The organism is Paenibacillus barengoltzii NBRC 101215 (assembly GCF_004000745.1).
Taxonomy (GTDB): domain Bacteria; phylum Bacillota; class Bacilli; order Paenibacillales; family Paenibacillaceae; genus Fontibacillus; species Fontibacillus barengoltzii.
This window is the reverse complement of record NZ_BILV01000020.1, coordinates 1-57,671: the sequence shown is the minus strand read 5'-3', so window position 1 is coordinate 57,671 and position 57,671 is coordinate 1. Positions and strand designations below refer to the sequence as shown.

52 protein-coding genes and 1 tRNA gene are annotated in these 57,671 nt (G+C 51.4%); 47 read left to right on the top strand and 6 right to left on the bottom strand.

The annotated features are described in order from the left end of the window. Positions 1-260 precede the first annotated feature (260 nt). The 8 genes from mnmE to PBA01S_RS08010 all read left to right on the top strand — a co-directional run bounded on the left by mnmE (position 261) and on the right by PBA01S_RS08010 (position 9,205). Positions 261-1,640, top strand: coding sequence for a tRNA uridine-5-carboxymethylaminomethyl(34) synthesis GTPase MnmE (mnmE, locus tag PBA01S_RS08045; protein WP_127575750.1), 1,380 nt, complete (start codon positions 261-263; stop codon positions 1,638-1,640). Positions 1,641-1,729: 89 nt separating this feature from the next. After that, positions 1,730-3,616 carry a tRNA uridine-5-carboxymethylaminomethyl(34) synthesis enzyme MnmG gene (gene mnmG, locus PBA01S_RS08040; protein WP_127575749.1) on the top strand — a complete coding sequence of 629 codons (1,887 nt, stop codon included), beginning with the start codon at positions 1,730-1,732 and terminating at the stop codon, positions 3,614-3,616. A gap of 3 nt (positions 3,617-3,619) precedes the next feature. Continuing rightward, positions 3,620-4,342: a 16S rRNA (guanine(527)-N(7))-methyltransferase RsmG gene (rsmG, locus tag PBA01S_RS08035; protein ID WP_016314584.1), complete on the top strand. Its 723-nt coding sequence runs from the start codon at positions 3,620-3,622 to the stop codon at positions 4,340-4,342. Positions 4,343-4,656: 314 nt separating this feature from the next. Next, the gene (noc, locus tag PBA01S_RS08030; RefSeq protein WP_127575748.1) at positions 4,657-5,481 is read left to right on the top strand and encodes a nucleoid occlusion protein; all 825 of its coding nucleotides are present in this window, start codon (positions 4,657-4,659) and stop codon (positions 5,479-5,481) included. Between the two features lie 280 nt (positions 5,482-5,761). Next, positions 5,762-6,523, top strand: coding sequence for a ParA family protein (locus PBA01S_RS08025; RefSeq protein ID WP_016314582.1), 762 nt, complete (start codon positions 5,762-5,764; stop codon positions 6,521-6,523). Next, complete coding sequence (locus tag PBA01S_RS08020) at positions 6,516-7,361, top strand: ParB/RepB/Spo0J family partition protein (RefSeq protein ID WP_016314581.1); 846 nt, start codon at positions 6,516-6,518, stop codon at positions 7,359-7,361. The genes PBA01S_RS08025 and PBA01S_RS08020 overlap by 8 nt, the downstream gene beginning before the upstream one ends. Positions 7,362-7,512: 151 nt before the next feature. Continuing rightward, positions 7,513-8,676: an aminotransferase class V-fold PLP-dependent enzyme gene (locus PBA01S_RS08015; protein WP_085169962.1), complete on the top strand. Its 1,164-nt coding sequence runs from the start codon at positions 7,513-7,515 to the stop codon at positions 8,674-8,676. A gap of 28 nt (positions 8,677-8,704) precedes the next feature. Continuing rightward, positions 8,705-9,205 (top strand): DUF4446 family protein, encoded by a 501-nt coding sequence (locus PBA01S_RS08010; RefSeq protein ID WP_016314579.1) that lies wholly within the window; start codon positions 8,705-8,707, stop codon positions 9,203-9,205. On the opposite strand, the gene yyaC is transcribed toward PBA01S_RS08010, so the two are convergent. After that, the gene (yyaC, locus tag PBA01S_RS08005) at positions 9,177-9,785 is read right to left on the bottom strand and encodes a spore protease YyaC (protein ID WP_016314578.1); all 609 of its coding nucleotides are present in this window, start codon (positions 9,783-9,785) and stop codon (positions 9,177-9,179) included. The two genes, PBA01S_RS08010 and yyaC, sit on opposite strands and share 29 nt — an antisense overlap. A 150-nt stretch (positions 9,786-9,935) precedes the next feature. Here yyaC and PBA01S_RS08000 point away from each other — a divergent pair, with 150 nt between their 5' ends. The 4 genes from PBA01S_RS08000 to PBA01S_RS07985 all read left to right on the top strand — a co-directional run bounded on the left by PBA01S_RS08000 (position 9,936) and on the right by PBA01S_RS07985 (position 11,580). Further along, on the top strand, positions 9,936-10,169 hold the full coding sequence (locus tag PBA01S_RS08000) for a putative Se/S carrier protein (protein WP_036626237.1): 234 nt from the start codon (positions 9,936-9,938) through the stop codon (positions 10,167-10,169). Positions 10,170-10,230: 61 nt separating this feature from the next. After that, positions 10,231-11,109 carry a mechanosensitive ion channel family protein gene (locus tag PBA01S_RS07995; RefSeq protein WP_036701091.1) on the top strand — a complete coding sequence of 293 codons (879 nt, stop codon included), beginning with the start codon at positions 10,231-10,233 and terminating at the stop codon, positions 11,107-11,109. Positions 11,110-11,176: 67 nt separating this feature from the next. After that, positions 11,177-11,419, top strand: coding sequence for a DUF951 domain-containing protein (locus tag PBA01S_RS07990; protein WP_016314575.1), 243 nt, complete (start codon positions 11,177-11,179; stop codon positions 11,417-11,419). A 70-nt stretch (positions 11,420-11,489) separates the two neighbouring features. Then, positions 11,490-11,580, top strand: a tRNA-Ser gene (locus PBA01S_RS07985). 107 nt (positions 11,581-11,687) lie between these two features. Here the strand turns inward: PBA01S_RS07985 and PBA01S_RS07980 are convergent. Next, on the bottom strand, positions 11,688-12,548 hold the full coding sequence (locus PBA01S_RS07980; protein WP_028539968.1) for a hypothetical protein: 861 nt from the start codon (positions 12,546-12,548) through the stop codon (positions 11,688-11,690). Between the two features lie 129 nt (positions 12,549-12,677). Beyond that, positions 12,678-13,583 carry a LysR substrate-binding domain-containing protein gene (locus PBA01S_RS07975; protein ID WP_085169971.1) on the bottom strand — a complete coding sequence of 302 codons (906 nt, stop codon included), beginning with the start codon at positions 13,581-13,583 and terminating at the stop codon, positions 12,678-12,680. A 203-nt stretch (positions 13,584-13,786) separates the two neighbouring features. Between PBA01S_RS07975 and PBA01S_RS07970 the strand changes: the two genes are divergently transcribed. From PBA01S_RS07970 to PBA01S_RS07955, 4 genes are read left to right on the top strand one after another with little or no spacing between them, the layout of a single operon-like run. Next, positions 13,787-14,917 carry an ABC transporter ATP-binding protein gene (locus PBA01S_RS07970; RefSeq protein WP_084628936.1) on the top strand — a complete coding sequence of 377 codons (1,131 nt, stop codon included), beginning with the start codon at positions 13,787-13,789 and terminating at the stop codon, positions 14,915-14,917. A 34-nt stretch (positions 14,918-14,951) separates the two neighbouring features. Next, a complete protein-coding gene (locus PBA01S_RS07965) occupies positions 14,952-16,082 on the top strand; it encodes an ABC transporter substrate-binding protein (protein ID WP_085169961.1) in 1,131 nt (376 codons plus the stop codon). A gap of 4 nt (positions 16,083-16,086) precedes the next feature. Beyond that, the gene (locus tag PBA01S_RS07960) at positions 16,087-17,763 is read left to right on the top strand and encodes an ABC transporter permease (RefSeq protein WP_028539965.1); all 1,677 of its coding nucleotides are present in this window, start codon (positions 16,087-16,089) and stop codon (positions 17,761-17,763) included. Further along, positions 17,760-19,079, top strand: a complete 1,320-nt coding sequence (locus tag PBA01S_RS07955; RefSeq protein ID WP_127575747.1) for an MBL fold metallo-hydrolase — start codon at positions 17,760-17,762, stop codon at positions 19,077-19,079. Before PBA01S_RS07960 ends, PBA01S_RS07955 begins: the two co-directional genes overlap by 4 nt. Before the next feature lie 274 nt (positions 19,080-19,353). On the opposite strand, the gene PBA01S_RS07950 is transcribed toward PBA01S_RS07955, so the two are convergent. After that, positions 19,354-19,551, bottom strand: a complete 198-nt coding sequence (locus PBA01S_RS07950) for a YjzC family protein (protein WP_028539963.1) — start codon at positions 19,549-19,551, stop codon at positions 19,354-19,356. 330 nt (positions 19,552-19,881) lie between these two features. On the opposite strand from PBA01S_RS07950, the gene rpsF reads away from it, so the two are divergent. The 25 genes from rpsF (at position 19,882) to PBA01S_RS07825 (ending at position 48,802) form a co-directional block, all read left to right on the top strand. After that, entirely contained in the window at positions 19,882-20,166 is a 285-nt protein-coding gene (gene rpsF, locus PBA01S_RS07945; RefSeq protein ID WP_009223358.1) for a 30S ribosomal protein S6, read from the top strand. A 40-nt stretch (positions 20,167-20,206) separates the two neighbouring features. Further along, positions 20,207-20,689: a single-stranded DNA-binding protein gene (gene ssb, locus PBA01S_RS07940; RefSeq protein ID WP_028539301.1), complete on the top strand. Its 483-nt coding sequence runs from the start codon at positions 20,207-20,209 to the stop codon at positions 20,687-20,689. A gap of 21 nt (positions 20,690-20,710) precedes the next feature. Further along, positions 20,711-20,980: a 30S ribosomal protein S18 gene (gene rpsR, locus PBA01S_RS07935; RefSeq protein WP_009223360.1), complete on the top strand. Its 270-nt coding sequence runs from the start codon at positions 20,711-20,713 to the stop codon at positions 20,978-20,980. Positions 20,981-21,611: 631 nt separating this feature from the next. Next, complete coding sequence (locus PBA01S_RS07930) at positions 21,612-23,351, top strand: peptide-binding protein (protein WP_085169958.1); 1,740 nt, start codon at positions 21,612-21,614, stop codon at positions 23,349-23,351. A gap of 125 nt (positions 23,352-23,476) precedes the next feature. Then, positions 23,477-24,448 (top strand): ABC transporter permease, encoded by a 972-nt coding sequence (locus PBA01S_RS07925; protein WP_127575746.1) that lies wholly within the window; start codon positions 23,477-23,479, stop codon positions 24,446-24,448. Then, the gene (locus PBA01S_RS07920; RefSeq protein WP_016314564.1) at positions 24,445-25,461 is read left to right on the top strand and encodes an ABC transporter permease; all 1,017 of its coding nucleotides are present in this window, start codon (positions 24,445-24,447) and stop codon (positions 25,459-25,461) included. The genes PBA01S_RS07925 and PBA01S_RS07920 overlap by 4 nt, the downstream gene beginning before the upstream one ends. Beyond that, on the top strand, positions 25,428-26,456 hold the full coding sequence (locus tag PBA01S_RS07915; protein ID WP_016314563.1) for an ABC transporter ATP-binding protein: 1,029 nt from the start codon (positions 25,428-25,430) through the stop codon (positions 26,454-26,456). Before PBA01S_RS07920 ends, PBA01S_RS07915 begins: the two co-directional genes overlap by 34 nt. Next, entirely contained in the window at positions 26,453-27,493 is a 1,041-nt protein-coding gene (locus PBA01S_RS07910) for an ABC transporter ATP-binding protein (protein ID WP_028539297.1), read from the top strand. The genes PBA01S_RS07915 and PBA01S_RS07910 overlap by 4 nt, the downstream gene beginning before the upstream one ends. Before the next feature lie 284 nt (positions 27,494-27,777). After that, entirely contained in the window at positions 27,778-28,866 is a 1,089-nt protein-coding gene (locus PBA01S_RS07905) for an LCP family protein (protein WP_028539296.1), read from the top strand. 169 nt (positions 28,867-29,035) lie between these two features. Next, a complete protein-coding gene (locus PBA01S_RS07900; protein ID WP_016314560.1) occupies positions 29,036-29,461 on the top strand; it encodes a CBS domain-containing protein in 426 nt (141 codons plus the stop codon). Between the two features lie 88 nt (positions 29,462-29,549). Then, on the top strand, positions 29,550-29,852 hold the full coding sequence (locus PBA01S_RS07895; protein ID WP_028539295.1) for a MazG-like family protein: 303 nt from the start codon (positions 29,550-29,552) through the stop codon (positions 29,850-29,852). A gap of 6 nt (positions 29,853-29,858) precedes the next feature. Further along, positions 29,859-30,779 carry a DUF2232 domain-containing protein gene (locus PBA01S_RS07890; protein ID WP_127575744.1) on the top strand — a complete coding sequence of 307 codons (921 nt, stop codon included), beginning with the start codon at positions 29,859-29,861 and terminating at the stop codon, positions 30,777-30,779. 11 nt (positions 30,780-30,790) lie between these two features. Further along, positions 30,791-32,773, top strand: coding sequence for a DHH family phosphoesterase (locus PBA01S_RS07885; RefSeq protein ID WP_028539294.1), 1,983 nt, complete (start codon positions 30,791-30,793; stop codon positions 32,771-32,773). Further along, entirely contained in the window at positions 32,770-33,213 is a 444-nt protein-coding gene (rplI, locus tag PBA01S_RS07880; RefSeq protein WP_127575743.1) for a 50S ribosomal protein L9, read from the top strand. The genes PBA01S_RS07885 and rplI overlap by 4 nt, the downstream gene beginning before the upstream one ends. Position 33,214: 1 nt before the next feature. Further along, the gene (gene dnaB, locus PBA01S_RS07875; protein ID WP_127575742.1) at positions 33,215-34,576 is read left to right on the top strand and encodes a replicative DNA helicase; all 1,362 of its coding nucleotides are present in this window, start codon (positions 33,215-33,217) and stop codon (positions 34,574-34,576) included. A gap of 351 nt (positions 34,577-34,927) precedes the next feature. Then, the gene (locus PBA01S_RS07870) at positions 34,928-36,589 is read left to right on the top strand and encodes a pyridoxal phosphate-dependent decarboxylase family protein (protein ID WP_127575755.1); all 1,662 of its coding nucleotides are present in this window, start codon (positions 34,928-34,930) and stop codon (positions 36,587-36,589) included. A 107-nt stretch (positions 36,590-36,696) separates the two neighbouring features. Further along, positions 36,697-38,364: a methyl-accepting chemotaxis protein gene (locus PBA01S_RS07865; protein ID WP_164744123.1), complete on the top strand. Its 1,668-nt coding sequence runs from the start codon at positions 36,697-36,699 to the stop codon at positions 38,362-38,364. A 351-nt stretch (positions 38,365-38,715) separates the two neighbouring features. Then, entirely contained in the window at positions 38,716-40,002 is a 1,287-nt protein-coding gene (locus tag PBA01S_RS07860; RefSeq protein ID WP_127575740.1) for an adenylosuccinate synthase, read from the top strand. A 174-nt stretch (positions 40,003-40,176) separates the two neighbouring features. Continuing rightward, positions 40,177-40,875, top strand: a complete 699-nt coding sequence (locus tag PBA01S_RS07855; protein WP_127575739.1) for a hypothetical protein — start codon at positions 40,177-40,179, stop codon at positions 40,873-40,875. A 243-nt stretch (positions 40,876-41,118) separates the two neighbouring features. Then, positions 41,119-42,666, top strand: a complete 1,548-nt coding sequence (locus PBA01S_RS07850; RefSeq protein WP_028539289.1) for a M23 family metallopeptidase — start codon at positions 41,119-41,121, stop codon at positions 42,664-42,666. A gap of 316 nt (positions 42,667-42,982) precedes the next feature. After that, positions 42,983-43,702: a response regulator YycF gene (gene yycF / locus PBA01S_RS07845; protein ID WP_028539288.1), complete on the top strand. Its 720-nt coding sequence runs from the start codon at positions 42,983-42,985 to the stop codon at positions 43,700-43,702. 1 nt (position 43,703) lies between these two features. Further along, positions 43,704-45,527 carry a cell wall metabolism sensor histidine kinase WalK gene (walK, locus tag PBA01S_RS07840; RefSeq protein ID WP_028539287.1) on the top strand — a complete coding sequence of 608 codons (1,824 nt, stop codon included), beginning with the start codon at positions 43,704-43,706 and terminating at the stop codon, positions 45,525-45,527. Further along, positions 45,524-46,906 carry a YycH family regulatory protein gene (locus tag PBA01S_RS07835; protein WP_051417008.1) on the top strand — a complete coding sequence of 461 codons (1,383 nt, stop codon included), beginning with the start codon at positions 45,524-45,526 and terminating at the stop codon, positions 46,904-46,906. The genes walK and PBA01S_RS07835 overlap by 4 nt, the downstream gene beginning before the upstream one ends. 330 nt (positions 46,907-47,236) lie before the next feature. Next, a complete protein-coding gene (gene yycI, locus PBA01S_RS07830) occupies positions 47,237-47,986 on the top strand; it encodes a two-component system regulatory protein YycI (protein WP_016314548.1) in 750 nt (249 codons plus the stop codon). 9 nt (positions 47,987-47,995) lie between these two features. Continuing rightward, positions 47,996-48,802 (top strand): MBL fold metallo-hydrolase, encoded by an 807-nt coding sequence (locus PBA01S_RS07825; protein WP_009223382.1) that lies wholly within the window; start codon positions 47,996-47,998, stop codon positions 48,800-48,802. A 300-nt stretch (positions 48,803-49,102) separates the two neighbouring features. Here the strand turns inward: PBA01S_RS07825 and PBA01S_RS07820 are convergent, their stop codons facing one another. Then, positions 49,103-50,500 (bottom strand): family 4 glycosyl hydrolase, encoded by a 1,398-nt coding sequence (locus PBA01S_RS07820; RefSeq protein WP_127575738.1) that lies wholly within the window; start codon positions 50,498-50,500, stop codon positions 49,103-49,105. A gap of 135 nt (positions 50,501-50,635) precedes the next feature. Here PBA01S_RS07820 and PBA01S_RS07815 point away from each other — a divergent pair, with 135 nt between their 5' ends. Further along, positions 50,636-51,517 carry an AraC family transcriptional regulator gene (locus PBA01S_RS07815; RefSeq protein WP_016314544.1) on the top strand — a complete coding sequence of 294 codons (882 nt, stop codon included), beginning with the start codon at positions 50,636-50,638 and terminating at the stop codon, positions 51,515-51,517. Positions 51,518-51,585: 68 nt separating this feature from the next. Here the strand turns inward: PBA01S_RS07815 and PBA01S_RS07810 are convergent, their stop codons facing one another. After that, positions 51,586-51,795 (bottom strand): hypothetical protein, encoded by a 210-nt coding sequence (locus PBA01S_RS07810; RefSeq protein ID WP_016314543.1) that lies wholly within the window; start codon positions 51,793-51,795, stop codon positions 51,586-51,588. 404 nt (positions 51,796-52,199) lie between these two features. On the opposite strand from PBA01S_RS07810, the gene PBA01S_RS07805 reads away from it, so the two are divergent. The 5 genes from PBA01S_RS07805 to PBA01S_RS07785 form a co-directional block, all read left to right on the top strand. Continuing rightward, on the top strand, positions 52,200-53,468 hold the full coding sequence (locus tag PBA01S_RS07805) for a S1C family serine protease (protein WP_085169949.1): 1,269 nt from the start codon (positions 52,200-52,202) through the stop codon (positions 53,466-53,468). A 105-nt stretch (positions 53,469-53,573) separates the two neighbouring features. After that, the gene (locus tag PBA01S_RS07800) at positions 53,574-55,271 is read left to right on the top strand and encodes a glycerol-3-phosphate dehydrogenase/oxidase (protein ID WP_127575737.1); all 1,698 of its coding nucleotides are present in this window, start codon (positions 53,574-53,576) and stop codon (positions 55,269-55,271) included. 130 nt (positions 55,272-55,401) lie between these two features. Further along, positions 55,402-56,823, top strand: a complete 1,422-nt coding sequence (locus PBA01S_RS07795) for a CAP-associated domain-containing protein (RefSeq protein WP_164744121.1) — start codon at positions 55,402-55,404, stop codon at positions 56,821-56,823. A gap of 177 nt (positions 56,824-57,000) precedes the next feature. Further along, positions 57,001-57,168 (top strand): CxxH/CxxC protein, encoded by a 168-nt coding sequence (locus tag PBA01S_RS07790; protein WP_009223395.1) that lies wholly within the window; start codon positions 57,001-57,003, stop codon positions 57,166-57,168. A gap of 176 nt (positions 57,169-57,344) precedes the next feature. Continuing rightward, positions 57,345-57,671 (top strand): 23S rRNA (pseudouridine(1915)-N(3))-methyltransferase RlmH (locus PBA01S_RS07785; RefSeq protein WP_164744122.1); only part of this gene is annotated, 327 nt, incomplete at its 3' end.

The window sequence follows — 57,671 nt, the reverse complement described above, 5'->3', positions numbered from 1 at the left end:
TTTCGGAGGGACTGTGAGCAAGGAGGCGTAGTCTCCTGCGGAGATGCGCTCACGTTGCAGAGGTATGTGGGCGGAAGCTTCGAAGGGGAGAATAGAAAGACTGCGCTGTTTTGAAGGAACTATGAGCAATGTCACGTTGTCTCCTTTGGGATGCGCTTAGGTTTGAGTGGAACCCGAGGGGATACAATGGAAAGACCAGCGCGGAGCTGTTACAATTACGAACTTTCTTATATAACAAAACTACTAGCGAGGTGAAACCCATGCTTAGTGATACAATTGCTGCGATATCGACGGCGGTGGGCGAAAGCGGCATCGCCGTGATTCGCGTTAGCGGGCCGGAGGCGATCTCCCAAGTGGGGGGGCTATTCCGCTCCAAGACGGCGCTGCCGGAGGCGGAAAGCCATACGGTACACTATGGCTTTATCGTGGACCCGGCGACGGGCGAGAAGCTCGAAGAGGTGCTCGTCAGCGTCTTTCGCGCGCCGCGCTCCTTCACCACGGAAGATGTGGTGGAGATTAGTACGCACGGCGGGATCATCTCTGTTAAGCGCGTGATGGACCTGCTGCTCCAGCAACGCGGGATTCGCCTCGCCGAGCCGGGCGAGTTCACGAAGCGCGCGTTCCTGAACGGGCGGATCGACCTGTCGCAGGCGGAGGCGGTCATCGACCTGATCCGATCCAAGTCGGATCGGGCGTTCTCCGTGGCGCTGAAGCAGGTCGAAGGCCAGCTGTCGCGCCAAATCAGCAAGCTGCGGCACACGTTAATTGAGACGTTGGCGCATATTGAGGTGAACATCGATTATCCGGAGCATGACGTGGAATCGATGACGATGGCGTTTATCAAGGAGAAGTGCGCGGAGGTGTCGGAAGGCATCGACGCGCTGCTGAAGACGGCGAACCAGGGCAAGATTCTGCGCGAGGGGATTACGACGGCGATCGTCGGCCGCCCGAATGTCGGCAAATCCTCGCTCATGAACGCCCTGGCGCGCGAAAATAAAGCGATCGTCACTGACATCCCGGGCACAACCCGGGACGTGATCGAAGAATATGTGACGATCAATAATATTCCGCTGAAGCTGCTCGACACGGCGGGGATCCGCGAGACGATGGACGTCGTTGAGCAGATCGGCGTGGAGCGCTCCAAAGCGGCGGTGAGCGAAGCGGACCTGATCCTGCTCGTGCTCAACAGCGCCGAAGCGCTGCATGAGGACGAGATTGCCTTAATGGAGCAACTGCAGGGGCGGTCCACGATCGTGCTTTTAAATAAGATTGATTTACCGCAGCAGTTGGATCGGGAGGTGGTCCGGCGTTATTTTTCCGAGGAATCGATCGTCGAATTGTCGGTCAAAACGGAGGAAGGGCTGGATCATCTGGAGGACGCCATTGCCCGGATGTTCTTTGGCGGGGAGCTGGAGTCCAATGATTTAACGTATGTCAGCAACGTGCGGCATATCGCTTTGCTGAAGAAGGCCAAGCAATCGCTGGCAGATGCCTATGAAGCGGCGGACAGCGGCATTCCGATCGATATTTTGCAGATCGATGTTCGGCTGGCGTGGGAGCAATTAGGTGAAGTGATTGGGGATTCGGCTCCGGATGCGTTGATTGATCAGATTTTTTCGCAATTTTGTTTGGGGAAATAAAGAGGTCTTTCGTATCAGCAGCGCCTGTTCATGGTATGATGATACGGATAGCGTTTTGAATGGTGCAAGGTAAAGGAGGTTGACGATAGATGGGTTACGCTGCCGGAAATTATGAGGTGATCGTGGTCGGTGCGGGGCATGCAGGCTGTGAGGCGGCTTTGGCTGCAGCGCGGATGGGCTGTCGGACGCTGATGGTCACGATCAATTTAGATATGGTTGCTTTTATGCCGTGCAATCCTTCGATTGGAGGTCCGGCTAAAGGCCACGTCGTCCGTGAAATTGATGCCTTGGGCGGCGAAATGGGCCGTAACATTGACAAGACGTTCATCCAAATGCGGATGCTTAATACCGGGAAAGGCCCGGCCGTTCATGCGCTGCGCGCGCAGGCGGATAAATTCTTGTATCAGCACGCGATGAAGGAAACGTTGGAGAAGGAGCCTAATCTCACGATGCTCCAAGGGATGGTCGAGGAGCTCATCGTGGAGGACGGCCAGTGTGTGGGCGTCATTACGAAGACCGGCGCAGAGTATCGTGCGAAAGCGGTAGTACTGACGACCGGTACGTATTTGCGCGGGAAAATCATTATGGGCGAGCTGATGTACGAAAGTGGTCCAAACAATCAGCAACCTTCAGTACATTTGGCGCAAAACTTGAAGGACTTGGGCTTTGAGCTCGTTCGCTTCAAGACAGGGACGCCGCCGCGGGTGCATAAGGATTCGATTGATTTCTCGCAAACCGAGATTCAGCCGGGGGATGAGAAGCCGAAGTTTTTTTCCTATGAGACTAAAAGTTCGGACAATGAACAACTGCCCTGCTGGCTGACGTATACTTCCGAGGAAACTCACAAAATTGTTACAGATAACTTGCATCGCGCACCGATGTTCTCAGGGGTTATTGAAGGCACAGGGCCTCGCTACTGTCCTTCCATCGAGGACAAAATCGTACGTTTCAGCGATAAGCCAAAGCATCAGATATTCCTGGAGCCGGAAGGCAAAAACACGTCGGAATACTACGTACAAGGCTTCTCCACCAGCATGCCGGAAGAAGTTCAACTGCAGATGCTGCGTTCGGTTCCTGGCTTGCAAAATGTGCAAATGATGCGGACCGGTTATGCGATTGAATATGATGCGGTAGTGCCAACGCAGCTGTGGCCTTCGCTGGAGACGAAGCGATTGCCGGGGTTGTTCACGGCGGGGCAAATCAACGGTACGTCCGGTTATGAGGAAGCGGCGGGACAAGGCATCATGGCCGGGATTAATGCTGCGCGCAAGGTGCAAGGCAAGGAGCCGATTGTGCTTGATCGTTCGCAAGGCTACATTGGCGTGTTGATCGATGATTTGGTGACCAAGGGAACCAATGAGCCATACCGTTTGCTGACTTCACGGGCAGAATATCGGTTGCTGCTCCGCCACGATAACGCCGATTTGCGTTTGACGCCGCTAGGTTATGAAATTGGATTGATTTCGGAAGAGCGGTATGCTCGGTTTTTGGATAAGAAGCAGAAGGTCGAGCAGGAGATTGAACGGTTGAAGGCGACAAAGATTCGCCCGTCTGAAATCAATCCGCTACTGGAGTCGATTGGTTCTGCCCCCATTCAAGACGGAAGCAATTTGCTGACGATTTTGCGCCGTCCGGAAGTGACGTATACGCATATCGCTTCGATTTCTCCATCAGAGGTTGAGCTGGATGAGGAAATGCAGGAGCAGGTTGAGATCCAAATCAAGTATGCCGGTTATATCGAGAAGCAATTGATCCACGTTGAAAGATTACAAAAAATGGAAAAGAAAAAGATCCCTGAAAATATCAACTATGACGATATTCAAGGCCTGGCCATCGAGGCGCGGCAAAAGCTGTCCAAAATTCGCCCGATCTCCATTGGGCAAGCTTCGCGGATTTCAGGGGTTACGCCTGCGGACATTTCCATTTTGTTGGTGTATTTAGAGCATTATAACCGGGTCACGGCTGCGGGAGGGTAACTATTGGATTCGATACAAGCCCAGTTTTGCTCGCTGCTCCAGGAACATGGCATTGCGGTGTCGGAGGAGCAGCTCAAGCAATTTGAACGTTATTATGAAGAACTAGTTTCCTGGAATGAAAAAATGAACCTCACCGGGATCACCGAACGGGATCAGGTCTATATCAAGCATTTTTATGATTCGATTAGCCTGGCTTTTCATGTCCCGATGGGGGAGATCGAATCCATGGCGGATATCGGATCTGGCGCCGGGTTTCCCGGCATTCCTCTAAAAATTTGTTTTCCGCATCTACAGCTCACGATCGTAGATTCGTTAAACAAACGGATTCAGTTCTTGCAGCATGTGGTGGATGAATTAGGGTTGTCCCAGGTGCGTCTGCTTCATGGACGTGCAGAAGATTTAGGACGCCAGGAAAACCTTCGTGATGCCTTCGATTTGGTTACCGCCCGAGCGGTGGCTCGTATGGCGATTCTTAACGAGTTCTGTTTACCATTTGCGAAACCCGGCGGCTTATTCGTGGCGATGAAGGGGAGTAATCCAGAGGATGAAGTGAAGGAAGCGGCCCGAAGTTTATCCGAGCTGAAAGGGAAATGGGTCAGCACGCCGGCATTTTCTCTTCCATTGGAGAACTCCGAACGTCATTTGGTGCTGATCCAAAAAACGTCTCCTACGCCAAAGAAATATCCGCGAAAAGCAGGAATACCAGCGAAAACACCGTTGGTTTAAACGATTATAGAGGTATCCCCCTTAGCAAAATGTTCCACGTGAAACATCGCTAAGGGGGCTTTTTGTCCGTTTGCACGCTTATCCTATCTCTTTTCTATAACTTCTCTAAATTAGAGAATAGGATTATAGAGGAAAAAGTGGTAGAATAGATATATCGGGTTGGTTGAGGGTTGGATGGACGTTTTGAAGCCACGGTTCATTTGGTGGACAAACCCTTAACGAACGTGCATTTCGTTTAGAGCAATGTCATCCAACGGGGATGATCCGTAAGGCTTAGCCTTATGTCACTTTGAAATTAGGTGGTAATCGACGGAATGAAAGAACAATTTTCTAAATTGTTTGGGCTAACCGAACGAAATAGCGGAGATGAAGTGAGACAAATTCCGGTGGGGGAAATTGTCGGCAGTCCTTATCAGCCGCGGACGATCTTTGACGACGAGAAAATCGATGAACTCTGCCAAACGATCCGTACTCATGGCGTGATTCAACCAATTGTCGTACGGTATCGGAATGATAAGTATGAGATCATTGCCGGAGAGCGTCGTTGGCGTGCCGTCAAAAAGCTGGGCCTCGAGTCCATTCCTGCGATCTTGCGCGATTTCAATGATTCGCAAGCCGCGTCTATTGCTTTGATCGAGAACCTCCAACGGGAAGGGCTGACTTCGATTGAGGAGGCGATGGCTTACCAAAACTTGATCGATTTGCATCAATTGACGCAAGAGAGCTTGGCTCAACGTCTTGGGAAGAGCCAATCCACGATCGCCAATAAGATCAGGCTGCTTCAGCTTCCAGATGAGGTAAAGAATGCGCTGATGGAACGGAAGATTACAGAGCGTCATGCGCGTGCTTTGTTATCCTTGGACTCGGAAGAGCTGCAGCTGAAGGTGTTGGGTGAAATCATCAGCAAAGAGCTGAATGTAAAACAGACAGAAGCCCGCATTGCCTTTTATAAGGAAGTAGCTAATAACAAAAAGTCTCCTTCGAGACGAATCTCCTTTACTAAGGATGTTCGATTGGCTCTTAATACGATTCGCCAGTCGATTGATATGGTTACAGGTTCGGGTTTGCAAATTAAAACGGAAGAGAAGGATCATGAGGATCATTATGAAATTGTGATTCAGATCCCGAAACGTTCATAAACTCGCTCGCTGACCCTAACCGCGAGGTTCTGGTCAGCTTCTTTTTCGGTCTTTCTTGAATAGTTGTGAACATGCGATTGCTGAACTATCTATGGACATGTGGATAATGATTATCCTTATGTACATGGGGTGGATATATCGGTTCATAGCTGCTCATCTCTCGATATCGACCGGCAGGTGTATTCACCACGCATTGCTATAGGTCTTTTTGTAGCTGCAGCCTAGAATGCGTACATGAGTACTACAAAGAGATTCTTCTATTATATTGAGGTGAACTGGATTGTCTAAAATCATCGCCATAGCGAACCAAAAAGGGGGCGTCGGTAAGACGACGACTTCTGTCAATTTGGGAGCGGGATTAGCTGCCATCGGAAAGAAAGTACTGCTGATCGATATTGACCCCCAAGGGAATACGACAAGTGGTGTTGGCATTAATAAAGCGGATGTTGCGAATTGCATTTATGATGTACTCATTAACGAGGTTCATCCAAAAGATGCAATTGAACATACGGAGATTGAAAATTTGCATATCATCCCGGCTACGATTCAACTCGCTGGGGCTGAAATCGAATTGGTTCCCACCATTTCGCGCGAAGTCAGACTTAAGAAATCGTTACAACCGATTCGGAACTTATACGATTATATTTTGATTGATTGCCCGCCTTCGCTAGGAATTCTTACCATTAACTCCTTGACCGCCGCTGATTCCGTTCTCATTCCTATTCAGTGCGAATATTACGCTTTGGAAGGACTTAGCCAACTATTAAACACGGTGAGATTGGTTCAAAAGCATTTAAATACTTCGCTGCAAATCGAAGGGGTCTTACTAACGATGTTTGATGCCCGGACAAATCTGGGTATTCAAGTCATTGAAGAGGTTAAGAAGTACTTCCAGCAGAAGGTTTATAAAACTGTGATTCCACGTAATGTGCGTTTAAGTGAAGCGCCGTCCCATGGTCAATCCATTATTACGTATGACCCTCGTTCGAAGGGTGCGGAAGTATATCTTGAGTTGGCAAAGGAAGTGGTATCTTATGAGTAAACGATTGGGCAAAGGATTGGATGCTCTGATCCCGGCACTGTCTATTCAGGAAGATGATAAGGTTATAGAGATCCCACTTAACCAACTACGTGCCAACCCGTATCAACCACGCAAGACCTTTGATGAGGAGGCTATACGGGAATTGGCCGAATCGATTCGGCAACATGGGGTTATTCAGCCAATTATTGTACGCAGCGTACTTAAAGGTTATGAAATTATCGCAGGGGAGCGCCGGTTCCGTGCTTCACAATATTGCGGTAATACAACCATCCCGGCGGTTGTTCGGAGTTTTTCAGACCAACAGGTTATGGAAATTGCGCTAATCGAGAACCTGCAGCGTGAAAATTTGAACGCGATGGAAGTGGCGGTAGCGTACCAAGGGCTGATGGATCAATTCCAGCTCACACAGGAAGAGCTTTCGTTGAAGGTAGGAAAGTCTCGTTCTCATATCGCGAACTTTTTGCGATTGCTTTCCTTGCCGGACGAAGTGAAGGAATATGTTTCACGTGGAACATTATCGATGGGACATGCCCGAGCTTTGGTTGGGTTGAAGGATCCAGACATAATTAAGCAGTTGGCTCAGCAATGTATCGATCATGAATGGAGCGTTCGTGATCTGGAGAATGCGGTGCAACAACTGGATCGCAAAAAGCAGGAAAAACCAAAACCGGCTGGAAAGAAACGGGACCCTTATATCGAAGAAGTGGAAGAGAGTCTGCGTGAACGGTACAAGACGACAGTCAAAATTAAAGCGAATAAAGATAAAGGGAAAATCGAAATTAACTATTACAGCCAACAGGATCTGCAACGGCTGCTCGATATGTTAACTTCGGGATAAATGAAATGACATATCCAACTTTTGGATAGCTCCTAAAGTGGGGGCTACAGAAGGAGGGTATGTCATTTCTTGGTCTGGCATTCGATTGAACTGGAATGAATGGTGAGGTTGAAACTCTAATCCAAACTTACACCAATATCCTAAGGAGGGAATGTGTTTGCGTGAGGGAAAATCCATTATCTATTTGGATCATGCGGCGACATCTTGGCCAAAACCTCCTAGGGTAGGAGAAGTGATGTTGGAAATACTAAACGGACCAGCTGCTAATGCAGGACGAGGGAATCATGGGATGGCGCTCCAAGCAGGAAGGGTGTTGTACAAAACGCGTGTCAAGCTGGCCCAGCTATTTGGAGTCTCCAATCCCAATGATATTGTGTTAACCTCCAGCACAACTTCGGCTTTGAACTTAGCCATTAAAGGATGGCTAAAACCAGGGGATCATGTGGTGGCGACCACCGTTGAACATAATTCGGTAAGACGTCCTCTTGAGTTTTTGAAGCGGACTTCAGGCATCGAAGTAGATTATGCTGAGGTGGATGCTTACGGTCGATTAGATTTGGAGCAGGTGGAGAAACTTTTTCGCCCTCACACACGTTTACTTGTATGCTCTCATAGTTCGAACTTGTTGGGATGTATTTTACCGGTTCAAGCTTTAAGCCAGATAGCTCATGCACACGGAGCGATTTTATTGGTGGATGCTGCGCAAACGGCAGGGTGCTATCCGGTGAATGTTCAGGAAATGGGGATTGACTTGCTTGCCTTTCCAGGGCATAAAGGGTTGCTTGGTCCACAGGGGACTGGGGGATTATACATCCGCTCGGATCTTGATCTAGAACCGCTAATGCATGGGGGAACAGGCAGTCAATCCGAAGAACTTGAACAGCCGTCGGTACGTCCTGACCGGTATGAAGCTGGCACGGTGAATACGCCCGGGATTGCCGGGTTAGGTGCTGGCGTGGAAACCGTGCTGGAACGTGGTGTGGAGCAGATTCATCGTCACGAGTGGGAGTTAACCCAATTTTTAATGAAGGAACTGTATGAGGTTCCTGGTGTTCGTCTGATCGGTCCAGAGATCGGTCAGCCTCGAACGGGTATCGTATCGTTTACAATCGAAGGACGAGATGCCTCGGAGGTCGCCTTTGTGCTGGATCGGGAATATGGCATCGCAGTTCGTGCAGGATATCACTGCACGCCGTTAGGCCATCAAACGGCCGGCACACTGGAAGGCGGAGCCGTTCGCGCCAGTGTAGGTTATCTGACGACCGAGGCAGATCTTCAGAAGTTAGTGGATGCAATTCATAAGTTGATGAACTGATCTCAAGCACAGAGGAGTAGAAAGTCGCATGCGGGAATGGAATGATCTCATCTTTGAGCAACTAGTCTGGATCGTTGGAGGTTTCGTTCTCCTGATCCTTTGGATGTTGATCTGGAATTTGATTCAGGGAAGTAAGCTTCGTAAGATGAAACGAAGATACGAACTGATGATGAAAGGTGCCGGCGTACAAGACCTGGAGACCTTGCTCATCGATTTAAAAATGCAGCAGGACAAAATCGAAGATGTCCAGGAAGAACAGAAGCAGCAACTCACACAAATTCAAAAGTGGATGCCTATGCAAAAATCAAAAATCGGAATCAAACGCTACAATGCTTTCGGTGAAAAGGGGAACGACTTGAGCTTCTCCATTGCGATCATTAATGATCAGCAAGATGGCGTAGTCCTAACGGGCCTGTACAACCGCGATGGTTCATTTGTATATGCTAAGGGCTTGGAAAAAGGGGAGTCACCGCATGCGCTCTCTCCGGAAGAACGGGAAGCTATAGCTCTTGCCGGGCTAAAGAAATAGAACCCTGAGTCCACTCTTTGATCGCGGTATACAAGCATTTTGATATAATTTCTGAAAGACGCATAACTAGACTGAGACGTGTGTTCTGCAAAACAAAGTATTCCATGAAGCCGCCGACATTGACGATGCCCGTAAGATGGATATCGCCGACCGGCGGTAATTCTTTATTTACCCCTGCGCCAGGACGGAGGGGGCCTTGCACTACTTGAATCGATCCAACGCTGGATGTTTGACCGAGGCAGGCGTCTATGCTGATGATATAAGGGTCAGGGAATCGTGCGTGGATTTCATCTAACGTTTCTTTTAGATTCATAGCATGTACAGGCTCATCGAGAGTACCGTAGAGGTGAAAGTATGGGCAGCGATACTTTGCCAACGCGCTGCCAACCAGAGGGCCTAAGCAATCTCCGGTGGAACGATCGGTCCCGATGCAGACGACAACGATGTCTTGTCCTGGGGTAACCTGTCCAAAATGCAGAAGCAACCGGTGAATGATGGCCGAATGAATGCCGGGTTCGGTATGAGGGATTTTTAAATAAGGAATTTCTTGTCCTGGAATGGTCGGTTGAATCTGTGACATGGAATCTTCCTTTCCGCTGAAGATCAAGTGCGTATCCGCACTTTAAAGATTTAGTAGATAGTATATGGAAGAAATGCGTATTATATACTCGTACCAAAGTCTTAATGAGTAAAAAGGAGAGGAATCTGAGTGGAAGAGGAATGGTTGGTGATGGCGTTTGATTCAACCCAGCAGGCACTGCGTGCAGAGATGCTGCTGGAGTACGCTGAGGTAGAGATCGATTTGTTTCCTACCCCCAAAGAAATCACGGCAGGATGTGCGTTATCGATTCGTTTTCCGCAAATGTCGTTAGACGTGGTGAAACAAATCATCACTTCGGAATCCGTAGAGATTCGAGGGATTTACTCCCACGACGGGATGAGCTATCATAGCATCAAGCTTTAGAGCATTGCAGTTTTTGACTCATATCTCATATATTGATGAAACTCACAAAGGATTGATAGATATGCTGCTGGCGAATGAATCGGAAGTGATCCAGGATGCGGCCGAAACGGTGACCACTTGGAAGGATAAATTATGGAATTGGTTTACAGATATGGATATGTGGACGGATGTGCTTTTTTCAGGGATTAAAATCATTTTAATTTTTGTCCTTACCCGATTGTTTGTTCGAATTTTATTTCGAATAATCGATCGATCGTTGCAGAAGAGGGAGAAAAGCCGGTTACATATGAACCCGCGACGGTTAGTTACCGTTGGCGAACTACTCAAGAATGTCACCACCATCACCAGCAATTTTATTATGGTTATGTTAGTGTTGGGGGAGATTGGGTTTGATCTGGCACCGCTGCTGGCGGGTGCCGGAGTTCTTGGCTTGGCGATTGGTTTTGGTGCTCAAAGCATGGTGAAGGATGTAATTACCGGCTTTTTTATCATTCTGGAGGATCAGTTTGCTGTCGGCGACGTCATTCAAACCGGAAGTCTGAAGGGAACGGTGGAGATGATTGGACTGCGCTCCACACGGCTGGTAAGCTGGACGGGGGAGGTTCACATCATCCCGAACGGAATGATAACGAACGTAACGAACTATTCCGTGGGGACCGCATTAGCGGTGGTTGACTTGCCGTTTAGCAACTCCAGGAAGCTGGAGGACAGCGTAGAGCTGCTGAAAAGGGCTATGCAGCGCCTGAAAGGAGAGCAGGAGGAGATCCCTCAAGTTCCGAATGTACTGGGCATTCAGTCGTTAACTTCGAGCGAATATGTTATTCGAATTGCGGTGGAGTGTGCGCCAGCCATTCGATCGGAAGTGGAGCGCCAGATTCAGGCGTATGCCAAAGAAGCCCTGGAGCAAGAAGAGATGGAGAACCAGCGAGGGCGTGCATAGATCTAAGGTTCGCTTCAATTTATTGGGATTTAATTAAAAATTTAAGAATAGATCGGGGGAATGTGTGATGGAGCGGAAATCCTTTCAATTAGGCGATATCGTACAGATGAAGAAAAACCATCCTTGCGGGAGCAATGAAATGGAAATTATTCGGATGGGCATGGATATCCGCATTAAATGCGTTGGCTGCAAACACAGCGTGTTGGTGCCTCGGGCCAAGTTCGAGAAAAATATGCGTAAGGTGCTTCGGTCCGCTGCTCCAACACCCGATAATATGGCGTCGGATGAGCAATTACCTTCTGGGGAATAAGTAATTTATGAGATGAAGGATCCTCTCTATTGCATTTCGGATGAATTCATGGTACAATCATTCTTGCTGTGGAGAGGTACCCAAGAGGCCCAAGGGGGTTGACTCGAAATCAACTAGGCGTCGCAAGGCGTGCGTGGGTTCGAATCCCACCCTCTCCGCCATTTAATAACTCAACAGATGATGATAAGGCCTTCTACGTGATGAACGTAGAGGGCCTTTTTTGTTTTCTAAGAATGGATTGTCCCATAGGACTTTGTGACATGAAAGCTTAGTACCGGTTCAGAATCAGGTTGGTTTTAAGGGAATCGGCATGAACGAGCCAACCTTTCGCTTCCAGCGTGTTCATCAGCTTGGTTCGATTTAATGCAGCTTCGCCGTAGCTGTCCGTCTTAAAGGAGATCTCGATCAAATTCTCCATACCTGTACCGTCTTCGGTTCGAATTGGCATGACTTCGATATTCGTTTCAAGACCGTTAAATTCACCTTCATATTTACTGACGATTACTGGGCCATGGGCGCGGGAGCTTTTTAGCATGTCTTTCCCCCAGCCGGACCCATTAGTATTTTTAAGCTTACCCGGAATGTTGTCTACCAGCATGTTCAATACTTTGCTCTCTGACGGGATGGTAAGTCCCTTGGATGCAGATTCTTCTTTATCATTTGAGAAGCTCAGCGTCTGCTTGCTGTAGCCCCAGTCTACTTCAGCCTCATAGTTATCATCAGAGGAATCAAAGCCGGCTTGATTCGCTGCGGTAAGTGCGGCGTTGATGTCCCCGTTTGTTACGGTGAATCTTTTCTTATAGGTCAGTTCGTATTTCTTCTTGTCTTCCTTCTTGCGGAATCTGACATTCCAGCCTGAGCCGTTCAAATCCTGCGCATGGGTGTCAAAATACTCCACGAGCTGTTGATCAGCAGGACTTGTGATGTGAAATTCGCTGGTTACGGAGCTTTGCAGAGAGCCGTCGGCGTTTAGCACTTTCCCGGCATCCAGCAGGAATTTTACTTCGTAAGAAGGGACAGCGTTGGAAGCTGCCTGGACATCCGTTGCGGTTTGCCAGCCTGTCAGCAGAACAGCCGCAGTTAATGCGGTAGCAGTCATAGATTTGACAATCTTAGCTTTGATATTCATGATTTTCACTCCTTTTTAAAGTGGGGAATGCCTACAGACTTCACTTTAAAGAGGTTGTATAAGGATGATGTCAAAGCTGTTTTATGTTCTGGTAAAAAAAAGAAACATTTTCTTTAGGGCATCCAAGATTTATTGCTGGTCAGGATTTAGGCATTGAGACAGATGGGCGGTAAACTTGCGCAGCAGTGCAGAAGGATGGCGGTTTCGGTTAGTAGCCATATAGACGTAACGTTTGGCCTCATTGTCGGGTATCTTTCTCATTTGCAGTAGTCCGCGTTGTACCTCATCCTCAACTGACATTCGAGAAACGAAAGAAACATACTTGCCAAGCATCACCGCTTGTTTAATGGCTTCCAGAGAATCAAGCTCCAGTGAGAAGGGAAGACGCAGGCGGTTGCTTTCAAGCCATTTTTCCGCAAAGCGGCGGGTGCTGGACTCCATACCGTGCAAAATAAAGGGGGAAGAAGCAATTTGATCCGCAGTGGGTTCAGGCTGTGCGGCCAGAACATGATCTGGCGATAAGATCAGCACCAAGTCGTCTTCGCAGATGGCTTCCGTTTGCAGTTCCGCCGATATAAAAGGTTCCGTTGAAATAATACCTAAGTCAATTTGGTGTTTCTCAAGCATTTCCCGGATCACCGGCGCTGGTTTGACGGACAAGGAGATGTGTATACCAGGATATTCATTGGAGAAACGATGAATCATTACGGGCAGAAGATAAGTGGCCGGCACGTAGCTGGCCCCGATCTGGAGATGGCCCTTTCTTAGGGCATCAAACTCGATAACAGCTCGCTGCGCTTCGGAAGCCAAGGCCCCGATTTTAATAGCGTAATGGAGCAGGGCATAACCCGCGTCTGTCAAAATGATTTTCCCCATACGAGTATCAAACAGCTTTACACCGAAATCCCTCTCCATATTTTTCATGTGAAAAGTAACCGTTGGTTGTTTAAGGTCTAAGATCTCAGCCACGGTTGTAATCTTGTTGTATTTCTCAAGCAGTTCGACGATTCGCAGCTTGAGCAGATTTAGATTCATGATCTCCATTTAACCTCACAATCCCTTCCTTTTGTACGGGCCCATGTCTATATATTTAATCTATGAATGTTAAAACAAATCATTGAAAAAATTAATTTTGCATTTACATTGCTATAACACAGGTATTGAAATCGGTAGGTAAACTAAGGAATGTAAGCGGCATGGCGCCGTTTACCAGTTAACTGGGCAAGGAAGGGAACCTAATGGATTTATATATTAAAGGGTTGGAAAAGCGTTTTGGCTCTACAACTGCTTTATACCCCACTGATTTGAAGGTTAGGCAAGGCCGGTTTACTACTTTGCTTGGTCCTTCGGGTTGTGGGAAAACAACGCTGCTACGAATGATCGCTGGATTAGAAACCCCGGATCAGGGCTTGATCTCTTTTGGTGATGAAGTTTTGTATGACGGACCGGGAAGCAAGGTGACACCGCCGCATAAACGCGGATTCGGTATGGTTTTTCAGGATTTTGCCTTATGGCCGCACATGACGGTGTTTGAAAATGTAGCCTTTGGTCTGCGGACAAGTCGGCAGACGAATGGACTTCGCAAAACGGTATTGGAAGCATTGGAGAAGGTTAAGTTGGGCGGCATGGAACAGCGGTACCCACATCAGTTGTCTGGCGGACAGCAGCAACGGGTCGCTTTTGCCCGGGCGGTGGCCGTGCGTCCCCGTCTTGTCTTGTTCGACGAACCGCTGAGCGCGCTGGATGCCGTACTTCGTGAAGAGATGCGTGTTGAAATGATGGCGCTCGTTAGAGACTTGGGCCTGACAGCCCTTTATGTCACACACGATCAGATTGAAGCCATGTCGATGTCCGACGAGGTTGTGGTGATGAATGCAGGACGCATTTTGCAGACCGGTTCACCGGAGGAGGTGTACGGAAAGCCAGCAGATCCGTTTGTGGCCCGATTTATCGGCAAATCCAACTGGTTAAGGCATTCTAGCCAACCAGGCTCGCATTTGGAGCTGGCATCCGGAACTCAGTCTGCTGCAACTGCAATGTTCAGACCGGAGCACCTCTTTTGGGAGCAGGATCGAGAAGGGAGCCGCCAGTCTTATGAGGTGGAGGTCCTGCAGGTTAGTTACATGGGGGATCGGTATGAGATGCACATTCAAGCTGAGGGACAGGAGGTTTGGACGGCTTATCATCACAGCCGAATTCCGGTAGGAAGCCGTTTAAATGTATACCTGCCAAAGGGCCGGGTTACAAGTTTCTTGGAGATTGATCAGGCTAACCAAGGTAGTGGGAATATCAAAGTCGGCAGTTTGAATAGCGCCGCAAAAGTCGTAGGGATAGGCTACGGCAAAAGCCCAGCTATCGCTGGGAAATAAGGGATAACAGTATAAATCAAGGGGGAAAAGAAACATGGCGAATCACATTCCTAACAAGAAAAAGGGTAAATGGGGGACAGGCAGCGCGCTTGCTCTAATGCTCACTTTCGGCTTAGCCTTGACGGGCTGCGGCAGTAACACAACTTCAGGGGGAGCAGCTAGTTCGAACAATGGCAATTCTGCTTCGACCAATACCGCATCAACGGTTGCTTCTGCACCGGCCTCTAATGAAAGCAACAGTACTTCCGATTCAGCAGATAAGAAACTGACGGTGTACACAGCAGGGCCGGAAGGTTTGGCAACAAAACTGATTGAAGGTTATCAATCGAAAACCGGAGTAAAGGTTGAGGTATTCCAAGGCACGACCGGTAAAATTTTAGCCCGGCTGGAGGCTGAGAAGTCTAACCCGGTGGCGGATGTTGTGATCTTGGCTTCTCTTCCATCTGCACAAGGCTTGAAGCAGGAAGGATTAACGCTCCCTTATCCGGAAGCCGTAAATGCTGATAAGCTGAATCCGGATTGGTCCGACGCTGAAGGCAATTACTTTAGCACAAGTGCATCAGCGCTGGGCATCGCTTATAACACCAATCTGGTGAAGACCCCGCCAACATCATGGGAAGATCTAGCCAAACCTGAATTCAAAGACCAAGTAAACATCCCTGATCCGTCGTTGTCCGGTTCTGCGCTCGACTTTATGACCGGTTACCTGAGTGTTAAAGGAGACAGCGGTTGGTCCTTGTTCGAGGACTACAAGAAGAATGGCGTCGCTATGGCCGGAGCTAACCAGGAAGCATTGGATCCGGTTATTACGGGGGCTAAAGGCATCGTAGCTGCTGCGGTTGACTACATGACCTACAAGGCGAAAGCAAAAGGCGAACCGGTTGACATCGTGTATCCGAAGGAAGGGACCGTTATCAGCCCGCGTCCTGCACTCATTCTGAAATCAACTCAGCATGAAGCCAATGCCAAAGCATTTATTGATTACCTGTTGTCGGATGAAGCTCAAAAAATGGTTTCCGATGCAGCCCTTCTGCCGGGACGTACGGATATCAAAGCGGAAAACCGGGCCAATCTGGATGAAATTGGACAGTATCAAGTGGACTGGAATTGGATGAACGAGAACGGCGCAGACATCACTGAAAAATTTACACAGCTGTTCAAATAAAATGATGAAGTACTTGTCACTCAAATCCGCTAGGGTCTGGTTTATCGGATTGGCCCTGTTGGTTCTTACCGTCATGATTGTTGTTCCACTGATTGAAATCTTCATTCAAACGGTGTATCGAAACGGGGAGCTGCAGTGGTCAGCTCCTTTCCGTACGCTGGCGAAGTCCGGACTGACCGGTGTAATGTTTAGCTCCATTTGGCTTGGGATCTGTGTCATAGCTGGTACTACGGTATTGGCTTTGCCCCTGGCTTGGATAATGACTGCTACAAGGATCGGCCGCTGGAAGTGGTTGGACATTGTACTGCTCATTCCTTTTATGACGCCGCCTTACATCGGATCCATGGGTTGGATTCTATTTATGCAGAAGAACGGATACCTGGAGCAGCTGATCCCGTCTCTATCCCGAATTACGCCTTACTTCTTCACCTTTGGCGGCATGGTATTGATTATGAGCCTGCATCTTTATCCTTTTCTGTATTTGCTGCTGCGCGGCGCGCTTGAGCGAATTGGAGGGAGTATGGAAGAAGCGGCGGCTGTGATGGGAGCCCCGTTTTTGTATCGTTTCCGCCGGATCGTGGCACCGCTGCTTCTGTCTGCATACGGCATGGGCGCCATGCTGATCTTTGTTAAAACTATCGCGGAGTTCGGCACACCAGCTACTTTTGGCAAAAGAATCGGATATGAGGTCATGACCTCGGAAATCCATAAATATATCTCCAGCTGGCCGATTGATTTCGGCAAAGCTACAACCCTGGCATCGTTGCTGCTGACGGCCTGTCTGCTGATGTGGTATGTCCAATCCATACTGAGCCGCCGCTTTACTTACAGCATGGTAGGTGGGAAAGGCAGCCGCCGCGGCGCACTGAGGGAGAGCGGCTGGCCAGTTTGGATTAGCGCTATTTTTGTGGGACTTCTGCTTGTTTTCTCAATCGGGGTTCCTTATTTCTCGATCCTGGCGGCCTCAATGATGAAACTTCGCGGTGTGGGCCTGGCTTGGAACAACTGGACGTTCGATTACTATAAACAGCTGCTCACCTGGGGAACACCGAGTATGAAGGCACTGATGTCCAGCATCTGGTTGTCTTTCGTCGCTTCTACGGTTGCTGTGGTGCTGGGCACCTGGTTTGCACTGGTGATTCAACGCTCACGTACTATTGGACAGCGGTCGGTTGACTTGTTAAGTCTGCTGCCGAATACCGTGCCTGGCATCGTGATGGTGGTTGGCCTCATCCTGTTATGGAACTCACCTTGGATGCCCATTCACCTCTATAACACCTATGGCATGGTCATTTTAACGTATGTTATTTTATTTGTTCCTTATACCGTTCAATATGTAAAAAGCGCTGCAGGCCAGATAGACAGTTCCTTATTTCAGGCTGGGCAAGTATTTGGTGGACGCGCCCTTTATATTTTTAGAAGAATCATGCTGCCTTTGATTGTACCCGGGATGATTTCCGGCTGGATGATGACCTTTACGATTGCTTCGCGGGAACTGGTGGGCTCACTATTAATCCTTCCACCTTCAGTTCAGACCTCGGCCACCTACATTTTTGCTCAATTTGAGCAGGGGCAGGTTTCGTTAGGGATGGCGATGGCCGTCGTTTCGGTTGGTTTTACCACCTTGATGTTATTAATTATCGAGAGCTTGGGCTCCAGAAGAAAGTGGAATGCAAAATGATGAAACTTCATATATGGGGAGGGGCCGGAGAACATGGCCGCTCCTGTTATTTACTTGTCGGCGACCATCATCGGATATTATTGGACTGCGGCGTAAAAAAAGAAGACGAAGGCCAGTATCCGCTGCTCGATCCTGAGGTCATTCCTCAACTAACGGCGGTTTTTCTGTCGCACGCTCATGAGGATCATTCGATGGCACTTCCGTTACTATATAAGCACGGCTATAAAGGTCCGATCTGGACGACCAGGCCAACCGTTGATCAATTAAGCAGCTATTTCGCCAACTGGCGCAGTTATGTGAATGGCAGAGGCGCCAAGCTCCCATATACGGAAGAGCATATTGAAGCACTGCATTTCCGCTATCTTGAGGATCTGGCTCCCGCCATGCAATGGGCAGATTTGGGCATGCATCCAGCTTCTGTCCGGGTGAAGTGGGGGAGGAGCGGCCATTTGGCTGGTTCCATTTGGCTGCGGCTCGAGGTGGAGGATCACCAAATCTATTTCTCGGGTGACTATAGCTCGGAGTCGTTGCTGCTGGCTGTTGACTCGCCTAAGGAAAACGAGAGGGGAGCTGGCTTGGGGCCGGAGGAACCTGCCGATTTAGCCATTGTAGATAATGCCTATGGCAATGATCAAGAATCTCAAGAAGACAAACTGTTTCACCTTACCAAGGTTGCTCAAAAGACACTGGAACTAGGCGGGCATCTGTTGTTACCTGTGCCGGCTTACGGAAGAGGCCAGGATATGCTGATTTGGACCTGCGAGCAGTTCGAATCCTATAACATCATTGTTGAAGAGAAAATATGGGCTGGTCTGCAGCGGCTGCTGGAACAGCCGGAATGGCTTAAGGTTGGAATGAGCGAACGAATTCGACAGGCGCTGGATAACAGCCGACATAGAATCATTTTACCGAAGAATAATGAGGAACGTCTTCAAGCCTTAGGTCAGAAGGGGCCATGTGTCATTTTCACCAGTGACGGTATGATGGAATCCCCAAGAGCTCGCTGGTACTTCGATCAAGTAGCCGGGGATCCCAAGCATGCGGTCGTGATTACAGGACATGCTGCGCGTCATACGTTTGCTCACAATATACTGGTGGGGGGTATAAATAAACCGGATTGCCGCGTTCATCATATCCGTTACAAGGTACATCAAGGGCTGGGGGATGTAAGAAGGATGCTTGCAGAAGTTCCTGCTTTAAAGACATTACTTGTACATACTTCCAAAGTGAAAACGGACGAAGTATGCAGATTACTGTTAGAGGAAGGCCACCAACATATTTATTCCCTGCAACCAAGCGAAGAATTGGGGTTCTAAAACAAATGAAAACAGGACCCCGAAGGGTCCTGCTGACGGCGTTACTGTGGAGATTCTATGCTCACATCAAGGAATAGGATTTGCTGCCCCTGAAGGCAGCCTTGCCGTAAAGCGAAAACTTTGCGGTGTTTCTCCTTACTCCAATCTTGAGTTAGACTCCTAACAGCTCATGAAAAGCGATCTGGACCAACGGAACCACACCTCTCTTGTCGCCGTCGATTGTATTATGTGCAGATTCCCTCGTTTTATACACATCCATTACGAAAAATATAAATTAGTGAACACGAGCCTTTTCTTCTTTCTTCCACTTGCGATTCTTGTTTGTCGTTTCAGGGAATTTATCGCCCTTGTTCAACGTGATCCGTTTTGGATCTTTAATCTGCGTATGAAAGCTGCGCGCCTCGCCTACCTCAACGTAAACCCCCGGGTTCGGAGCGCGCATGCCTTCCTCGAATTCGGTTTGTTCACCCATACTGCGTTCCTCCTTTGCAATGCATTAGACTACATGGATATTGTTTGTCATGCGTTTTTTTTCATGTATCTTTATGGACCGATAATTATTTACAGGCAGCGTAATTTGAGGGAGCATACGGTTTGCATGGTAAAGCGCATGGGAGCGATCGATATGAGTATCGTATGGGCACATGGTGATCAATAGCAAAGGCAAGTTGTGGGAACTTGATCTGATCCTTGCGTGCCGACTTTGGATTTGATATACTATTACGGTGCGAGTTTACTCTCGCTCCTTGCTCCCAAACGGGACACGTATTGGGGGCCATAGTCCAAGAGGAGGTGAATCAGAATGCGCAAATACGAAGTGATGTACATTATTCGTCCTGACGTTGAACAAGAAGCTGTTCAAGCTACAGTCGAAAAATTCCAAGGCATCATCCAAAACGGCGGTGAAATTACCAAACATGAAGTGTTGGGCAAACGCCGGCTTGCGTATGAGATTAACAAGGTTCGTGATGGAATTTACGTTCTCGTGAATTTCACCGCTGCTCCAGAAGTTGTTGCTGAGCTGGAACGGATCTTGAAGATTTCCGACGAGGTTATCCGTTATCTCATCACGAAAGACGTAGCCTAATTCAAGTTTGAGTAACCATTGCCCGAAGGAGGGGATTTGATTGTTGAACCGTGTCATTCTCATCGGACGTCTTACCCGGGATCCGGAGCTGCGATATACGCCAGCTGGCGTAGCGGTAACTCAGTTTACTCTTGCTGTGGACAGACCGTTCACCTCGCAAGGGGGCGAACGTGAGGCGGATTTCATCCCGGTTGTTACCTGGAGACAGCTTGCCGAGACTTGCGCGAATTATTTGCGTAAAGGGCGGTTAACGGCTGTTGAAGGACGTATTCAAGTACGGAACTACGAAAATAACGAAGGTAAACGTGTATACGTAACCGAAGTTATTGCCGATAATGTCCGTTTCTTGGAATCGAACCGCGAGGGCGGTGCAGGTGGCGGCGGTACGCGGGAAGAGTCTCCATTTGGAGGCGGCAGCGGCGGCAACAGCCGTGGCGGCGGATTCTCGCGCAGCAATCAGAACGATCCTTTCTCCGACGACGGGAAACCGATCGATATATCGGATGACGATTTGCCATTTTAACAACGGAAAGGACTGAAAAGCATGAGCTTCAAGCAAAGAGAAGGCGGAGACGACAAAAGACCGGCTCGCCGCGGCGGCCGCAACAAACGTCGTAAAGTGTGCTACTTCACTGTGAATAAAATTACTCACATTGACTATAAAGATACGGAGCTGTTGAAGAAATTCATCAGCGAGCGCGGCAAAATTTTGCCTCGTCGTGTAACTGGCACTAGCGCGAAATACCAACGCCTTTTGACGATCGCGATCAAACGCTCCCGTCAAATCGCATTGCTTCCATACACAACGGAATAAGCGTGATCAGTTAGAACAACAACCGAACCTCAGGGTTCGGTTGTTTTTTGTTTCTATACAAAAAGGACTTAAGTCATAGAGCTTCGCTTACGACAAATCCAAGTAAACCTATTTAAAATAAAGTCGATTTATGACGAGAAAGATAGAACGAACTCGAAAAATGTTAACATCAATAGTACAGGACAAGTAAGAAAAATTAACGTTCAACTTTTTGTAAACGCTTCATATTAAATATTTCTATAAAATACTAGTAAATTAGGGTTAATTAGGATCCGACAATCGACTAAAAAAATTATTGACGTAAGATATTTTCACATGTATTATGATCAATAATTGAACTGGTGCATATCCCTGATAGGGACCGGCTTAAGATGCTTATTAACCGATGGTTTATATCAAACCTATGTCACACTTTGTTACAAACGGCTGACGTTGTGTCTCTGTTTTTAGGGTACAAGTCATGGGGAGATAGAGCCATAGGGACGTAAGTGAGTTGTTTTGTCCAGGATTAAGCACTGTGAGAAGCAACTAGAGAGTGATGAAGGGGGAGGTCGAAAGGAACATCCTGGCAAGAGGAAAGGCATGACGAACTGCACGTTCTCAACAATTAAACAAGGAGGAGTCAACTCACATGGTGGCAAAGAAGAGAAGATTATGGTCCATCTTACTTATTTTATCTCTCGTAGGTATTTTGTTTGCAGGTTGCAGTACCAATAACACAGCTTCCAATTCGCCGACTCCGACAGAGAACAACACAACTCCAGAAAACACAACGGAACCGGAAACAGAACCATCGGCAGATGAGCCGGTAGACGGAGGTACAATTGTCCTTTCAACTTTTTCGGATATTGTTACTTTAAATCCTATCTTTATTGGTGATACTTCTTCCGGAGATGTGGAGCAGTTCCTTTTCTCCAAACTGTACGATCTAGACCGTGAAGGAAATGTAGTTGTCGAGCCTTGGTCTTTGGCAGCCGAGCCTCCACAAATTTCTGAGGACGGTTTAACTTATACCGTGAAGCTGAAAGATACCGCAAAATGGAGTGACGGGCAGCCGGTAACGGCCGACGACATCGTATTTACATTTGATACGATTCGTAACCCAGAAACGGGTTCCCCAGCGATCAGCTCCTTCGATAAGGTAGAGAGCGTTACAAAAGTGGATGATTTGACCGTCAACATTAAGTTGCAATCCGTTTACGCTCCGTTCTTATATACGCTGGTTACCGATTTGGTCCCCTACCATGTGTTGAAGGATGTTCCTGTGAAGGAACTTCAACAACATCCATATGGTACAGATCCATCGAAAACCGTAACGAACGGGCCATGGAAGTGGACAGAATGGAAACAAGGCGAAAGCCACACGTTGGATCTCGATCCAAACTACTGGGGTACGCAGAAGCCGCATATTCATCAAGTCATCTATAAAATTTATGCCGACCAAAACACCCAAGTTCAAGCCTTGTTGAAAGGTGATGCAGACCATATCAGCGCCATTCCGGTGACGCAGGTTGAAGCTGTTAAATCGAATAAGGATATTAACGTCATCCAAAAACCGGGTCCGACTTATGAATACGTCGGGTTTAACTTCGATCCGAAGAACTTCCCGGACAACTACGGTTTGTTCCAAAGTCAAAAGACAAGACAGGCGATTGCATACGCAATTAACCGTCAAGGGATGGTTGACAATGTCTTGAAAGGTGTCGGTGCGCTGATGAACGCTCCGTTCCTGCCGGACACTTGGGCGGATCCGAAGGATGCTGCTGTCAACTATAACTATGATACGGAGAAAGCAAAACAATTGCTGGCAGAAGACGGTTGGGTTCCTGGCAAAGACGGGATCCTTGAGAAAGACGGTCACCGCTTCTCCTTCGAACTGCAATATAACGCCGGTAACAGCCGCCGTGAACAAGTGGCTGCGATTATCCAGCAAAACTTGAAAGATGTTGGTATCGAAGTTACGCCTAAAGGCATCGACTTTGCCGCATGGATCGATCAGAACGTCAACCCAGGTAAGTATCAAGCCATTTTGTTGGCATGGTCTCTGAACAACCCGGATCCGGATGCAGAAAGCATTTATTCTTCGAAATACTTCCCACCGGCAGGTCAAAACACCGGTTGGTATAAGAACGAAAAGCTCGACCAATTGTGGGTAGACGGATACTCCACAGTTGATCAAACGGAACGTCAAGCGATCTATAAGGAACTGGCGAAGGAAATCTCTACAGACTTGCCATATGTCTTCCTTTATCAATATGGTAACGCCATCGGTACGGGTCCAAGAGTTCATTGGAAAGAAGAAGACCGTCCAGAACCATCGTTGGGCTACGGATACTACTTCCATCTGATCAACTGGTGGGTAACGGAATAAGAAGAGCGGATACAGGAAATAGAACCGCAGGAGGGGGAAAGGGAGTATTCTCTTTCTCCTTCTCCCTTTCAAGCTCTATTTTTATCCTGTGGTTCTATACCTAACTATGTTTAGGAGGATAAAAGATGACAGAATATCTGATCCGTCGCTTGCTGCAATCGGTCTTGGTCATTTTCTTGATCACCGTCGTGACGTTTTTGCTGATCCATGCCGCTCCAGGGGGACCAACGCAAGTCTTCCTTGCTCCGGGTTTATCGCCGGAAGCATTCGAGCAGCAGAAGCAAAACCTCGGTCTGGATAAGCCCTTACCTATTCAATATCTACGGTGGGTTGGGGACTTGCTGCAAGGTGACTTAGGATATACGTTCAAAAACCATTTGCCAGTTGGGGATTTATTGTGGCCTCGTATCGGGAATACGTTCGTTTTAATGGGCTCCGCTTGGTTGTTAACCTTGATTATTGCGCTCCCTTGGGGCATTTATAACAGTACAAAAGAATATGGATTATCTGATCAAACGGCATCCTTTATTTCTTATATCGGATTTGCGATGCCAACCTTCTGGTTCGGTATACTTTTGCAACAGTGGTTCTCACTAGGCCTCGATTGGCTTCCCCTATCGGACATGCACTCCAGGGGGAAGGAAGACAGCCTGCTTGACCTATTACTGCATCTAGTGCTTCCCATCACGGTATTATCGTTAGGATTCCTTGCTTCTTATATTAAGTATGCCCGTGCAAGTATGTTGGAGGTCCTTGAAATGGACTACATCCGCACGGCTCGGGCAAAGGGTGTTAAGGAAAGAAAGGTTGTGTTCCGACACGCCTTACGGAATGCGCTTATTCCGATCATCACCATTTTAGGACTGGATTTACCGCTGCTTGTCGGCGGCGCTGCCCTCACGGAAAACGTGTTTAACTGGCCGGGGATGGGGCGCCTCTATGTCGAGATGGCTACGGCACGGGAGTATTCTGTTCTGATGGCGATTACGATCGTTACTTCGGTTATGGTTATCCTTGGTAGCTTACTCGCGGATATTTTATATGCCATTGTAGATCCACGGGTTAAATTGGGTGGAAAGGGGACGAAAGCTGCATGAGTGATCTCAAGGTAACGATATCGCCGGGAACATCTCCCGACGTGCCAACTCCTGAACCAAGTCATGCATCGGATCCCCAGAATGCGGTAGCTGCACTTCCAGCCAAGAAGCCGCTGGGTCCTTGGGGCCTATTATGGAGAAAATTCTCGCATAATCCCTATGCAATGACAGGGTTAGTCGTGTTACTGATTTTTATTCTGGCTGCGATTTTTGCCCCTTGGCTTACCAAGTATGATCCGGCCAAGATCGATCTGATGTTCCCGAATCTCCCAGCAGGGACCGATGGGCACCTGTTAGGCACGGATGAATTAGGACGTGACGTGTTCACAAGACTGCTGTATAGTGCAAGAATTTCCTTATTAATTGGTTTTTCCGTCGCCGTAGCTTCGGTCATCATCGGTTCGATTATCGGTGCGTTATCCGGTTATTTCGGCGGATGGGTCGATACGGTCTTCATGCGGATCGTCGATGTGATGAACTCGGTACCTACGTTGTTCCTTAACATTTTGGTACTGGCGATTTTTGGGTCGGATATGAAATATATGATTATGATTTTGGCCTTTACCAGCTGGATGAGTATTGCACGGTTGGTGCGCGGGAATTTCCTTCAATTGCGGGAAATGCAATACGTTGAAGCTGCGCGTGCCATCGGGGTATCGAATACAGGCATTATTTTCCGTCATTTATTACGGAACTCTACGTTTCCGATTATTGTGAATGCAACCTTGATGGTTGGTTCGGCGATTTTGAGCGAATCGGCTTTGTCTTACCTTGGTTTAGGCATCCAACCACCGGCAACAAGCTGGGGATTGATGTTAAGTAATGCACAAGAATTTATGCTCGTTGATAAAATGCAGGCAGTTTATCCCGGCTTATGCATCTTGATCGTCGTTCTGGCGGTGAACTTCATCGGGGACGGCATCCGCGATGCGCTGGATCCAAGACAGAATCTGAATAAATCCCGGAGGAGGCTGGCAAAATGGCGGAGAAACTTCTCGAAATCCGGAAACTGACGGCGGGCTTCTTAACGGAAAATGGGGTTGTGAAAGCGACCGACCGGATCTCGTTATCCATAGAAAAGGGACAGACGGTTTGCTTAGTTGGTGAATCGGGGAGCGGAAAGAGCGTGACCTCACTCGCCATCATGCGGCTGATTGATTATGCCGGCGGAGTGATCATGGATGGCAGCATTAAGTTTCGCGGTCAGGATTTAGCCACCAAGAAACAGGAAGAGATGCGGCAGATCCGTGGCAACCAAATTGCGATGATCTTTCAGGATCCCATGTCGGCGTTAAACCCGGTATTTACGGTAGGGGAACAGATTGCCGAAAGCTTGCGGTTGCATCAGAATAAGGATGCGGATGAGGCTTGGAATATGGCTGTTAACCTGTTGAAGCTCGTAGGCATCCCTGCGCCGGAAATTCGCGCCAAGCAATATCCCCATGAATTGTCGGGCGGCATGTGCCAACGGGTCGTCATTGCCATTGCCTTAGCCTGCAACCCGGAGCTGTTGATTGCTGACGAACCTACGACCGCGCTGGACGTGACGGTACAGGCGCAAATCCTTGATTTGCTGCGGAAGCTGCAGGCCGAGCTCGGCATGTCCATTCTGCTGATTACCCATGATATGGGCGTAGCTGCGGAAATGGCAGATCGGGTCGCTGTTATGTATGCGGGGGCGATCGTTGAAGAAGGTCCAGTGGAAGATATCTTCAATCAACCCAGTCATCCATACACCACAGGGCTGCTCCAATCGATCCCTGGATTTGAAGGGGAACGGGGAGGAGAACTGTACACGATCCAGGGGACAATCCCGCCAATCGGTCAATTGCCTTCCGGCTGCCGGTTCCACCCCCGCTGCCCGCATGCGAAGGAGGTTTGCCGGCAGAAGGAACCACCGGAGTTTATGATCGGAGCAGATCATCGTGCTTCCTGCTGGCTCTATGAGGATAAGCCGGTAAGCAAAAGCGATGACCACAGCAGCAGAGATGAGGTGAAACCCGCATGACGACAGAAACGGCGAATGTAGAAGTAAAGCGACCGAGCGGTTTGAAGTCCGATGAGATTCTGGTAGATATCCGCGGGATTAAGAAGTATTTCCCGATTCATAAAGGCTTGCTCAGCCGGGTCGTTGGTCAAGTGAAAGCGGTAGATGACGTATCCTTAGCGATTCGAAAAGGGGAGACCTTCGGGCTCGTCGGAGAATCCGGCTGCGGCAAGTCAACGCTGGGACGTGTCATTCTTCGCTTGCAAGGAGCTACGGAAGGAGAAGTCATCTACCAGGGGCGGGACATTCATTCTTTACGGGGGCAAGAGCTGCGGAAGCTTCGGGAAGAGATGCAGATTATTTTCCAGGATCCGTTCGGTTCCCTAAATCCTCGTTTTCTAGTAAAAGACATCATCGGCGAACCTTTACGCGTTCATCGCAACCTATCTTCCAAGGAAATAGATGCTAGAGTCGTGGAGCTCATGGAATTGGTAGGGCTGGATGCCAGCCGGCGCAATCGCTATCCGCACGAATTTTCCGGCGGTCAGCGGCAACGGATTGGTATTGCCCGGGCAATAGCTCTGAATCCGAAGTTTATCGTCGCGGATGAGGCGGTATCGGCACTGGACGTGTCCGTGCAATCACAGGTCATTAACCTGTTGATGAAGCTGCAACGTGAGCTCGGATTGACGTTCCTCTTCATTGCCCATGGCCTTAACGTCGTTCGGCATATCTCCGATCGGGTCGGCGTCATGTATTTGGGTAAGCTGGTAGAGGTCGGAGAAACGGAGACGTTATTCAATTCTCCGCTGCATCCATATACAGCCGCTTTATTGTCGGCCATTCCAAAGCCGACGCCAGGTCGGAAGCGGGAACGGATCGTGCTACAGGGGGATGTTCCTTCTCCCGCAAATCCGCCTTCCGGATGCCGCTTCCACACCCGCTGTCCGTTTGCCCAGGAGCAATGTGCCAAGGTGGAACCGCCATTGATTGAGGCAGCTCCCGGACGCCAAGTGGCCTGCCACTTCCCGTTGCAACCGGAGACCGTGTTGGCTTAAACAGACGCCTTCTCGCAAAAAAACAGGCTGGTTCATGACGGTAGAGGTCCGATCTCCGGTAGGAGCGGGCCTCCCTTCTTTTTTCGTCCAAGCTTCATTGGTTAGTAGACCAGCATCTACATATCCCGCATTGTTGTACCCGATTTCCTCGATGTGTTATAGTACAAAGCGGTAGAGTTGTTTTGAAAAATGATAGATAAGTTAAGCAAGGATGAGTAAAAACGTAGTGATATGGCAGATAGAGAAGGAAATCAACCAGAATGGCGATGGAGGCGTAAAAAACCATGATCGAACGTCGTAGCAGAAAGAAGATGAAATCGAAGAATAAACGCAAGAAAATCGCGTGGATTGTACTCATAGTTCTGTTGGTGGCGGGGGCCGGGGGATATTTGTTCCGCAAGCCGCTTGCCGTGATGGCCTTTGACTTGTTCCTGTCAGGCAAAGTTGAGCAGACGTTGGAACGCTCGTATTCGCCAATTGAAGGGGAAGAGCCCCGTCCGGTGGAGCCGGTGGAAGAGAAGATGAAGCCATTCAGCACTCTGCTGTTAGGTGTGGATCAACGGAATAACGAGCCAGCTCGCTCCGATACGATGATCTATGCGGTGGTGCGTCCGGAGGATGCCAAGGTGTTGCTGATCTCCATCCCGCGCGACACGTATACCGAGATCGTCGGCAAGGGTAAGGAAGATAAGATTAATCATGCGTATGCGTTTGGCGGGGAGAAGATGGCCAAGGATACGGTGGAGAACTTCATCGGCTATCCGGTGGATTACTATGCAGCCGTGAACTTCCAAGGGGTGCGTGACATCGTGGACGCGCTGGGCGGTGTAGAGCTGCCGATTACGAAGGATATTGTCAATAAACAAGCGGATCATGAGAAGTTTACGATTAAGGCAAATAAACCGTTGTACGACGGTACGGAGGCGCTCAACTTCGTCCGTTATCGGGAAGACAGTGATTTTAACCGGACAAAACGACATCAGGTGTTCCTGAACGCCATGGTGAACCGGATGTTAAAGCTGAACCAAGTGACAAAAATCCCTGAATTAATCAACCTGATGGGGGATAATTTTAAGACCGACTTGCCGCCAAGCCAAATCATCGAATTGTCCAAGAAGGTCTTGTTGGGAGATACTTCTCCGCAAATTAGCGGCTTTACGATTTTAGGCAAAGGCATTCGGATCAATGGGGTTTATTATGATAAAGCGAATGAAGAGGATGTTGATTTCGCCAAAGAGATGATCGACAATTGGCTGAACCCGGATACGGAGGCGTTTGAATTGATCCTTCCGGAATCCCGTGATGCAGAGAAGACAGATGCGGGGCAAAACGGCGCGCAGGGAACGGCGGCAAATACGAGCAAGAATGAGTGATCGTGGGGCATCATACCTTAGATTATAATGTGAATATACCCTGATTTCAGACAACGGCAGTCCGGAGTTCCGGCTGCCGCTTTCATGCCGCCGGTTCTGGAACAACTTCGGTTTCGAAACGTATCAAATAGGGGAGTCTGAATGAAAGGATGAGGAGGATTTCGTTCTCATGAATATAGCGTTTTTTCTGCTTCCGAAAAATGACGTGGTCACCATGACGTTGGAGTCCACGTTACGGCAGACGCTGGAGCGTATGGAGTATCACCGTTATACGGCCGTGCCGATCATCGATCACGATGGGGTGTATGTCGGTACGGTCACGGAAGGCGATTTATTATGGCACATGAAAAATTCGAGCGGCAAGATTACTTTTGAGACCGCTTCAAAATTTCTCCTGAAGGACGTGCCGCTGAAGATGGACATCAAGCCGGTACGAATCGATGCCGATATGGAGGATTTGATTAATCTGGCGAAGGTGCAGAACTTCGTGCCGGTTGTCGATGACCGGTGCCGGTTTATTGGGATCGTGCGGCGTAGTCAGATCATCGAATATTGCGAGAAGTTCGTGACCCGAAATACGGCACAAACCCAATAAATCCTAAAGGTTTGCGTCTTTTGTCGCGTTTGCTATATGCTATAATGAAGAATAAAGCTTTTTTCGGGGAGGGTCGAAGCTGTCCGAGATGCAAAGGGAAATGGATGTAGCCAAGCGTGCCAAAGTGATTGAATGGCTCAAAACGGAAGTAGTCGATCACGTATCCCGTTTGTTTAAGGCATTATGGGAAGGCAGCACGACACGGGTAACGGACAGTCTTGCCAGCCTTATCGTCAGCAGTTATATTTTGGGGCGGAGACTCGGTGTTTCCTATCGGGATATGGATGACAGTATCTTGGAGAAACTGAGAAAACATAAGCAGGAGGGTCACCAGCTCGAGGATTGGTATCAAGATATTTCTACCCTGGAAGAACATATGTCTAAGAGGTGAACCCATTTGAAGTTACGCTGGACATCGGTGGCCTGGAGCGCCGTATATTTGCTGCTTCTGTTGTCACTTGCAACTCCGCTGACCGTGATCACGATGTTTTTTCTGATCGTGCCGGGTATTTTGCTGTACACCACCTTGTCGACAAGAGCGTTTTTTGTGCACGTCGCGGTGGTCTGGCTGGCGGTTGCATTGATCTTCGGCCCGCTGATCTTGTTGCAGGCCGTCTATTTTATTGTTCCTTCGATCGTGATGGGCTATTTATATAAGAAAAGAAGCCCGGCGTTCCGCACGGTCATGGCGGGAGCCGGCACCATTTTGCTGGAGTTTTTGCTGGTACTGCTGATCAGCACCGTCTTCTTCAACTTTAATCTGGCGAATGCGATTGAGGACCTGGTGAATGCGGCGATGGCTCCGTTCACGAATGTCGCTGACAGCTCGTTGACTGGCACCATTGTCTGGTCGCCAGAGATGAGCCAGCAATTCTCCAGCTTGACGGTGCGGATGATTCCCTTTACGATGATCGTCTGCTCACTGCTCATGGCTGCAGTAGCCCATGCCATCTCCCGGCCTACGTTGTCCAGCTTGGGTCATGCGGTGCCGAAGATGCCGCCGATCCGTGATTGGCGGTTGCCGCGTTCGCTGATTTGGTACTATTTGATCGGCGTATTGCTGCAGTGGTTTGGCGGAGAAGCAGTAAGCCAAGGATTCTTGGGCACGATTGTGCTGAATCTGATGCCGCTGCTGCAATTTCTCTTCATGGTGCAAACGGCAAGCTTCTTCTTCTTTGCCGCCTACCATCGCAAGTGGAATCCGGTGATTCCAATTCTGCTCATTGTAGCGCTGTTGTTTATTCCGCCGCTTCGAATCGTGGGGATTTTGGACATTGCATTCCCGCTGCGGGATATGATTACGAGACCAAGACGATAGGGTGAGAAGGCATGCCAAATGTTTTGCAAAAACGTTGGTACGGTTACCAGACCGTATGGATGTTCATGCTCCAGTTGCTGCTCGTCATCTTCGTCTCCTTCTTTAATTGGATCCTGGGACTGGTTTGCTTATGTCTCGTGAGTGTGCTGACCTTCAGCATGCTGCGGGCGGAGCGGCAGTTCCGCCAAGAGCTGATTCGCTACGTGACCGATTTGAATTACCGGATCAAACGGGTGGAAGGCGAGGCTGTCAGTAAGCTTCCGTTTGGTTTGATCCTGTATAGCGAAGAACGGACAGTTGAGTGGCATAATCAGTTCGTGGCTGGCATGTACGACAAAGATTCCGTCGTGGGCCAACCGCTGTCCGAGCTGCTGCCGCAGCTCCCCTTGCCAAGTAAAGACAAGAAGGATGCGGCGGGCGCTCGGACCACGGCAGAAGTCATGGTCGGGGAGCGTTACTATGAGCTTACCGTCGATGCGAACGAGCGCATCATTTATCTCCATGATATGACGGAGCTGGCGGTACTGCGCAGACGGTACGAAGACGAACGGGCTGCGCTGGGGATCGTGCTGCTGGACAATCTGGATGAGGCCACCCAGGGCATGGATGACCAGCAGCGCACCGCCTTAATCGCTCGCGTGGCGACGGCGATTACGGAATGGGCCAAACAGTACCGCGTGTACTTGCGGCGACTGTCCTCTGAGCGATATCTGATGATTCTGAATCAGAAATCGCTGGACGAACTCGAGCAGAGCCGGTTCGTCATTCTGGACGAGGTCCGCGAAATGACCGCGGACCTGAAGGTGCCGATTACGCTCAGCATCGGCCTCGCTTTTGGCGCCGAGCGCTTCAGTGAGCTGGGCGAACTCGCCCAGTCCAGCTTGGATATGGCGCTCGGCCGCGGGGGCGACCAGGCCGCAGTCAAGGCCGGTCAGCGGCTCTCGTTCTATGGCGGGAAATCCGGCGCCATAGAGAAGCGGACGCGCGTCCGCGCCCGCGTCATCGCGCATGCCTTGCGCGATTTGATGCAGGAGAGCGACCGCGTCATCATCATGGGCCATCGCGTGCCGGACCTCGACGTGATCGGCGCCTCCATCGGCGTGCTGAAGGCTGCCGATATGTACAAGGTCGAGGCCCACATTGTACTGGATGGCCCGAACCCGGCGATCGAGCGCCTGATGGAGCGCATCGGCAAAGAAGAGACCTTGCTCCGGCGGTTTATTTCGCCGGAGCAAGCCATGCATTTGATGACCGAGCACACGCTGCTCGTACTTGTCGATACGCATAAGGCTTCCATGACGATGGAGCCTCGGCTTGTGGAAGAAGCAAGCCGCGTCGTCATCGTGGACCACCACCGCCGCGGCGAGGAATTTGTAACCGACGCGGTGCTCGTCTACCTGGAGCCTTATGCTTCCTCAGCCTGCGAGCTCGTCACCGAGCTGCTGCAGTACATTCACGAGAAGGTGGAGCTGAGCCCTCTGGAAGCGACGACGCTGCTCGCAGGCATCACCGTCGATACGAAGCATTTCGCGCTTCATACCGGCTCGCGGACGTTTGAGGCCGCAGCGTTCCTCCGCCGAAATGGAGCGGACACGGTGATGGTGCAGCGATTGTTGAAGGAAGATTTGCAGGAGTACATCGCCAAGGCCGATATCATCAAGCATGCCCGAATGATACACGGGCATATCGCTTTGGCGGTGACGGAGCCGAATCGCAAAATTCCACAGATGTTAATTGCTCAAGTCGCGGATACGCTGCTGAATATGACCGGCGTCCTGGCGTCTTTTGTGATCAGCGAGCGGCCAGACGGCTTAATTGGCATCAGCGCCCGGTCGCTGGGGAACATGAACGTGCAGGTGGTCATGGAGCGGCTGGGCGGTGGCGGACATTTGACGAATGCGGCGGTTCAGTTGGAAGGAACCCAGGCGGAAGCGGAGAAGAAGCTGCTCGCCGTGCTGGATGAAATAGAGAAGGAAGAGGGGTTGTTCGAATGAAAGTGATCTTCTTGCAAGATGTTAAGGGTCAAGGGAAAAAAGGGGAAATCAAAAATGTCTCCGAAGGGTATGCGCAAAACTTCCTGATTCCGCGCGGGCTGGTACGTCCGGCAACGGAAGGCAACGTGAAGACGCTGGAGCAGCAAAAGGCGGCGGAGCAGAAGCGGAAGCAGAAGGAGAAGGAAGAGGCCATCGAGCTTGGCAAGAAGCTGGAGGAGATGACCGTGCAGCTGAAAGCGAAAGCCGGGGAAGGCGGCCGCCTGTTTGGGGCGATTACGAGCAAGCAGGTTGCCGAAGCGCTGGAGAAGGCGGGCATGAAGCTGGATAAGCGCAAGATCGAAATGCATGAGCCCATCCGGACGCTGGGTGTGACGCAAGTGCCGGTGAAGCTGCACCCCGAAGTGAAATCGACGTTGAAGGTTCAAGTGACGGAGGAATAAGATGAGCGGCGATCTGTTTTTTGACCGGATCCCCCCGCAAAATCTTGAAGCTGAGCAAGCGGTACTCGGGGCAGTGCTGCTGCAATCGGAAGCACTCATTACCGCGATGGAGCGGGTGCGGACCGAGGATTTCTACGATAAGCCTCATCAATTAATCTTTGAAGCGATGGTTCAGCTCGGTGAGGAAGGCAAGCCGATCGACCTCGTGACCTTAACCGCCAGGCTGAAGGACCGCGGTGAGCTGGAGGAAATCGGCGGTGTCAGCTATTTGGCCAAGCTGGCTCATGCTGTGCCGACGGCAGCCAACGTGGATTATTACGCGCGGATCATCGAAGAGAAATCGATGCTGCGGCGCTTGATCCGCACGGCCACGCAAATCGTCAGCGACGGTTATGCCGGCGGCGAAGATGTAGCCGATATGCTGAGCGATGCTGAGCGGCGCATTCTGGAGATCTCCAACCGCCGTTCGGGCAGCGGGTTTATCCCGATTCGCGATGTGCTGATGGAAGTGTTCGAGCGCGTTGAGACGCTGCATCAGAACCGCGGAACAACCACCGGGATTCCTTCCGGGTTCGTTGATTTAGACCGCATGACGGCGGGCTTCCAGCGCAGTGACTTGATTATCGTTGCGGCGCGCCCTTCCGTAGGTAAAACGGCGTTTGCCTTGAACATTGCCCAGAATGTCGCCGTACGAGCGAAAGAAACCGTGGCCATCTTCAGTCTGGAGATGTCCGCAGCTCAGTTGGTGCAGCGGATGATCTGCGCCGAAGCGAACCTCGATGCCAGCGTAATGCGGACCGGGGATTTCAAGAGCGATGACGATTGGGCGAAGCTGACGATGGGGATTGCGGCCTTGTCGGAAGCGGAGATTTATATTGACGATACCCCTGGCGTAACCGTGGCGGATATCCGGGCGAAATGCCGCCGGCTCAAGAAGGAACGCGGTCTGGGCATGATCGTGATCGACTACCTGCAGCTGATCCAAGGCCGGGGCAAACCCGGCGAGAATCGGCAGCAGGAGGTCTCGGAAATCTCCCGGACCCTCAAGCAAATTGGCCGGGAGCTGGAAGTGCCCGTGATCGCCTTGTCTCAGTTAAGCCGGGGCGTTGAGCAGCGGCAGGACAAGCGTCCGATGATGTCTGACCTTCGGGAATCGGGTTCCATCGAGCAGGACGCCGATATCGTAGCGTTCCTGTACCGGGACGATTATTACAACCAAGAAACCGAGAAGAAGAACATTATCGAAATCATCATAGCGAAACAACGGAACGGCCCAGTAGGGACCGTTGAGTTGGTGTTCTTGAAGAACTTTAACAAGTTCGCCAATTATGAGCGGGCGCATGCGGATGCGTTCGCAGGTTAGGCTGAACTGAGAACAGGAATCCTCTTGATCCAAGGACTGACGATCTTCGTCAGTCCTTTTTTTTCGTGTTTGGGATAGATTTCGAGTTAAACAATCGAACCTTCCACTCTCATCTATGGGACAATCTAGGGGATTAAACCAGAAATCTAAACAATTTTCGACACATTCCATATCATGGAATATATGCCTGAGACTTATCTGTACGCGTTAAGGAATGTCTGTATAATTTAGAACTGTAAGGAAATGAAAATTGCGGAAAGAGGGTGTAATTATAAGTTTCAACTCACTGATCGGTCAAGCTTCTTGGGGCTCGTAATCCAGTAGAAAAATAAAATGGGGGAGAGGATGGAGATGGAAATGAACGGCAAGCCAGATGTGCGGGATTGGTTCCCAAGTGAAGACGGAAATCCGGCACAGCGGAAGCGAATGTTAGATCTGATCGAACAACTGGTTCGCGGCGTGGATGAGTTGAAGGATCCCGATGGCGTTAACCTGAAAGGGGAGAAACGGCGGGATGCCAATTTTTACGGCCGGCTGGCGGCGGAAAGCGTGATCCCCAAAGAAGGTGCTCCGATGGAAAATGTCAACGAGGAGTTGCTCAAGCTGCTGCACGGCCATCCCTATCATACGAAATACTTTTTTACGAATATTTTGCCCATGGCTTCAATTCCCGGCATGCTTGGGACGCTGACGGCCATGTTGGTGAATGGGAATAACCTATGGGATGTTTATGGGCCAGCCGGCGCCGAGGCAGAGGTTCGGGTCATCGCCATGATGTCCAAGCTGGTCGGCTACGATGCCGAAACCAGCGGGGGATATACCACGTGGGGCGGGCAGGGGGCCGTCTTTTCCGGCCTGCGTATTGCGATCGCCAAAGCAGCACCGAATGCGATGAAGCAGGGGGTTCCCAACAACCTGTTCGCGTTCTGTTCCGAGGCAGCTCATTACAGCTTGCTCAAGTCGGTGGAAGCCACCGGGCTCGGCAGCGATCGACTGGTGAAGGTCAAAACCTTACCCGACAGCTCCATGGATATTGCCGATTTGAAACGGAAACTGGAGACGGTCGCCCGAATGGGAGGCGTGCCGGTATATATCGTAGCTACGACAGGAACGACGGATGCCATTGGGATTGACGATATCAGCCAAATTCGTGCCGCCGCGGAGGAAAACGCGGAACGGTTTGGTTTGCCATGCCCGCATATCCATGCGGATTCTGCCCTTGGCGGTTTCTTTGCCTTCTTTAATGACTACGATATGGAACAAAATCCGCTGGGGTTCAGTGAAGGCGTTCTCGCCATGCTGGAGCCGATCCGGCGTAAAATGCAGATGCTCTCGCTCGCGGATTCCCTGTGCTTTGATTTTCAGAAGCTGGGCCAGGCTCCGTATGTCTCCAGTTTGTTCCTCTTGAAAAATGCGGCCGATCTCAAGCTCATGGATCTGGATGCGGAGGATACGCCGTACGTAGGTCACCGGGGATATGGCGAATACCATACCGGCTATACGTTGGAATGCTCCCGGATGGCAAGTTCGATCAGCATGTACAGCTTGTTGCTGTCCTTTGGTACAGAAGGGTATCAGCGCTTGTTGGGGCAGTTCCTGGAAGTGAACCGGGTGTTCCGCGAGCAGCTGATAGCAGAAATTCCGCAGGCGGACATTGCGAATCCAGACAATCCGGGCATCTCTACGCTGATTCGCATCTATTTGCCGGGAAGCCCGAGGTTTGCCGACGAAATCGAGGGGACGTGCTCCGCACGGGAGATCGAGCGCAGCAACCAGCTTAACGAGCGGTTGTTCGAGAAACTGGGGGAACGTCGCGACCGGATGTTCTTTGGTGATACGAAGAAACATCTGTTGGTGGGCTCGTCCGAAGGGCTGGAGATTCCGCTGTACGTGAGCAAATTTTTCGTGATTTCGCCGCATACCCGGCCGGAGCATGTGCATGAAGTCGTGCAGTATTTGAAGGAATGCATAACTGAGGTATGTGAAGCATCTGGCGTACCGGCAGTGAACTAAGCAATGACCTAAACAATGACCGCAACATATTAATCAATCCAGGAGATGAACTCGCAGTGAAAGATAAAATAAAACGTTTACTGTTCGGACATATCTCTTCAAAGATCATGTTAGGTACGACAGGTTTGCTCCTGATCGCGGTGCTTTGCTTCATCGGGCTGCTCACCATCGTGAATTCCACGCTGAGCGGCAAGCTGAAGAACGAGCTGGATCACCGGCTGGAGAGCAATATCCGCATCGTACAAAGCGAATTGGAGCGGATTGAAGGCAATAAGCTGGAAATCGACGGCATCGACAGCCCGCTGTATCAAGAAACCCGTGAAGCGATGGACCGGCTGAAGGAATTATACAATTTGGAGAACGTGTATATTTTGTCCAATGACGGCGGCACGGAGCGTATCATCGCTTTGTCTGACACCGAAGGCGACTACAACTTGGAATATCCGTTTTCTGATGAGATGAAACAGGCCATTACCAACGACCAAGAAACGATTAGCAGCATTTATAAAGATGAGTTTGGCGTACATAAATCGATGTTTGTTCCTTTGAAAAATGAAAACGGCACGACCGCCGGGCTGCTGGGTATCGATCTTGATGCCTCTGTCATTCCGGAAACCGCCTCGGCGGTGTTATGGTACAGCTTCGCGATCACCATTCTGGTTCTTGTCATCGGTTTGCTGTTCGCTTACCTGCTGGGCCGGATGATTGCGAAGCCGATCCGAACGCTGGTGCAGGTGACGGATCGTTTTGCGACCGGGGATTTGACCCAGGAGATCGAAATTCGCAGCCGCGATGAGGTCGGTCGGTTGGCGGAGGCGTTTGATACGATGCGTTCGAATATGAAACAGTTAATCGGTCATATTTCCGCTTCATCCCTCGAGGTATCGGGAACCAGCGCCCAGTTGATGCAAGTTGCTAAAGAGTCCAGCGAAAGCGCGCAGCAGGTGGCGGTTTCGATGAACAATATGAGTGAAGGCATTAACGAGGTCGTGGAATCGATCACTCATAGCTCCGCCTCGGTGCAGGAAATCCAACAACAGTTAAGCGGCGTTGTCGCCGATGTGAACACGATGCAGTCTATTGCCGAGAAGGTCAGCAAGCAATCGTCCGAGGGCCAAAACATGGTGGACGAGACACTGCGTCATATGAACAAGATCGAACAGGTCATGCAACACTCGGAAACGATGGCCGGACAACTGGAGGATCACTCCCGAGAGATCGGCGAAGTGATCAATATGATTACGGAGATCGCGCAGCAGACGAATCTGTTGGCGTTGAATGCCTCCATCGAAGCGGCGCGCGTTGGCGAAATGGGTCGCGGCTTTGCCGTGGTCGCCGGCGAAGTCCGCAAGCTGGCAGAGCAATCGGCTGAAGCCGCCTCGTCGATTACCGAACTGGTGGCCGGGACGCAGGAAAACAGCCGACTCGTTATAGAAAGCATCGGCGAAGGCAGCCGGGCAATTGAAGAGGGCCAGGAATGGATGAGCAAGACACATCAAAATTTCCGCGAAATCTTTCAGGGCATCAGCGATTTCTCGGCCCGTACCGATCAACTGCTGCAGTCGTTGCTGCTGGTGGAAAACTCCTATCACAGCATTTCCGCCTCGGTACAGCAAATTTCCGGAGTGACCCAAGAGCAGGCCGCTTCTTCCGAGGAGGTCGCAGCCGCGTCTGAACAACAGAGCGCAGCCATGCAGGAAATCGCCGGGGCGATTCGCCAGCTCTCGGTATTGTCTGAGAATTTGCAGCAGGCTGTGGCGATTTTTAAACTTTAAGCAAGATTTGCGTATTATTTCAGTGATTCAAGGTGCCTTTGCCAATCTAGGCTCTGCCTGGATTCGGCGAGGCATCTTCTTTTAAAAACAGTAATTCCGAACATTTGTAAAATTAAACAGAAGCATCGTTCGCTTTTTAATTTGACTTTAAAAATGGAGACTGTTAAACTGGTATTGCTGCGTTAAAGCGATAGATGGTCGGATTAACGTTAGCAGCGCGTTTGTTAGCGCGTACAATTATGGAAAAATGTCGGATCAGCCTAAGGATGGCGGCAAGCCATCGGCAAGACGAAGGCTGTCTTTTGCAATGTTCAAATACAGGTGCTTGACGCACCAAGCGGGGGAATGTACATGTCAACGGTAGTCGTTGTAGGAACGCAATGGGGAGACGAAGGTAAAGGTAAAATCACGGATTTCTTGGCGGAAAGCGCCGATGTGGTGGCCCGTTATCAAGGCGGTAACAACGCCGGTCACACCATTCTGATCGACGGCAAGAAGTACAAACTCACCTTGATTCCGTCAGGCATCTTTAATCAAAATAAACGCTGTGTGATCGGCAATGGGGTTGTGATCAACCCGGCTGCCCTGATCGATGAAATCAACTACGTGGAAGAGAACGGATTTAGCACGAAGAATCTTGTGATCAGCGACCGGGCGCATGTGATTTTGCCGTATCATCTGGTCTTGGATAAGCTGGAGGAAGAACGTAAGGGAGAGAACAAGATCGGAACGACCGGGAAAGGGATCGGGCCGGCGTATATGGACAAAGCTTCCCGCAACGGGATTCGGATCGCGGATTTGATGGACCCAGAGGAGTTTGAATCGAAGCTGCGTCACATCATGAAGGAGAAGAACCATCTGATCGAGACCATTTACGGCGGGCAGCCGCTGGACGTGGAGGAAGTGCTGCAGCAATATCTGGGATATGCAGAATTTCTGCGCCCGTACGTTGCGGACACGTCGGTGGTTTTGAACGATGCGATTGATGCCGGACAGAAGGTGTTGTTCGAAGGCGCGCAAGGCGTCATGCTCGACATCGACCAAGGCACCTATCCGTTCGTAACCTCGTCCAATCCGTCGGCTGGCGGAGTCTGCAACGGCAGTGGTGTAGGACCTACGAAGATTCATCAAATCATTGGGGTGGCTAAAGCATACACCACCCGTGTCGGCGACGGTCCGTTCCCGACCGAACTGTTCGACGAAGTGGGCGACATGATCCGGGAGACAGGTCATGAATACGGAACGGTTACCGGGCGTCCGCGTCGGGTAGGCTGGTTCGACAGCGTGGTAGTCCGCCATACGCGGCGCGTCAGCGGCTTGACCGGGCTGTCGCTGAACTCCTTGGACGTGTTGACCGGTCTCAAGACCGTCAAAATCTGCACTGGCTATAAATACCGCGGTGAGATTATCACTCACTATCCGGCTAGTCTCAAGGTGCTTGCTGAATGCGAAGCGGTGTATGAGGAAATGCCAGGTTGGTCGGAGGATATCTCGGGTGCGAAAACGCTGGAGGATCTCCCGGAAACAACCCGGAATTACGTCCGCCGGATCTCGGAATTGACCGGTGTGCCTATCGCGATTTTCTCGGTTGGCCGTAACCGCAGTCAAACCAATCAGGTGTTGCCAATCTACGAATAATTCAATAGATAGACGATTCAGACGATTTCTAAACCGCCGAACGAGCGATGTGTTCATCCTCGGTCGGCGGTTTCTTTTTCGAGTTTCGGTTCCTTGCTTAGGTTGAAATCTGGTTTTGCCGTCCATACTGAAGGTTGAGAGACTAGATTCTTAGGCAGTGGGAGGATACAAACGATGAAATGGTTCGGATGGATCTTGAAATTATGCGTAACGATCGTAGCGGTTAGTTTATTAACCGTGGCCACAACGGGATATATCGTCAATTCGTATATCCAATCTTTACTCAGCAGTTATAACCTGCCGATCACCGCAGAAGCTCCTAGCTTTAGCGGGATGATGAAGGGCATGCTGGGACTAGGCGGTGCCTCAAACCGTACGGATCAGGCAAAAGGGGAGGATAAAGTAGATAACCGTGCGGACAAGACGAAGGACGATGCGGCGGATTCATCCTCTGGCGGCAGTGGAGAGAGTGGTACCTCCGGGGGGGCGACAACGGGGACGAATGGAACCCCGGCTAGCGGCAAGGATCTAGGCACGGAGGGGAAGGACGCCAACACCACAGATGAAAATGCACCGGAGGATGCTTTGCCGGTGATGGGCGGAATGAGTGGCGGAGAAGCAATGGGCGAGGATCAGCAGGTGGTCGTGACGCCGGATGATCTCGTGGCCAAGAAGAAGGAACTGCCGGATCAGCAGAAGGAGGAAATTTTTGCGATCCTTATGAAGAAGCTGCCACAAGAGGAAATGCAAATGTTGACTGTCGCCCTGGAAGGTGGTTTGACGGAAACGGAAATGATTAACATTGAACAGGTTCTGTCAAAACATTTGGATAAAACGGAATACGCCAAGGTCATGGAATTGTTAAAAAAATAAAATCGCTTTAATTGCCTGATCTAAAGGGAATGTCAGCGCTAACATTCACAGGATTGTAAATTCAATAAACTAGCTTGCTTACTGACCAAACCGTGAGAACCCGCTTGTTAAGCGGGTTCTTTGCTTTTGACCGAAAGTTGATAATTTTCACCCCACTGTGTTAAAGTAATCAATAGTGATTAAAGGTTAAAATTTTGAAACCATTTCAAGTCGAATCGAGTCGATGGATAAAAGGAGATCGGTATGAAAGGTTTTACGGGAAAACGCTGGCAGCTGTGGCGCGTGAACGATTCTCGGACGCAAGAGCAACACAGCCGCCCGGAAAACGATTCAGAGATATCCGAACCAGAGAGCAGGCGAAAATGGCGTGATCTTCTTAAGCCCCGCAAGCTTGTCTTAGCCGGAGCCGCTGTGGTTGTCATTGCCGGAGCGGTCTATTGGGGAGGCCAGCAATACGTTAAGGCGAATACGGTATCTTATTACCGGGTTTACGTCGGCGGGAAAGAAATTGGCACGATCGCAAGTGAATCGCAATTACAGGCTCTGATTGCACGTAAGGAGCAGGAATATAAGCAAAAATATCCGGATGTGGAGATGGCAGTGAATACCGAGGGCATCACCATCAAGCCGGAGCAGGCCTACAAGGCTGACGTGGATGCGGAGTCTACGCTCGACGAGCTGTACGGGATGCTAACCGGGTACGCCAAAGGTGTGGAGCTGAAGGTGGACGGCAAAGTGATCGCCGTGGTGAAGGACCAGGCGGCCGCCCGAGAGGTTCTGGAACAGGTGAAATCGAAATATGCACCGGATGTGGCTGTCAGCACGCTGGCTGCTAAAGTGAAACGAACTGGCGGGAGTAAGTCAGCCCAAGCGAAAACAAAGGCCTCCAGCGCAACGTTGGAAACGGTGGAAATCGCTGAAGACGTGAATCAGGGAGAGATCAAGGCCGATCCGAACAAGGTGATGAGTCCAGAGGAAGCGGTACGAAAGATCCTTCAAGGGGACGAGGCAGCAATTCAATATGAAGTCCAGGAAGGGGATACGATCTCGTCGATCGCGGCCCGTTTTGGTGTGTCACAGAAGGAGTTGTTTGCGAACAATCCCGGGATTGAAGAGCTGACGCTGCAAATTGGAACGTTGCTCAACGTGAAGGCGGTGCAGCCGGCCCTAACGGTTCGTACGGTGGAGCATGTAACAGAGGAAATTGTTACGGAACCGCAGGTGATCATTAAGAAGAATGCCAGTATGCGTGCAGGAGAAACGAAAGTGATTTCTCCAGGTTCCAGCGGCCTCAAGACCATGGAGTACAGGATCACGAAGGAAAACGGCATCGTGGTCAATGAAGAATGGCTGGGCCAGGAAGTCACGAAGAAGTCTTCGCCGAAGATCGTTGTGCGCGGCACGAAGGTTGTGTTAGGTGAGGGCACCGGGCAGTTTGCCTGGCCGGTATCCAGCGCGAAAATGACAAGCAGCTACGGCGAACGTTGGGGACGGACACATAAAGGCGTTGATTTGGTCTCCTCCAACCGCAGCATCTTAGCTGCCGATGACGGCGTTGTTACCTTCGTTGGAACGAAGTCGGGTTACGGAAACTGCATCATCATTGACCACAAGAATGGCTATGAAACGTTGTACGGTCATTTAAGCAAAATCAGCGTGAAGAAAGGTCAAGTCGTCGAGAAGGGCGACAAGATTGGCGTCATGGGCAGCACCGGGCGTTCGACCGGCACGCATTTGCATTTTGAGATTCATAAGAACGGCAGCATTCAGAATCCGTTGAAATATCTATAAGATGTGAGTCCGTCTCCTGTAAGGGGGATGGGCTTTTTTTGTGGATTTGGGCGGGTATAGGTTTTGGCTCCCTTTGTTTGAGGATTATCCCGTTTCATCAGGCGGTGGAAATAAGAGCAATGGGATTCTATCGATCTATCTTCTCTCTGAGCCAAGGGGATAATCGCATAAACAGGCGACAGTAAAAGGTATACAGGGAGGAGATGAATGCGTGCTGTCAATCGTTACCGTCTCCGAAGATAGCTGATGCGGTGCCAGATATGGTAAGATAGAGGGAGCAAAAGCCCATGGCTGAAAGTTGGGGTGAACTTGATTCATGCAAGGAAAAATTCTAGTCGTGGATGACGAGAAACCCATTGCGGATATTTTAAAATTTAACTTGGAGAAAGAAGGCTATGAGGTCGTGCTTGCCTTCGACGGGATTGAGGCCACTCAGCTGGCCTTCTCCGAACAACCAGACTTGATTCTGCTCGACTTGATGCTGCCTGGCAAGGATGGAATGGACGTATGCCGGGAGGTGCGGGCGAAGCTCGAGACTCCGATCATCATGCTGACTGCGAAGGACGGAGAGATCGATAAGGTGCTGGGCTTAGAGCTGGGCGCTGACGATTATGTGACCAAGCCTTTCAGTACCCGGGAGCTGTTAGCTCGAGTGAAGGCGCAGATGCGGCGTCAGCAGAAGGCTGCCGCAGCGGCCGAAGGTGCGGAGGACACGAAGCAGGGCATCAGTCTGTTCGAGTTGTTTATCGACACGGATATGTATACGGTCTATAAGAACGGCGAGCCGCTGGACCTGACACACCGGGAGTTCGAGTTAATGCATTATCTGGTGAAGAACTCAGGCAAAGTGATGACCCGCGAACACTTGCTGCAAGCAGTATGGGGCTTTGAGTATTTTGGTGATGTTCGCACGGTGGACGTGACGATTCGCCGCTTGCGCGAGAAGATCGAGAAGGACCCCAGCAAGCCGGAATACATTTTGACGCGGCGCGGGTTGGGGTATATGATGCGAAGCTCCAAGGCGGGTGGACTCTAGAATGAATCTGCCCTCTTTTTTTCGCACGATCCAGGCAAAACTGATTATTATTTACGTGCTGCTCATCCTGATTGCCATGCAACTGATCGGGGTGTATTTCGTGAGCGCGATGAAGACCTCGCTGACCAGCAACTTTACCAAGGAGCTGCAGGAGCGAGCGGAGCTGCTCTCCGTGTTGGCGGCACAAAACCTGGGCGTGACTGGAGAGTCGGCGGAGGAATCGTTAGAGAATTTGCGTGTATTGGTTAACAACTTGTTTAATATCGGCGGGGCCGAGATTCAGGTGCTCGATGCGAGCGGCAAGGTGCTGACGACGTCCAAGCCCTCCCATGCCGATTACGTCGGCACGAAGAACACGCAGACCGTCGTCAGCCGGGCTCTGCAGGGCATCCGCGATAACGAGGAGTATATCATCGACGAGGACAACGTCCGGAAGAAGGTCGTCGCCAAGCCCGTTGTCAGCGGCGGGAAGATCGTCGGGGCTATTTACATTGCGGCGTCAATGAGCGAGCTGTACAGTACGATGGAGCGGATTAACAATATTTTTATCTCCGGGATCTTGCTGGCGCTGGGGTTGACGGCGGTATTAGGTGTGATTTTGGCGCATACGATCACCTCGCCGATTAAGGAGCTGACGCGGCGGGCGACGGCGGTGGCTGAAGGGCAGTTCCATCAGAAAATGCCGGTGCTTGGCAATGACGAAATCGGCCAACTCAGCAAGGCATTTAACTACATGACCAGCCGTTTGCGCGATGCGCTGGCGCAGAACGAGGAAGAGAAGGAGAAGCTCGCTTCGATCCTCACGAACATGAGCGACGGGGTGATCGCCACCGACGAGACCGGCCGGGTCATCCTGATGAACCGGCGTGCGAGCGAGATGCTGGGGACATCGGATAAGGATCTCGATCGGGCCGATATCATGTCGCTGTTGAACCTCCCAGATGAGGAGCGGGACGTGCTGGAGCAAGGAACGATGCATTCGACGATCCTGGAGAATACCGGGCCGGACGGTGACGTCTTCCTGATCCGGGTGACGTTTACACCGATCCATCGGCGGGAAATTGGGATCATTGGCACGATCGCCGTCCTCCAGGACGTTACCGAGCAAGAGAAGCTGGAGGCGTCGCGGCGGGAGTTTGTCGCGAACGTATCGCATGAGCTGCGGACGCCGCTGACGACGATCAAGAGCTATACCGAGGCGCTGGAGGATGGCGCGATGGAGGATCCAGAGCTTGGACCGCGGTTCGTGTCCGTAATTCAGAGCCAGACCGAGCGGATGATCCGTCTGGTCACAGATCTGCTGCATTTGTCGCGGTTCGACTCGCATGAGGCCGAACTGCGAAAGCAGCCGACGAACGTGATGGAGATGCTGGAGGATGTGGTGGATCGGTTTTCTTTTCAGATGCAGGAGAAAGAGATCAAACCCACGTTGTTTATTGCCAGTGACGTGGACACGGCCTGGATTGACCGCGACCAGATTGACCAAGTGCTGGACAATCTGTTCTCCAATGCGATGAAATATACGCCGGAGGGCGGCGTCATAGCGCTAGAAGCTCGCTTAACCGATGACCGCCAACTGGCCATTTCAGTGCAGGATAACGGGATCGGGATTCCAAAGAAGGACCTGGACCGGATTTTTGAACGGTTCTATCGCGTGGATAAGGCGCGTTCACGGAATATGGGCGGGACGGGCCTTGGCCTATCCATTGCCCGGGAAATTGTAAAAGCCCACGGCGGGACCATTTCTCTGCAGTCCGAATTGGGCAAAGGCACGAAGGTGACCTTTACGTTGCCGGCGGAGAAGCAAGGAGGCGAAGCGCGGTGAAAGAGAAGGTCAAATCGCTGACGCTGGCCTTGCTGGTCGCGTGCAGTTTGGTACAGAGTTATTTTCTTATCTATCAGTTGCCGGGCAGCAATCCGGTGGTCAAGTCGGAGAGTGACTATATCCGTACGGAGAACATGGGAACCACCTTGGAAGCCGATGTGATGCTCTTTCCGGCGCATATCGCCGTGCATTTGGGTGAGGAACGGCACACCGTGTTTTATCCGGATTCGACGTTCTACAAGTTGATTTATAACCGGCTGAAGGGCCGTCAGTTCGACGGGTTCCAGCGCTATGACATCGATAATATGAATTGGACGGAGATTCGCAGCAAGGATATCGGGGTGGAACTGGACTTTGGCGGAGGCGTTCCTGTAGAACTGCTGCAGAAGGTGATGCAGATCGCACCGGATCCGTTGTTTGACGCGGAGAGCGTGAACCGGTTGATGATCTTTAACTCGGGCAGCGACGATCAGGTGCGGGTGTTCTTCTTTAGCTCGCGAGGCGATGTGGTCTACGAGGCAACGAAAGCCGACTTGACGGTGCAGGACGTGCAGCAACAGGTGGATTTCGGTAAGGATTGGGTGCCGTACACGTTAACGGATGGGTATTATGTCCCCGAGAAGTCGATTGATTTGGTTGAAACCGGCTTGAACATCGGGTTATATACGACCGAGCAGATGCAGCGAAGCTTGTTCTTTGATCCGAGCATCACCCGGTACATCCGGGAGAAAGACGGCTCCGAAATCTACACCGACAGTAAACGCAGCCTTCAGGTCAAGCAGAACCGAAACTGGATCAACTACACCGATCCGGCCGCACCTTCAGCGGGCGAGAACAGCCCAAGCAAGAACGTGCTGTCGGCGATTGACTTCGTCAACCAACATGGCGGCTGGAATGGAACTTACCGGTTGGAGCAAACGACGGAAGGCGTTGAGGAAGACCAGCATCGGGTGGTGTTCCAGCAGTATTACGGCACAGGGCAATTTGGCTCTTTCCCGATCCTTGACCTGTCGACGTTCCATTACGGAGCGATCTCGTTGGAAATGCGTCAAGGCACCATCACCGGCTATGAACGGTCGTTGATTTACGGCTCCGGCGGCAATTGGGAGAAGAAAGTCGTCTCTCTGCCCGGCGGCAAGGCGTTGCGGGAGAGCATCGCGGCGCTGAAGGCGGAAGCGCGTATTGCTAACTTGTATCCGGCCTACCTGCCCTCACTCACCGAGCAAGGGCTGCTGTTGAAGCCAACTTGGGTTGTTGAGCTCAGCAACGGTGCGACTCGGGTGCTCACCTTGGAAGCGGTGGAGAAGGCAGGAGCAGATGTGGAGGAAGCTGATGAGACTGACGAAGCTGGGGATGGCTCCAGCACGGCTGCGAATTAGTGCTCCCATGGGGTTGTGTGATGCCGAGGCAGATGTTCATGGTTGGTGCTGGTGGTAGGGTGAAGGTAGTGTAGGTCTGAGATGTAGACGATAAACACGTTCTTCTAACGGACTCAGGCGCCGTTATTAGGACGAAAACTTGATGGCTCTTCACGCTAACGGCCCCAGAAGACGCTATTCGGTTGATACGATAGCAATGTACTTCACTTGAGGGGCAATAAGGTCACTGGAGTCCGTTCGGTTGGGAAATCGTCGGGAAAACCATCATTAACGTCACTACGGTCCGTTAAATTGATGTGAACATGATTTTAACGAAAGGGGGGGTGAACCATGGATTGGGGACGGGCGAAAAATGTGTTGATTTACGCCTTCTTGTTGCTGAATCTGGTGTTGGGTTATCAACTGTGGAACGACCTGCGGGAGCAGGCCGACTCCAACCTGGATATCACCGCCCTGGAAAATAACACGCAGCAGGCAATGGACGAGAAGAACATTCGCGTGCTGGCCAAAATTCCGACGGAAACGCCGGAGCTGCCCAAAATCGCTTACCGTTTCCTAGACGATGCGCAAAGCGGCAAGATGGTCGAGTTGCCGGTGCCGGTGGACAGCAGGTTGATTTTTTCGCCGCGGGAGTTAGCAGCTGCACTCAAGGGCAGCATCCCGGACATCGGGGATTACCGCTATGATGAAGTAGCGAGCAGCGCCGACGTGTTCGTTCTGCACCCGCTGGTGGACGGGAAATGGCCGCTTTTCAAAATCGAGCTTAAGCTGCTGGGCAGCAATCAGAAGATCATTTCGTACCAGCGTCGGGCGATTGAGATCAGTTATCCGGAGGAGGAGAAGCCGCAGCGTGTGCTCTCCGCCTCCAAGGCGCTGGGCAACCTGATTGAGAATTTCTTGCCGGAAGGCTCGGTGGTCACGGAGGTTGAACTGGGTTATTACGGCGAGGTGTTCGATTCGGACGCGCATCTGCCGGCAGCTCCGGCGTGGCGATTTATGCTGGAGAGCGGTAAGGAGTATTACGTACAGGGCATCAGCGGTGATGTCATTAGTCCGAATACAGAGAAAACGAAGGAGTAATGGGAGACTATGGGGATCCGATTTTCGGTGCTGTCGAGCGGTTCGACGGGAAATGCAACACTGGTGGCCAATGGGGAAGTCACACTGATGATTGATGCCGGCTTTAGCGCCAAACGCATCGAGGAGCTGATGATGGAGCGCGGGGTAAGCGGGCAGGATTTGACAGGCATTCTGGTTACGCATGAGCATTCGGACCATATCAAAGGTTTAGGTGCGGTGGCGCGAAAATACAATCTTCCGGTATACGCCAACGAGAAGACGTGGGCCGCTATGGAAAAGGCGATTGGGAACCTCGCAGACGACCAACGCTGTATCCTGGGGACCGGGGAAACCCGCGATTTCGGCTCGCTCCGTGTAGAATCGTTCGCCATCTCGCATGACGCTGCCGAGCCGGTGGGCTACAACTTCTACGACGGCAAGGAGAAGCTGAGCGTGTGCACCGACCTGGGCTATGCCAGCGACAAGGTGAAGGAAGCAATATATGATGCCGATGTGCTGGTGCTTGAGGCGAACCACGATATCGAGATGTTGCGGATGGGACGATATCCGTGGAACATCAAGCGGCGCATCCTCGGCGACTTGGGTCACTTGTCCAACGACGCGACCGGGGAACTGATGAGCGAAATTCTGAACGGCCGTCTGAAGCGGACGTATCTGGCTCACCTCAGCCGCGAGCACAATATGCTTGATCTAGCCAAGATGGCGGTTCGCAGCGCCATGGAGGATCGCGGTTGCTTCTTCAAAGACAGTGAGTTCAAGCTATGCGACACGTACTATGATCGGCCGACGCCGTGGGATGTGGTAAGCGAACGGTAGGCGGCGGGAGGAACGGTGGCTGAACAAGTGTCAAGCGGGGGCTTTCGCTGAAATCGATATGATTTTTCGAGTAGATTGTGTTACGGATCGAGGAGAACGTTGAATTGTACTCGATTTTTCATATAGAATTCGGTCGATTGCCCTTCTGAGGCGAGAATGTGTATGAAAAATCGAATAGATTCGGTCGAAATCGCCGAAAATGGCGAATTGTATTTGATTTTTCGCGTACATTTACATTTACTAATTGCGAAGACAAGAAGACCGCCTGGTTGGGATGGCATCCCTCAGGCGGTCTTTGTATTATAGTTCCCACCCTGGCAAATACGCCTTGGTGTTGTTCAGCATGGTGGTGAACAGCTCCTCTGCTTGCGAAGGCGTCAGGGTGGAGAGCAGCGGATCGTTCAGGAAGGCGCGGAAGGCCAAGTCGCGATCCTTGGTTAAGGCAGCTCTCAGAATCGTCTCCTGGTTGTAAACGTGCCGGCTCACCAGATTGTTGATGTCCTCCGGTAAGCTGCCCGCCATCACCGGCTGGACGCTGTTCGCGCTAAATACGGCGTTCGTCTCCACAACGGCGTTCAGCGGCAGCGAAGCCACTTGACCGAGGTTCGGCAGGTTGACGTTGGTGATCAACGGAGCACTGACGCCGGTCAAGCTGAGCAGCATCGCGATTCCTTCCTCGCCGCTAGATTTGAGCGAAAATGTCTCTTCGCCGGCAACCAGTCGCCGGCTGCGCTCCCGCAGCTTCTGCAGATTGTTAATCCGCCAATCGACGGTGGTCAGGCCGAACTTCCATTGTTTTACGTGCTCGGGGCTCCGCAGATACCAGGTGTTTGGCATAAATTCGGCTAAATGGCGGTCACCCGCAGCGGCGATCAGGCCGAAGCGGCGGAACAGATCGAAATGAATACGGTTCGCGGAGGCGAAGCTGTTGTTCATCCAATGGTCTTTATGCCCATGGGTGCTAAAACCTTCTTCAGCATACTTCTCGGCAAAAGCCTGATACAGCGGGAACAGATCAGTACCGCGATAGGAAGCGCGGTCCAACCAGGTGAAATGGTTGATCCCCAGCACGTTCACCTCGATCTCTTGGCGGCGGACACCGGTCACTCCCGCCATGTCTTCAAGCATTTCGGCCAGCAATTCCTGCGTGCCGAAGACCTCGTGGCAGCAGCCAAAGGCTTTGATGCCCGGGAAGACTTCGTACAGCGTGCGGGTCAATACGCTCATCGGGTTCGTGTAGTTAATCACCCAAGCGTTGGGTGCATGATCGCGAATGGCCTCAGCGATTTCTACGTACATTGGGATGCTGCGCAGCGCACGTATCGTTCCGCCCGGGCCGACGGTATCGCCGACAGATTGATAGATGCCGTAAGCCTCCGGCGCATGCACGTCGGAGCGCATCTCCTCAAACGTTCCGGGAAGGATGGAGATGATCACGAAGTCGGCACCCTTCAGCGCTTCTGGCAGGATCTGCACCGCTTCATAACGCCAGCGGCCCACTGCATCCGGATGATCTTGCAAACGGTTACCAATGATCTCATTCGCTTGGGCTGCCGCAAAGTCGATATCGTATAGGGCTACATGTCCCGAAAGCGCCGGTTCCAGAGCCAAGTCGCTCATTAACCCCCAGGCCCAGCCGCGGGAACCGCCGCCGATATAGGCGATTTTCAAATGTTTGACCGTGGTGGCTTCTTGCATATCGTTCACTCCCTTGATTGATGTTACAATAAACATAGAGCAAAAATAGAAAGGTTACTGCACTAATTTTGTTGATTTGAGTGGATATTCTACATTTTTTGCTGTCGTTAGATGCGCGTGGTGGGAGGGAGCAGAATGACGTTGGAAGGACAATTAGCACCGATTCGCCGGAGGCTGTTTATCGAAGCGGCGAAGCAACCCGGGCGGTTCTCGATGGATGGGGAGCATTTTCACGATGCTTGGGAGATTTATTATCTGGTATCCGGTGAACGGTGTTACTTCATCAAGGATCAAATCTATCGCATCAGCGCGGGCGATCTCGTGTTGATCCCGGTGAATGTCCTGCATAAGACGTCACCCGCGGGGAAGCTGTCGCAGCCACATGAGCGGATTCTGGTGAACTTCCGTACGGAGGTGGTAAACGCGTTGCTGCCCGGAAGGGAGGAAGCGCTGGAGCAACTTTTTGTAAGGTACCCAGTTCTTCGTTTAAACGCCGAGGAGCAGCAGCTTGTGCAACCGCTGTTCGCTCGTATGCTGGCAGAGCAGAAGCAGCAGGCCGTTGGATATGAGGAATATTGCCAACTGCTGTTGGCGGAGTTGCTGCTTCACCTGCTTCGCATGGCGAACGGCCGGCCGAGTTATGATGGGGAAGACGGGGGCGAACAGCGCCCCTATCGGGAAATCGCCGAAGTGGCCCGCTACATCAATACGCATTATGACGAGAATCTCAGCCTAAGTGAACTCGCCGATCGCTTTCATCTCAGCCCATACTACCTCAGCCATCTGTTCCCCAGAGTCACCGGACTGACGTTGGTCGCTTACATCAACCGCGTTCGGATCGAGGAGGCATGCGCACTGCTGCGCGAAACGGAGCTGCCCGTGACCGAAATCGCATACCGCGTTGGCTATCAAAGCGGCACTCACTTCGGCCGCGTGTTTAAGAAGGCCAAGGCGGTATCGCCACAAAGCTACCGGCGCGAGCAGCGGATGTTTAGCGGCGGAGCGGGAGTGCGGTAAAAATAAAACCCCTCCGTCAATAGACGGAAGGGTTTGGTGCGTACTTAAGAGACGGTCAGGCTTGCTTATTAAACGGTGGGATAGGGGGGCGGGGTCATGAAGCCGTCGATTTCGAGCGCTTTTTTCTCGATTTCCTCCCGGGTTAAGATCCCCTTCTCTATAAGCAGCTCCATAATAGCGCTTAAAGTCACCAGCTGGTGATAATGCTCCTCCTTCATATCCGCCAGCTTGGCGAGCACATTCACTTCATTCATCGGTGTGGAATAATAGGAATCCATGGTTTACCTCCCTCAGATGACCGTACAAGGCGCACGGTGATGATGTTTCTTCGCTTGGTCTGCGATGATGTAGCCAGCGGAAGTTGGTTAAAATTGCCGTCATTTCTCTGTTCAATTTCTGCTTCTAAACCATCAAAATATGGTAAAATGAATCTATCAATCTATCGCATTAATACAGTGTAGTCAGGTGTATGGTCAAACATTCCAGTTTTCAGCAAAAAAAGCGGAAAACTTCTCAAATTTCAGGCAACCTATCTTCGGTTCATGGCGTTAATAAAAGTAAGGCTACACATGAATATGGCTTTGCTGTGACGGCATAAAGTTGAAGGGGACCTGTGCCTGGGGCAGATGGCATGTGATGATGCCGGTCCTTTTGGGAAGCATGATGGAGGGGGAGAATAGAGATGGGATGGTTTGACGATGACTTTTATTCCACCAAAGTTCCGGGGCGTATGCGGTTGTCCGAAGGCGGCAACTTGCGGCGTTGGCGCGGAAGGTCGCGCAGGCATCGCCTGGAGCTGTCCACGTTGCAGATCTCTTTAATCTCTTCCGTTCTTAGTGCGGTTGTGGCCGTGCTGTTATTCAGTTTCATTACGGGGCTTCCTTCCTCATCGAACCGACATGTGGCAACCAGCAGTGCAGTGTTGCTGTCGGATACCGGCGATCCTTTCGATCGGATCAGCTCTGCGGCGGCCAAGGTTGCACCTGCTGTGGTGAGCATCCTCAATCATGGGGAATTGTCCGATGGCGATCCGGAGCAGGCGGCATTGGGTTCGGGTGTGATTTTCAAGAAAGAGAAAGGCAAAGCCTTCATTATAACGAATACACATGTCATTAGCGGTGCAAGTGATCTGGAAATTGTGACAAGCAACGGAACCTCACGTAAAGCCGAGGTTATCGGACAGGATTCGATCAACGATATTGCGGTGCTGGCCATCGACGGACAAGGCATCGATACGGTGATCGAGCTTGGCGATTCGAAGAAACTGCGGGCCGGGGAAACGGTCATTGCTGTCGGCAATCCGCTGGGTCTTGGAGGAACGCTGACCTCGGGGATCGTGAGCTATACCAGCCGGATGATTCCGGTGTCGCTGAACCAGGATGGCGTATACGATTGGGAGCAGGAAGTGATCCAGACGGACGCGGCCATTAATGAGGGCAACAGCGGCGGAGCGCTGGTTGATCTGAACGGTCGGCTGATCGGCATCAATACGATGAAGATTTCCGATACGGGCGTTGAGGGATTGGGTTTTGCCATTCCGGTCAATGAAGTCATGAAGACGGTCGACGATTTGCTCCTGCACGGCAAGGTAGTTCGTCCTTATATGGGCGTCTACACGTTGGACCTCAACAACCGCTATTCTCCGATTACTGACGAGCAGCGCCAAGATCTCAACCTGCCGAACCATGTTACCGCAGGGGTAATTGTCTTGGAGGCGCATGGCCCGGCACTAAAAGCGGGATTGAAATTAAACGATGTCATTACCCAACTCGATAAGCAACCGATCAAATCGACGTTAGAGTTACGCCGGTATTTATATGAGCATAAGAAGATCGGGGATGAGTTGGAGGTTACGTATTACCGTGACGGCAACTTAGAGAAAGTAACCCTGGAGCTGACCGATAAGCCGTCGGATACGGAAATCGAACAAGGGTTAGACGATAACGAATAAAGCATATTTCATGGAGAGATTCCGAAGTCATGACAGACGTTAGTATAGAAGCGACTGGAGTGGGGGAGGAATCTCTTTTTTTGCGGGAGCTGAAGGAGGATGGAGATGAACGGTACCTTTTCGTTTTCGGGTAAACATCGGCGTCACCTGTTAGAGCAAATGGCGGGTTCCACGGAGCCGCTGGACCTGTTGGTCGTGGGCGGCGGGATTACCGGAGCTGGAATCGCCCTCGATGCAGTTGCGCGGGGAATGCGGGTAGGTCTGGTAGAGATGCAGGACTTTGCCGCGGGAACGTCAAGCCGTTCGACGAAGCTGGTCCATGGCGGCTTGCGTTACTTGAAGCAGCTGGAGATCGGCGTGGTGGCGGAGGTAGGGCGTGAGCGGGCGATCGTTTACGAGAACGGTCCGCATGTGACCACGCCGGAATGGATGCTGCTGCCGATTTATCGGGGTGGGACGTTTGGCCGGTTCAGCACGTCGTTGGGGCTGCGGGCGTACGACTTCCTCGCAGGGGTGAAGCGCGGGGAACGGCGCAGCATGTTGTCGGCAGCGGAGACGTTAGCGAAAGAGCCGCTGCTGAAGCAAGACGGTCTGCTGGGCGGCGGGTATTATGTGGAGTACCGCACGGACGACGCCCGCCTGACCCTTGAAGTGCTTAAGGAAGCAGCGGCCCGTGGGGCGATGGCGGTCAACTATGTCAAGGTGACCGGGTTCCGGTACGAAGGCGCGCAGCTGGTGGGTGCTGAGGTGACGGATCTGGCCGAGGGGCGGACGTATGAACTGCGCGCCCGGAAGATCGTCAACGCAGCAGGCCCGTGGGTGGATGCGCTGCGCGAGATGGACGGGTCGAAGCAGGGGAAAATGCTGCAGCTGACCAAAGGCGTGCACCTGGTGTTCGACCAGGGGCGGTTTCCGTTGCGGCAGGCGGTGTATTTTGATACGCCGGATGGCCGTATGGTGTTTGCGATTCCGCGCGATGGCAAGACCTACGTGGGCACAACGGACACGGTGTACCACGGCGAGATCCATCATCCGCGGATGACAGAGGCAGATCGCGATTATATCTTGAATGCGATTAACGGCATGTTCCCCGGGCTGGCGATCACGGCGGCAGACGTGGAGTCCAGCTGGGCCGGCGTGCGTCCGCTCATCTATGAGGAAGGCAAATCGCCTTCGGAAATTTCACGTAAGGATGAAATTTGGGAGTCGGCGTCCGGCCTGATCACGATCGCCGGCGGCAAGCTGACCGGCTACCGCAAGATGGCGGAGCTGGTCGTGGACCGGGTGGCCGCTAAGCTGAAGCGGGAATACGGACGGAGCTTCACCCCTTGTGCAACCCGGTTGCTGCCAATCTCCGGCGGGCAGGTGGGCGGCTCGCAAGGGCTGCCCGGCTTCGTGACGCGCAAGGTGCTGGAAGCATCGGAGCGGGGCATTCCGCAGGATCTTGCGGCCAAATGGGCGGCCAGATACGGCTCCAACGTGGACCGGCTGCTGGCTATAGCCGATGATGCGCTGACTGCGGGTGTGCCTGCTGACTCGTCCGGTGGAGCTCAGCTCCCGCTGGAAGTAGCGGTTCCGCTGCGGTATGCCTTAGAAGCGGAGATGGCGATGACGCCGGTGGATTTTTTTGTGCGGAGAACCGGGGCTTTGTTATTTGACATCGCTTGGGTGCGGCGTTGGAAGGCATCGGTCATCGATGAAATGTCCCTGTATTTCAACTGGCCGGAGGATGTGAAGCGCCGGCGGGCGGAAGAATTGGAGCAGGCACTTACGGAGGCGGTTTTCCCTATAAACGAAGAGTAAATCATTTGATAATCAGCATGTAAATGCAAATAAATGTAAAAAACTGCTGCAAGGATTTTCCCCTCGATCTGTCGAATTACATCGAAAAGAGCAAGCCAAAAGATCGAGGATGGAAAGAGGGCAGGGGTTCATGAAGAATGGAATGAAGCGCGGGATTCGCGGATTGGTGATTCTCGCGGGGGTCGGAGCCGTCTGGTTGGCTGCGGGATCCGCGGTACAAGCGGCTGCGGTGAACTTTAAAGATGTACCGGCAACCCATTGGGCATATGACAATGTCATGTGGGCGAAGAACAATGGAGTGACCGACGGGTATCCGGATGGCACGTTCCGCCCGGCACAGTCGGTGACGGAAGCGGAGTTTCTAAGCATGCTGGTGCGGGCCTATCCCGAGATTAAGCTGGATCAGGTGAAAGAGCAGGAGGCCTGGTATACGCCATATTACAACTTGGCCTCTGAATTGGCATGGCCGGTGAGCGATAAGCCGAATGAGCCGATTACACGCGGTTCCGTGGCTCGGTTGATGGCGGCCTTTTATGGGCAGAGCTTAAGTGAAGATGAGGCAGTCCAATGGATTCTGGCACAAGGCTTGGCTCAAGGGAAGAATGGTGCCGGTGTGGAAGGCTTCGCGCCTAAGGATGCGTTGTCGCGGGCGGAAGCGCAGACGTTCCTGTATCGGCTGAAGCTGACGCTGCCTAAGGCGACCAGCCCGGATTTGATCAAACCGGAAATCCAGCTGAAGGGCGTGGGTATCGGCGATTCGACAGAACGCGTGATTGAGCTGCTCGGCGAGCCGGCGCGCAAGGATGTTACGAACTATGGACTGGAATGGTACATCTATAATAAGGATTACAAGCATTATACGCAGGTTGGCGTAGCGGACGGCAAGGTTGTTGGCTTGTTTGGTAATCATGACGAGTGGCAGTTTGCGCCTGATGCGGAGAAAGGGCTGGAGAACCTGCGGAACAGTCTTGCGAGTATTTGGAAGAAGAGCGAGCGTCCGCCGCGGGAGTATGTCGAGACGTATACGCCGAGAGGGTTGTACATCAACCTGTATCTGGATAAGCACGAGAAGTACCGCGTGGACGGCGTGCTGCTGATGGACCAAAAGTTTACGGAGAGCCATGTGTATGCGCCGAATACACCGGAGTCGCTTAAGGCGACGGAGCGGGAGATTTTTGACCTGACCAATTCGTTCCGGGCGCAACGAGGCTTAGGCGTGCTGAGCTGGAATGAATCGGTGGCTGAGGTGGCGCGCGGGCATAGTCGGGATATGGCGGAACGGAATTATTTTGAGCATGATAATCCTGAGGGGAAGTCGGCCGGTGACCGCATGATGGCGCGCGGAATTCCGCAGTTCCGGGCTTGGGGTGAAAATATCGCCGCCGGTTACCTGGATGCCATCGACGGACATTATGGCTGGCTGAACTCCTGGGGTCACCGGGAGAATATGCTGGAGCCTGTATTCACGATGCTGGGTGTGGGTGCGGTAGATGGGCTCAGCAGCAGCGATTACAGAACGTACTACACGCAAAACTTCTATACGCCGTTGTAAACCTGTTCGGCCTTCTCTGCCTGTTCGGTTGGGTTGGCCAGCAGGGGAGGGACCGCTTGCCGGAAGTGACGGGGGCGGTTCCTTTTTTGCACGGAGTATGGTAGAAAAGATAAAGGACAACCTGTTAATACGTAAGTCGGCCGCAGGAGTGCGGTACAGAGAAAGGATGCTTTGACTATGTACGTCGTTTGCAAAGATCATGTGGAACTGGCCATCGATATGTTCGTGGATGAGTTTGAGGATGCCCCGGATGTGGTCGATTTGGAGCACACCAAGTTTATTGATTGGGAGCCGCCGGTGAAATGTCAGGAATGTGACCAGGAGGCGCGGTTTTTGGTGGTGTAAGTGCGGGGCAGGTGAAGGTGCTGGACCGGTGTCAGGTGACTGACAGGTGACTGGCGAGGCACACAACGGAATGAGACACAAAGAAACGGGGCGACGGCATGGGATGCGGGCCCCGCTTGTTTTTTTAGATATCTGAGTTTATGGACTTTGGACGGACGATAACGGAGGGTGTTACGGTGCAGATTCAAATCGTGGCGGTTGGCAAATTGAAGGAAAAATATCTGGTCCAGGGCATTGCGGAATACGCCAAACGCCTGGCGCCTTATGTGAAATTCCAAGTCGTGGAGGTGCCCGACGAGAAAGCGCCGGAGACGCTGAGCGAGGCGGAGCTCATCGGCGTGAAGGAGCGCGAGGGTGAACGCATCCTCGCGCAGATCAAGAGCGATGCGCATGTTATCGCGCTCGCGATTGACGGCCAGCTCTGGAGCTCGGAGGAGCTGGCCGCGGAGATCGACCGGCTCGGCACCTACGGGACGAGCCATGTCGTGTTCGTCATCGGCGGG

Coding starts and splice junctions, on each gene's coding strand:
- PBA01S_RS07855 (WP_127575739.1), top strand. CDS start 40,177: ATGAAATGGTTCGGATGGATCTTGAAATTATGCGTAACGATCGTAGCG.
- PBA01S_RS07925 (WP_127575746.1), top strand. CDS start 23,477: ATGACAGAATATCTGATCCGTCGCTTGCTGCAATCGGTCTTGGTCATT.
- PBA01S_RS07915 (WP_016314563.1), top strand. CDS start 25,428: ATGGCGGAGAAACTTCTCGAAATCCGGAAACTGACGGCGGGCTTCTTA.
- PBA01S_RS07800 (WP_127575737.1), top strand. CDS start 53,574: ATGAACGGTACCTTTTCGTTTTCGGGTAAACATCGGCGTCACCTGTTA.
- PBA01S_RS07920 (WP_016314564.1), top strand. CDS start 24,445: ATGAGTGATCTCAAGGTAACGATATCGCCGGGAACATCTCCCGACGTG.
- walK (WP_028539287.1), top strand. CDS start 43,704: ATGAATCTGCCCTCTTTTTTTCGCACGATCCAGGCAAAACTGATTATT.
- PBA01S_RS07955 (WP_127575747.1), top strand. CDS start 17,760: ATGATGAAACTTCATATATGGGGAGGGGCCGGAGAACATGGCCGCTCC.
- PBA01S_RS07960 (WP_028539965.1), top strand. CDS start 16,087: ATGAAGTACTTGTCACTCAAATCCGCTAGGGTCTGGTTTATCGGATTG.
- PBA01S_RS07980 (WP_028539968.1), bottom strand. CDS start 12,548: ATGAATATCAAAGCTAAGATTGTCAAATCTATGACTGCTACCGCATTA.
- PBA01S_RS08010 (WP_016314579.1), top strand. CDS start 8,705: ATGCGGGAATGGAATGATCTCATCTTTGAGCAACTAGTCTGGATCGTT.
- PBA01S_RS07895 (WP_028539295.1), top strand. CDS start 29,550: ATGCAAAGGGAAATGGATGTAGCCAAGCGTGCCAAAGTGATTGAATGG.
- yycI (WP_016314548.1), top strand. CDS start 47,237: ATGGATTGGGGACGGGCGAAAAATGTGTTGATTTACGCCTTCTTGTTG.
- PBA01S_RS07990 (WP_016314575.1), top strand. CDS start 11,177: ATGGAGCGGAAATCCTTTCAATTAGGCGATATCGTACAGATGAAGAAA.
- PBA01S_RS07805 (WP_085169949.1), top strand. CDS start 52,200: ATGGGATGGTTTGACGATGACTTTTATTCCACCAAAGTTCCGGGGCGT.
- PBA01S_RS08000 (WP_036626237.1), top strand. CDS start 9,936: ATGGCGTTTGATTCAACCCAGCAGGCACTGCGTGCAGAGATGCTGCTG.
- mnmE (WP_127575750.1), top strand. CDS start 261: ATGCTTAGTGATACAATTGCTGCGATATCGACGGCGGTGGGCGAAAGC.
- PBA01S_RS08020 (WP_016314581.1), top strand. CDS start 6,516: ATGAGTAAACGATTGGGCAAAGGATTGGATGCTCTGATCCCGGCACTG.
- yyaC (WP_016314578.1), bottom strand. CDS start 9,785: ATGTCACAGATTCAACCGACCATTCCAGGACAAGAAATTCCTTATTTA.
- PBA01S_RS07975 (WP_085169971.1), bottom strand. CDS start 13,583: ATGAATCTAAATCTGCTCAAGCTGCGAATCGTCGAACTGCTTGAGAAA.
- mnmG (WP_127575749.1), top strand. CDS start 1,730: ATGGGTTACGCTGCCGGAAATTATGAGGTGATCGTGGTCGGTGCGGGG.
- noc (WP_127575748.1), top strand. CDS start 4,657: ATGAAAGAACAATTTTCTAAATTGTTTGGGCTAACCGAACGAAATAGC.
- PBA01S_RS07790 (WP_009223395.1), top strand. CDS start 57,001: ATGTACGTCGTTTGCAAAGATCATGTGGAACTGGCCATCGATATGTTC.
- PBA01S_RS07795 (WP_164744121.1), top strand. CDS start 55,402: ATGAAGAATGGAATGAAGCGCGGGATTCGCGGATTGGTGATTCTCGCG.
- PBA01S_RS07815 (WP_016314544.1), top strand. CDS start 50,636: ATGACGTTGGAAGGACAATTAGCACCGATTCGCCGGAGGCTGTTTATC.
- dnaB (WP_127575742.1), top strand. CDS start 33,215: ATGAGCGGCGATCTGTTTTTTGACCGGATCCCCCCGCAAAATCTTGAA.
- PBA01S_RS08015 (WP_085169962.1), top strand. CDS start 7,513: ATGTGTTTGCGTGAGGGAAAATCCATTATCTATTTGGATCATGCGGCG.
- rpsR (WP_009223360.1), top strand. CDS start 20,711: ATGAGCTTCAAGCAAAGAGAAGGCGGAGACGACAAAAGACCGGCTCGC.
- PBA01S_RS07950 (WP_028539963.1), bottom strand. CDS start 19,551: ATGGGTGAACAAACCGAATTCGAGGAAGGCATGCGCGCTCCGAACCCG.
- PBA01S_RS07905 (WP_028539296.1), top strand. CDS start 27,778: ATGATCGAACGTCGTAGCAGAAAGAAGATGAAATCGAAGAATAAACGC.
- PBA01S_RS07885 (WP_028539294.1), top strand. CDS start 30,791: ATGCCAAATGTTTTGCAAAAACGTTGGTACGGTTACCAGACCGTATGG.
- yycF (WP_028539288.1), top strand. CDS start 42,983: ATGCAAGGAAAAATTCTAGTCGTGGATGACGAGAAACCCATTGCGGAT.
- PBA01S_RS07970 (WP_084628936.1), top strand. CDS start 13,787: ATGGATTTATATATTAAAGGGTTGGAAAAGCGTTTTGGCTCTACAACT.
- PBA01S_RS07930 (WP_085169958.1), top strand. CDS start 21,612: ATGGTGGCAAAGAAGAGAAGATTATGGTCCATCTTACTTATTTTATCT.
- PBA01S_RS07900 (WP_016314560.1), top strand. CDS start 29,036: ATGAATATAGCGTTTTTTCTGCTTCCGAAAAATGACGTGGTCACCATG.
- PBA01S_RS07820 (WP_127575738.1), bottom strand. CDS start 50,500: ATGCAAGAAGCCACCACGGTCAAACATTTGAAAATCGCCTATATCGGC.
- PBA01S_RS07995 (WP_036701091.1), top strand. CDS start 10,231: ATGCTGCTGGCGAATGAATCGGAAGTGATCCAGGATGCGGCCGAAACG.
- PBA01S_RS07910 (WP_028539297.1), top strand. CDS start 26,453: ATGACGACAGAAACGGCGAATGTAGAAGTAAAGCGACCGAGCGGTTTG.
- PBA01S_RS07860 (WP_127575740.1), top strand. CDS start 38,716: ATGTCAACGGTAGTCGTTGTAGGAACGCAATGGGGAGACGAAGGTAAA.
- rpsF (WP_009223358.1), top strand. CDS start 19,882: ATGCGCAAATACGAAGTGATGTACATTATTCGTCCTGACGTTGAACAA.
- rplI (WP_127575743.1), top strand. CDS start 32,770: ATGAAAGTGATCTTCTTGCAAGATGTTAAGGGTCAAGGGAAAAAAGGG.
- PBA01S_RS07965 (WP_085169961.1), top strand. CDS start 14,952: ATGGCGAATCACATTCCTAACAAGAAAAAGGGTAAATGGGGGACAGGC.
- PBA01S_RS07810 (WP_016314543.1), bottom strand. CDS start 51,795: ATGGATTCCTATTATTCCACACCGATGAATGAAGTGAATGTGCTCGCC.
- PBA01S_RS07825 (WP_009223382.1), top strand. CDS start 47,996: ATGGGGATCCGATTTTCGGTGCTGTCGAGCGGTTCGACGGGAAATGCA.
- PBA01S_RS07870 (WP_127575755.1), top strand. CDS start 34,928: ATGGAAATGAACGGCAAGCCAGATGTGCGGGATTGGTTCCCAAGTGAA.
- PBA01S_RS07865 (WP_164744123.1), top strand. CDS start 36,697: ATGTTAGGTACGACAGGTTTGCTCCTGATCGCGGTGCTTTGCTTCATC.
- PBA01S_RS07850 (WP_028539289.1), top strand. CDS start 41,119: ATGAAAGGTTTTACGGGAAAACGCTGGCAGCTGTGGCGCGTGAACGAT.